Annotated in this window: 41 protein-coding genes and 1 tRNA gene (2 of these 42 running past the window's edge); 16 read left to right on the forward strand and 26 right to left on the reverse strand. The window is 74.9% G+C overall.

Translation table 11 applies throughout. The annotated features are described in order from the left end of the window. Both ACYVQV_RS13855 and ACYVQV_RS13860 read left to right on the forward strand, forming a co-directional pair. Window positions 1-1,087, forward strand: partial view of a DUF4012 domain-containing protein gene (locus tag ACYVQV_RS13855; protein ID WP_461023890.1) — the 3' portion only. It extends 689 nt beyond the left edge of the window; the window shows 1,087 of its 1,776 coding nt (coding positions 690-1,776); the start codon falls outside the window, past its left edge; the stop codon is at window positions 1,085-1,087. Window positions 1,088-1,155: 68 nt separating this feature from the next. Beyond that, entirely contained in the window at window positions 1,156-1,764 is a 609-nt protein-coding gene (locus ACYVQV_RS13860; RefSeq protein WP_461023891.1) for a methyltransferase domain-containing protein, read from the forward strand. Between the two features lie 33 nt (window positions 1,765-1,797). Here ACYVQV_RS13860 and ACYVQV_RS13865 read toward each other — a convergent pair whose 3' ends face one another. After that, window positions 1,798-3,276: a right-handed parallel beta-helix repeat-containing protein gene (locus tag ACYVQV_RS13865; RefSeq protein ID WP_461023892.1), complete on the reverse strand. Its 1,479-nt coding sequence runs from the start codon at window positions 3,274-3,276 to the stop codon at window positions 1,798-1,800. 228 nt (window positions 3,277-3,504) lie between these two features. Further along, a complete protein-coding gene (locus ACYVQV_RS13870; protein ID WP_461023893.1) occupies window positions 3,505-6,195 on the reverse strand; it encodes a right-handed parallel beta-helix repeat-containing protein in 2,691 nt (896 codons plus the stop codon). A 335-nt stretch (window positions 6,196-6,530) separates the two neighbouring features. On the opposite strand from ACYVQV_RS13870, the gene ACYVQV_RS13875 reads away from it, so the two are divergent. From ACYVQV_RS13875 to ACYVQV_RS13900, 6 genes are all read left to right on the forward strand, one after another. Next, the gene (locus ACYVQV_RS13875; protein ID WP_461023894.1) at window positions 6,531-6,935 is read left to right on the forward strand and encodes an adenylyltransferase/cytidyltransferase family protein; all 405 of its coding nucleotides are present in this window, start codon (window positions 6,531-6,533) and stop codon (window positions 6,933-6,935) included. Window positions 6,936-6,948: 13 nt separating this feature from the next. Beyond that, window positions 6,949-7,428 carry an adenylyltransferase/cytidyltransferase family protein gene (locus tag ACYVQV_RS13880; RefSeq protein ID WP_461023895.1) on the forward strand — a complete coding sequence of 160 codons (480 nt, stop codon included), beginning with the start codon at window positions 6,949-6,951 and terminating at the stop codon, window positions 7,426-7,428. Window positions 7,429-7,576: 148 nt separating this feature from the next. Next, the gene (locus ACYVQV_RS13885) at window positions 7,577-8,746 is read left to right on the forward strand and encodes a glycosyltransferase family 4 protein (RefSeq protein WP_461023896.1); all 1,170 of its coding nucleotides are present in this window, start codon (window positions 7,577-7,579) and stop codon (window positions 8,744-8,746) included. Continuing rightward, entirely contained in the window at window positions 8,739-10,280 is a 1,542-nt protein-coding gene (locus ACYVQV_RS13890) for an oligosaccharide flippase family protein (RefSeq protein WP_461023897.1), read from the forward strand. Before ACYVQV_RS13885 ends, ACYVQV_RS13890 begins: the two co-directional genes overlap by 8 nt. Then, the gene (locus tag ACYVQV_RS13895; RefSeq protein ID WP_461023898.1) at window positions 10,277-11,434 is read left to right on the forward strand and encodes a glycosyltransferase; all 1,158 of its coding nucleotides are present in this window, start codon (window positions 10,277-10,279) and stop codon (window positions 11,432-11,434) included. Before ACYVQV_RS13890 ends, ACYVQV_RS13895 begins: the two co-directional genes overlap by 4 nt. Then, window positions 11,431-12,429 (forward strand): glycosyltransferase family 2 protein, encoded by a 999-nt coding sequence (locus ACYVQV_RS13900; RefSeq protein WP_461023899.1) that lies wholly within the window; start codon window positions 11,431-11,433, stop codon window positions 12,427-12,429. The genes ACYVQV_RS13895 and ACYVQV_RS13900 overlap by 4 nt, the downstream gene beginning before the upstream one ends. Before the next feature lie 1,471 nt (window positions 12,430-13,900). Here the strand turns inward: ACYVQV_RS13900 and ACYVQV_RS13905 are convergent. From ACYVQV_RS13905 to lhgO, 12 genes are all read right to left on the reverse strand, one after another. Beyond that, complete coding sequence (locus tag ACYVQV_RS13905) at window positions 13,901-16,291, reverse strand: polysaccharide biosynthesis tyrosine autokinase (protein WP_461023900.1); 2,391 nt, start codon at window positions 16,289-16,291, stop codon at window positions 13,901-13,903. 305 nt (window positions 16,292-16,596) lie between these two features. Next, entirely contained in the window at window positions 16,597-20,139 is a 3,543-nt protein-coding gene (locus tag ACYVQV_RS13910) for a PKD domain-containing protein (protein ID WP_461023901.1), read from the reverse strand. Window positions 20,140-20,284: 145 nt separating this feature from the next. Then, on the reverse strand, window positions 20,285-20,944 hold the full coding sequence (locus tag ACYVQV_RS13915) for a hypothetical protein (protein WP_461023902.1): 660 nt from the start codon (window positions 20,942-20,944) through the stop codon (window positions 20,285-20,287). Continuing rightward, the gene (locus ACYVQV_RS13920) at window positions 20,941-21,726 is read right to left on the reverse strand and encodes a CDP-alcohol phosphatidyltransferase family protein (protein ID WP_461023903.1); all 786 of its coding nucleotides are present in this window, start codon (window positions 21,724-21,726) and stop codon (window positions 20,941-20,943) included. The genes ACYVQV_RS13915 and ACYVQV_RS13920 overlap by 4 nt, the downstream gene beginning before the upstream one ends. Next, entirely contained in the window at window positions 21,723-22,991 is a 1,269-nt protein-coding gene (locus tag ACYVQV_RS13925) for a DUF1972 domain-containing protein (RefSeq protein WP_461023904.1), read from the reverse strand. Before ACYVQV_RS13925 ends, ACYVQV_RS13920 begins: the two co-directional genes overlap by 4 nt. A gap of 40 nt (window positions 22,992-23,031) precedes the next feature. Beyond that, window positions 23,032-24,705 (reverse strand): sugar transferase, encoded by a 1,674-nt coding sequence (locus ACYVQV_RS13930; RefSeq protein ID WP_461023905.1) that lies wholly within the window; start codon window positions 24,703-24,705, stop codon window positions 23,032-23,034. Between the two features lie 195 nt (window positions 24,706-24,900). Next, window positions 24,901-25,500: an aminoacyl-tRNA hydrolase gene (pth, locus tag ACYVQV_RS13935; RefSeq protein WP_461023906.1), complete on the reverse strand. Its 600-nt coding sequence runs from the start codon at window positions 25,498-25,500 to the stop codon at window positions 24,901-24,903. 207 nt (window positions 25,501-25,707) lie between these two features. Next, complete coding sequence (locus ACYVQV_RS13940; protein ID WP_461023907.1) at window positions 25,708-26,379, reverse strand: 50S ribosomal protein L25/general stress protein Ctc; 672 nt, start codon at window positions 26,377-26,379, stop codon at window positions 25,708-25,710. A 264-nt stretch (window positions 26,380-26,643) separates the two neighbouring features. Continuing rightward, window positions 26,644-27,621 (reverse strand): ribose-phosphate diphosphokinase, encoded by a 978-nt coding sequence (locus ACYVQV_RS13945; RefSeq protein WP_461023908.1) that lies wholly within the window; start codon window positions 27,619-27,621, stop codon window positions 26,644-26,646. Next, window positions 27,618-29,162: a bifunctional UDP-N-acetylglucosamine diphosphorylase/glucosamine-1-phosphate N-acetyltransferase GlmU gene (gene glmU / locus ACYVQV_RS13950; RefSeq protein WP_461023909.1), complete on the reverse strand. Its 1,545-nt coding sequence runs from the start codon at window positions 29,160-29,162 to the stop codon at window positions 27,618-27,620. The genes ACYVQV_RS13945 and glmU overlap by 4 nt, the downstream gene beginning before the upstream one ends. Before the next feature lie 127 nt (window positions 29,163-29,289). Beyond that, window positions 29,290-29,362 (reverse strand) — tRNA-Gln (locus ACYVQV_RS13955). Between the two features lie 116 nt (window positions 29,363-29,478). Then, entirely contained in the window at window positions 29,479-30,693 is a 1,215-nt protein-coding gene (gene lhgO / locus ACYVQV_RS13960; RefSeq protein ID WP_461023910.1) for an L-2-hydroxyglutarate oxidase, read from the reverse strand. A gap of 128 nt (window positions 30,694-30,821) precedes the next feature. On the opposite strand from lhgO, the gene ACYVQV_RS13965 reads away from it, so the two are divergent. The 3 genes from ACYVQV_RS13965 to ACYVQV_RS13975 all read left to right on the forward strand — a co-directional run bounded on the left by ACYVQV_RS13965 (window position 30,822) and on the right by ACYVQV_RS13975 (window position 33,290). Then, a complete protein-coding gene (locus ACYVQV_RS13965) occupies window positions 30,822-31,787 on the forward strand; it encodes an acyl-ACP desaturase (protein ID WP_461023911.1) in 966 nt (321 codons plus the stop codon). Window positions 31,788-31,922: 135 nt separating this feature from the next. Further along, window positions 31,923-32,522, forward strand: coding sequence for a TetR/AcrR family transcriptional regulator (locus ACYVQV_RS13970; RefSeq protein ID WP_461023940.1), 600 nt, complete (start codon window positions 31,923-31,925; stop codon window positions 32,520-32,522). A 66-nt stretch (window positions 32,523-32,588) separates the two neighbouring features. Next, entirely contained in the window at window positions 32,589-33,290 is a 702-nt protein-coding gene (locus ACYVQV_RS13975; RefSeq protein ID WP_461023912.1) for a TetR/AcrR family transcriptional regulator, read from the forward strand. 10 nt (window positions 33,291-33,300) lie between these two features. Here the strand turns inward: ACYVQV_RS13975 and ACYVQV_RS13980 are convergent, their stop codons facing one another. Then, window positions 33,301-34,602, reverse strand: coding sequence for an acetyl-CoA C-acetyltransferase (locus tag ACYVQV_RS13980; RefSeq protein ID WP_461023913.1), 1,302 nt, complete (start codon window positions 34,600-34,602; stop codon window positions 33,301-33,303). Between the two features lie 35 nt (window positions 34,603-34,637). Between ACYVQV_RS13980 and ACYVQV_RS13985 the strand changes: the two genes are divergently transcribed. The 3 genes from ACYVQV_RS13985 (at window position 34,638) to ACYVQV_RS13995 (ending at window position 37,521) form a co-directional block, all read left to right on the forward strand. Continuing rightward, a complete protein-coding gene (locus tag ACYVQV_RS13985) occupies window positions 34,638-35,984 on the forward strand; it encodes a 3-oxoacyl-ACP reductase (RefSeq protein ID WP_461023914.1) in 1,347 nt (448 codons plus the stop codon). A 55-nt stretch (window positions 35,985-36,039) separates the two neighbouring features. Next, a complete protein-coding gene (locus ACYVQV_RS13990; RefSeq protein WP_461023915.1) occupies window positions 36,040-36,933 on the forward strand; it encodes a MaoC family dehydratase in 894 nt (297 codons plus the stop codon). 102 nt (window positions 36,934-37,035) lie between these two features. Next, window positions 37,036-37,521 carry a MarR family winged helix-turn-helix transcriptional regulator gene (locus tag ACYVQV_RS13995; RefSeq protein WP_461023941.1) on the forward strand — a complete coding sequence of 162 codons (486 nt, stop codon included), beginning with the start codon at window positions 37,036-37,038 and terminating at the stop codon, window positions 37,519-37,521. Here ACYVQV_RS13995 and ACYVQV_RS14000 read toward each other — a convergent pair. The 7 genes from ACYVQV_RS14000 to metG form a co-directional block, all read right to left on the reverse strand. Beyond that, window positions 37,489-38,766 (reverse strand): GGDEF domain-containing protein, encoded by a 1,278-nt coding sequence (locus ACYVQV_RS14000; RefSeq protein WP_461023916.1) that lies wholly within the window; start codon window positions 38,764-38,766, stop codon window positions 37,489-37,491. The genes ACYVQV_RS13995 and ACYVQV_RS14000 overlap by 33 nt on opposite strands. A 348-nt stretch (window positions 38,767-39,114) precedes the next feature. Then, window positions 39,115-40,971: an ABC-F family ATP-binding cassette domain-containing protein gene (locus ACYVQV_RS14005; RefSeq protein ID WP_461023917.1), complete on the reverse strand. Its 1,857-nt coding sequence runs from the start codon at window positions 40,969-40,971 to the stop codon at window positions 39,115-39,117. Window positions 40,972-40,994: 23 nt separating this feature from the next. Then, window positions 40,995-41,936 carry a 4-(cytidine 5'-diphospho)-2-C-methyl-D-erythritol kinase gene (locus ACYVQV_RS14010; RefSeq protein WP_461023918.1) on the reverse strand — a complete coding sequence of 314 codons (942 nt, stop codon included), beginning with the start codon at window positions 41,934-41,936 and terminating at the stop codon, window positions 40,995-40,997. Window positions 41,937-41,946: 10 nt separating this feature from the next. After that, complete coding sequence (gene rsmA, locus ACYVQV_RS14015) at window positions 41,947-42,831, reverse strand: 16S rRNA (adenine(1518)-N(6)/adenine(1519)-N(6))-dimethyltransferase RsmA (RefSeq protein WP_461023942.1); 885 nt, start codon at window positions 42,829-42,831, stop codon at window positions 41,947-41,949. A gap of 18 nt (window positions 42,832-42,849) precedes the next feature. Beyond that, on the reverse strand, window positions 42,850-43,995 hold the full coding sequence (locus ACYVQV_RS14020; protein WP_461023919.1) for a ubiquitin-like domain-containing protein: 1,146 nt from the start codon (window positions 43,993-43,995) through the stop codon (window positions 42,850-42,852). A 345-nt stretch (window positions 43,996-44,340) separates the two neighbouring features. After that, a complete protein-coding gene (locus ACYVQV_RS14025; RefSeq protein ID WP_461023920.1) occupies window positions 44,341-45,195 on the reverse strand; it encodes a TatD family hydrolase in 855 nt (284 codons plus the stop codon). Further along, the gene (metG, locus tag ACYVQV_RS14030; RefSeq protein ID WP_461023921.1) at window positions 45,188-47,008 is read right to left on the reverse strand and encodes a methionine--tRNA ligase; all 1,821 of its coding nucleotides are present in this window, start codon (window positions 47,006-47,008) and stop codon (window positions 45,188-45,190) included. Before metG ends, ACYVQV_RS14025 begins: the two co-directional genes overlap by 8 nt. 171 nt (window positions 47,009-47,179) lie before the next feature. Between metG and ACYVQV_RS14035 the strand changes: the two genes are divergently transcribed. Beyond that, window positions 47,180-48,274, forward strand: coding sequence for a NosD domain-containing protein (locus ACYVQV_RS14035; protein ID WP_461023922.1), 1,095 nt, complete (start codon window positions 47,180-47,182; stop codon window positions 48,272-48,274). 9 nt (window positions 48,275-48,283) lie between these two features. Here the strand turns inward: ACYVQV_RS14035 and ACYVQV_RS14040 are convergent, their stop codons facing one another. Together ACYVQV_RS14040 and rsmI are read right to left on the reverse strand one after the other, a co-directional pair. After that, on the reverse strand, window positions 48,284-49,480 hold the full coding sequence (locus ACYVQV_RS14040) for an aminotransferase class I/II-fold pyridoxal phosphate-dependent enzyme (RefSeq protein ID WP_461023923.1): 1,197 nt from the start codon (window positions 49,478-49,480) through the stop codon (window positions 48,284-48,286). Window positions 49,481-49,489: 9 nt separating this feature from the next. Then, window positions 49,490-50,353 (reverse strand): 16S rRNA (cytidine(1402)-2'-O)-methyltransferase, encoded by an 864-nt coding sequence (gene rsmI, locus ACYVQV_RS14045; RefSeq protein ID WP_461023924.1) that lies wholly within the window; start codon window positions 50,351-50,353, stop codon window positions 49,490-49,492. A gap of 187 nt (window positions 50,354-50,540) precedes the next feature. Here rsmI and ACYVQV_RS14050 point away from each other — a divergent pair, with 187 nt between their 5' ends. After that, window positions 50,541-52,175 (forward strand): dolichyl-phosphate-mannose--protein mannosyltransferase, encoded by a 1,635-nt coding sequence (locus ACYVQV_RS14050; RefSeq protein ID WP_461023925.1) that lies wholly within the window; start codon window positions 50,541-50,543, stop codon window positions 52,173-52,175. 172 nt (window positions 52,176-52,347) lie between these two features. Here ACYVQV_RS14050 and ACYVQV_RS14055 read toward each other — a convergent pair whose 3' ends face one another. Together ACYVQV_RS14055 and ACYVQV_RS14060 are read right to left on the reverse strand one after the other, a co-directional pair. Further along, a complete protein-coding gene (locus tag ACYVQV_RS14055; protein ID WP_461023926.1) occupies window positions 52,348-56,106 on the reverse strand; it encodes a carbohydrate binding domain-containing protein in 3,759 nt (1,252 codons plus the stop codon). A gap of 3 nt (window positions 56,107-56,109) precedes the next feature. Beyond that, window positions 56,110-57,671, reverse strand: partial view of a hypothetical protein gene (locus tag ACYVQV_RS14060; RefSeq protein WP_461023927.1) — the end only. The gene runs 1,936 nt beyond the window's last position; the window shows 1,562 of its 3,498 coding nt (coding positions 1,937-3,498); its start codon lies beyond the right edge, outside the window; the stop codon is at window positions 56,110-56,112.

A 57,671-nucleotide genomic window follows, 5' to 3' on the forward strand; every position in this document is an offset into this window, starting at 1 on the left:
CATCTTCGGCGCGTGGGCGCACCTGCGGGCCGAGGACGGGCGTCTCACGCTCGTCGGGACGGGGGCGGACGACGACCTCGAGGCGCTCGCCGCCGCCCCGGCGGCGGTGGTCCCCGAGGCCGCGGCGCTGTACGGTCCCGACCTCGCGCTGCTGCCGAACGTGAACCTGACGCCCGACTTCCCGCAGGCGGCGCTGCTGCTGTCCAGCGCGTGGGAGCAGCAGGGGCACCCTGCGCCCGACGGTGTGCTGGCGGTCGACCCGGTGCTGCTGGAGACGCTGCTCGACGCCACCGGAGCCGTCACGGTCGCCGACGGCACCACCGTGGACGCCGTCGGCGCGGTCGACCACCTCCTGCACGACGTGTACGTCGACATCGGCGGGGACAGCGACGAGCGGCGGGACTACCTCGGCGAGGTGACCGCCGCCGTCTTCACCGCCCTGACCACCGACGGGCCGGCGCTGGCGGAGGTGGCGTCGTCCTTGCGCGAGCCGGACGTGCGCGAGCACCTGCTGGTGTGGTCGAGGCACGGACCGGAGCAGTCGCTGCTGGAGCGCACCGGGGTCGCCGGCGCGCTGCCCGAGCCGGACGAGGACACGATCGGGGTCTTCGTGACGAACGCGGACGGCTCCAAGCTCGACTACTGGCTCAGCGGCAGCGTCGTCACCGGACGCTGCGGCGACGTCGGCCTGCACGCGGTCGTCAACCTCACCAACGGTGCGCCGGAGCGCGTGCCGACGTACATGGGCAACCAGCTGGGGGTGACGGGTGCGGCGCTGCAGGACCTCGCGCCCGGCTCCGTCACGGACCGGACCACCCACCGGCTCGTCGTCAGCCTCCTGCTGCCGCCGGCGCGAGGGGTCCAGGGTCTGCGGGCCGACGGGGTGGCGACCGGCTTCGCTGCCGGCACCGAGCGAGGCTGGACGGTGCTGCGCGCCTCGGTCGACGTCCCGGCCGGACGGACCGTCCAGCTCGACTGGTCCCTCAGCGGACGCACGGACCCACCCGACCGGGTGCTGACGCAGCCGATGCTGAACCCGCTCGACGTCGAGCTGTACGCGGAGGTCGACGCCTGCGGTCCGACGTGACGGGGCGACCCGGTGTCGATCCGGCCGGTCGGTCACCCGCAGTGGCCGCGGTGCGGCATCCTGTGCCGGTGCGAACCACTCTCCAGCGGGTCATGCGACGTGCGGTGCTGCGATTCAGCATCCGGAGCCGGCAGCGCAAGGCGCGGCTCATCTCCGACTTCGTGCGCGAGAACGCCGTCGAGACGTCCATCTTCGTCGGCTGCAGCCCGGGTACCAACGAGAACGAGGGCATCGTCGAACGCGCCGTGGCCGAGCGCACCCAGGTGCTCGCGTCGTGCGACGTCCTCCGCGCCACGCCCCCCTGGCCGTTCGTCCTGGCCGACGGACGGCGGCTGCCCTTCGCCGACGACGCCGCCGACCTGCTGCTGGCCAACGCCGTGATCGAGCACGTGGGCGACGAGGCGGACCAGCGCAGGTTCGTGGCCGAGCACGTCCGGGTCGGCCGGTCCTGGGTGATCACCACCCCCAACCGGTGGTTCCCGGTGGAGTCGCACACCTCCGCCGTCCTGGCCCACTGGTCGCCGCGGTGGCGCGCGGGACGCGGGGAGTTCACCCGGCTTCTGTCCCTGCGCGAGTTCAAGCAGCTGCTGCCCGAGGGCACCCGGGTGGTCGGCCGGCCGTGGTCGGCGACCTTCACGGCCCTGTGGACCGACGCGGGCGCCCCCGGGGGCCGTTGACCGGTCCCCGGGGGCGTTCGCGGCTCGCGGCCCTCACATGGTCTTGACGACCACCGCCGCGCCGTCGGTGTAGCGGTTGTTGCTCAGCGTCGGGTGCACCCGGTCGGTCGTGATGATGCCGCAGTCGTTGTACTGGGTGTCACGCCCGAAGCGGTTGTCCCGCACCGTCACCCCGCGCATGTCCGACAGCTTCTTGTGGTTGAGGTTCACGGTGCAGCCACCGCCGTCGAGCCAGTTGCCCTCCAGGCGCAGGGACGTGGCCGCGAAGTCCTGGGTGACCTGGACCGCGGCGTTGAGGTCGCTCGGGACGTCGATCGTGTTGCCGACCGCGCGGATGTTGCTGCCGCCCAGCACCTGCAGCCCGTCGTTGTGCGTGGGACCGCCGCCCTGCAGCGGGTCGGAGGCGAAGTAGTGCGGGTCGTGCAGGTACGAGCTCTCGATCAGGACGTCGTCGCCGTGCACCTTGATGTTGTCCACGCCGCCGTGCACGTGCACCCGCCGCGCGGTGAAGTTGGCGCCCTTGATGCCGTCGAGCATCACCGACGGCTTGGACGGGTAGACCTCGCTGTCCTCGATCACGAAGTTCGTCGCCGACGGCGTCACGGTCACCACGCCGTCGACGCGCACCGCCGGCCCACCGCGGATGATGGAGCGGCGCACCGTGACGTTCGGCGCCTCGACCCGGACGAAGCCGCGCACGTCCAGGCCGTCGACGACCTGACCGGGCGTCCTCAGCACGAGGTCGCCCTGGTGCACCCGCAGCGACGTGCCCGCCGGGACGCCGGTGTTGTCCGGACCCGGCTTGACGGTCCCGGGCGCCGGCGCCGGCGCGGGTGCCGGGGCGGGCGCAGGGGCCGGGGCGGGGGCGGGGGCGGGGCCGCCGGCCGCGGGCTCGGGGCCCGTCGCCACGACCTCGAGCGCCGAGACGGTCAGGCTCATCCGGTCCGCGGCCGAACCGGACAGGTAGGCGGTCGCGCCGGACAGGCCCGGCTCGGTGATGAGGTCGCCCTGGGCGTGCCGGTAGGTCACCATCCACCCCGGCTTGTGCGACCCCTCGGTCCAGGCGCGGGCGGCCAGGGAGACGGGGCCGGTGCCGGCGACGTGGCCCTCGACGCGCAGGGTCTGCCCGGCAGCCACCCCGCCGGGCAGCGGCACGTGCGCGAGGGTGCGCTCGGTCCCGTCGACGACCTGCCGCAGGTCCAGCCGCGCGTCGCCACCCGGCTCCACGCGGACGAGGGCGTGGTAGCGCTCGCTGGCGTCCTGGACGCGCAGGGGGACCCCGACGTAGAGGGGTCCGCCGGAGGGCAGCTCCGGGACGGAGAAGGAGGCGGCGGAGCGCAGGTTCAGCGCGTCGGCCGGCACGGAGACGGTGTGGTCGGAACCCGGGGCCAGGGTCACCGCCGGACCCGCGGCCTGGGCCGGGCCGGTCGCCACGAGGGCGCCGGCGCCCACTCCGGCGGCGACGACGCCGGCGGTCACCAGCCGGCGCGTCCGCGCCGTCAGAAGGGTCATCTTCACGGTTGCTCGCTCAATCCACTCGACGTATCCCCCCTGGACACAGTCGACGATGATGACGCAGGGTGACGGACTACTCCAAATCGGTGACGGTTCCGGGAGGCGGTCCCGGCGGGCGCGTAGCACTATGCCCCATCCCCCCGCCGCCACGGGAGGTACGGCGCACGACACGCGCGCCCGTCCCCGGCCGAGCCGGGGACGGGCGCGCGTCGCGTGCGAGCGGGATCAGCTGGGGGCCATGTACTTCGGCGTCACCGCGGTGCCGTCGTCGTAGCGGTTCCCCGACAGCGTCGGGTAGGCCTTGGTGGTCAGGATGATCCCGCAGTTGGAGTAGCGGGTGCTGGTGCGGGCGAACACGTTGTCGCGCATCGTGACGCCGTACAGGTCGGCCAGCTTCTTGTGGTTGACGTTGACGCTGCACCCGCCACCGGAGATCCAGTTGCGGTCGAGCTGCATCCGGGTCACCGGCGCGAAGTCCTGGGTCACCTGGACGGCGGCGTTGAGCTCCTTGCGGCTGATGATGGTGTTGCCCACCGCGCGGATGTTGTCGCCACCCAGCACCTGCAGGGCGTCGTTGTGCGTCGGGCCGCCGTTCTGCAGCGGGTCCGAGGCGTAGTAGTGCTGGTCGTGCAGGTAGGAGCTCTCGATCAGCACGTTGCTGCCGTGGACCTTGATGTTGTCCACGCCGCCGTGCACGTGCACCCGCCGCGCGGTGAAGTTCGCGCCCTTGATGCCGTCGAGCTTCACCGACGGCTGCGAGGGGTAGACCTCACTGTCCTCGATCACGAAGTTCGTGGCGGTGGGGTTCACGGTCACGACGCCCTCGACCCGCACCGCCGGACCGCCGCGGATGATGGAGCGGCGCACCGTGACGTTCGGGGCGGACACCCGCACGAAGCCGCGCACGTCCAGGCCGTCGACGACCTGACCGGGCGTGTTGAGGACCAGGTCGCCCTGGTGCACCCGCAGCGACGTGCCCGCCGGGACGCCGGTGTTGTCGGGGCCCGGCTTGACGGTCCCGGGCGCCGGAGCCGGCGCGGGGGTGGGCGTCGGAGTGGGCGTCGGGGTGGGTGCAGGAGCCGCGACCGGCGTGCCGACCAGGCCGCTGTAGGAGGCGGCGACCGGGGCGGACGAGCTCGACAGGTAGGCCCACAGGCCCGAGTCACCGGCGGTGGAGACCACGCCGCTGCCGGTGTGGGTCTGGCGCAGCTGCCAGTCGGGGCGGCTCGTCCCGGCCGTCCACGCCCGGGACCGCAGGGACACGGTGCTCGTGCCGTTCAGCTCGGCCTCGAAGTGCAGCGTCTGACCGGGCTTGACCTTCGCGGGCAGCACGACCTCGGTGCCCACGACCTGCTCGACGCCGCTCGCGACGCGGCGCACGTCCAGGCGCAGCGAGCCGTCCGGGAGGACCTTCAGCCGGGGTCGGTAACCGTCCCGGGTCCCGGTCATCCGCAGGTGACCGCCGAGGTACAGGGCGCCGGCGGTGGGCAGCGAGTCCAGGTGGAAGGCCATCGCGACCCGGCCGTCGGTGAAGGTGGTGCCGGTCGCCACGGCGACGCCCTTGCCGGGCTGCGGGTTCAGCGGCGTCCGGGTGGACGTGGTGCTGTCGGTGGTCTCGGGGGCCTCGGGGGCGGGCAGCACCTCCGCGGCGTCGTACCAGCCCAGGACGTCGACGACGACGTCGCTGGACCCGGACCCGAGCTCGAAGGCGGCGCGGCCGGCGTCGTCGAGCGGGATCGTGACGAGGTTGGCGGCGGCGCCCTCGGGACGGCCGTTGACGGCCGACGTCGGTGGCTTGGCGGCACCGTCGGGCCACACGGTCAGGTGCGTGCTGCGGTCGGTGCCGGCGAGGGTCACGGTGGCCAGCACGGCGCCCGCGCCTGCCGGGACGCCGGCGCGACCGGTCAGCTGCACGGACTGGGGGCGCGCACCCTGCAGGCGGGACGCGCCCGTGCCGCGCCGGCTGTCGACCACGCGGCTGGGGGTCAGCGGGTGGTAGGCCGCCCCCTCCTCGCCGTGGTAGCCGACGACGTCGACGATGCTGCGCACCGGGGTGGAGGCGAAGAGGCTGACGGACCCGTCCGCGAGCCGGGTGACGGCGGAGTTGGCGACCGTCCGCCCTGGCACGCTGTTGGCCGTGGAGGTGCCGGGCGTCGTGCCCCCCGCCACGCGACCGGGGACGACGCTGACGTAGACCGGGTCCGCCGGCTGGTCGACGGTGACGTTGAGGACGGCCGAGCCGGTCCCCTCGGGGGACGCGACGGAGACGGGCGACCAGCCCGCGCTGCGCCGGTCACTCGCCCGGAAGGCCTCGGTCAACCGCAGGCGCTGGCCGCTGCCGTCCGCGGGGTAGTAGCCCAGGACGTCGACGAGCAGGTCGGCGGAGCCGCCGCCGGTCACGAGGGTGACGGTGCCGTCAGGGCCGACCGGGACGGTGACCATCGCGGCCCGCGTCTCGCCGGGGACCGTCGTGAGGCTGGAGGTCTGCTCGTGCGGGGCGCCGCCCGGCACCGCCGCGACCCAGCTGTGGGCGCTGGTGCCCACGGCGGTGAGGTTGAGCTGGACGGCGGCGACGCCGGACGCCGGCACCCCGCCGCGACCGAGGACGTCGACGTCGAGGCGCGAGCCGGGGGCCACGAGGCAGGCGCCGCCGGTCCCCAGGCCGTTGCGCGTGTCGAGCAGGCGCTCACCCTCGACCGGCACCTGGCCGAGCCCGGTCGCGGGGGGCTGCGGGGCCTGCGCCCGCACGGGGGCGTCGGGGCAGGCCGCACGGGCCGCCGAGGCGGGGACGGCTGCCACCGCGGTGAGGCCGACGGCCGTGAGGGCCGCGGCCGCCAGGAACGCGGTCGGCCGGACCATCCGCCGCGACGCGGAGGGCGTCTCGGCGCAGGTCTGACCGGGGACGTGACGACGCATGGTGAACCGATCTCTCGTGGGGGGGACCGCTCCCAGGGCATCGACGCGGTCACCGCGGGCCCTGAGGACTGGTCCTTCTCTTGGAGTAATCGAGCGATCACTCACAGTTAACTTCGGTGACGCGATACGCCTTCTGGAGAGTGATCCACGTCACACTTCACGCACGAGCACGCGCGCTGGAAGATCACGCAGCGTCGTCATGGGGCTCGTCTCCCCGGGATGCCCTCAGGCCACGAGCGGGTCCGACATACTCACCGGGCAGGGGACGACCGGGCCGCTCGGGTCCGCGGTGCCCGAGGAGACGCGGGCGAGGGAGGTCGGCGGTGGGCAGGGTCGTGGGTTACACCACCGGCGTGTACGACATGTTCCACGTCGGGCACCTGAACATCCTGCGCAGGGCGCGCGAGGGCTGCGACTACCTCATCGTCGGCGTCACCACGGACGAGCTCGTCGAGTCCCGCAAGGGCCGCCGGCCGATCGTCCCCCTGCTCGAGCGCATGGAGATCGTGCAGAACGTGCGCTACGTCGACGACGTCGTCCCGCAGGCGACCATGGACAAGCTCGAGGCGTGGAACAACCTGAAGTTCGACGTCGTGTTCGTCGGCGACGACTGGAAGGGCACGCCCGCCTGGACGGCCATCGAGGCCGACTTCCGCTCGGTCGACGTCGACGTCGTCTACTTCCCGTACACGCAGCACACCTCGAGCACCACCCTGCGCCGGCAGGTGTTCGACGAGTGAGGGGCAGGGCACCGTGAGGGTCGGGTTCACGTCCGGGGTCTTCGACCTCTTCCACGTCGGCCACCTGAACGTCATCCGGCGGTCCCGGCTCGACTGCGACCAGCTCGTCGTCGCGGTCGCCTCCGACGACGTCGCGCTCGAGCTGACCGGCCGGCGGCCCGCCGTGCCGTTCGAGGAGCGGCTGGCGATCGTGCGCTCGATGCGCGTCGTCGACGTCGCCATCGGCCGGATGACCACGGACTTCCGGGCCCTGTGGGACCAGGTGCGGTTCGACGTCGTGTACAAGGGCGGCGACTGGCCGGGCAGCCCCCGCGGTGAGGAGCTCGAGCGGACGTTCGCGCCGCTGCCCGTCGACGTCGTGTACTTCCCCTACACGCGCCACACCTCCAGCGCGAGGCTGCGCGAGGCGCTGGGCGAGCCGGCCGCCGACGCCCCTGTCACCGCTCGCGCCGCTGCCGCGCACGTCGAGCCGGACCCGCGCCGCGACGCGTGACGAGAGCCACGCACCGCTCGCGTCGGGATCCTCGGAGCCGGCCCCCCGGGGCCACCGGGACGACTACCCTCGACCCGGGGGTGGGGACAGGCCTCGCCGTCGCCCTGGAGGGACCGGCGACCACGTCCCGGAGGAGGCACGCGAACGCATGGCGAGCACCGTCCTCGTCGCCCACCCGGGCAGCGAGCTCTACGGGTCCGACCGCGTGCTCGTCGAGACCGTCCGCGGGCTGCGCCACGCCGGCGACGACGTGGTCGTCACCATCCCCGAGCACGGGCCGCTGGTCGCGCTCCTGACCGACGCCGGCGCGCGGGTCGTGACGACGCCGACACCGGTGCTGCGCAAGAGCTACCTGTCCCCCACCGGCCTGGTGCGTCTCGCCGTGGCAGCCGCCCGGGCCGTCGTCCCGGCCGTCCGGCTCGTGCGGTCGGTGGCCCCGGACGCCGTGCTGGTCAACACCGTCACGGTGCCCCTCTGGCTCCCGGTCGCCCGGCTGCTGGGGGCCCCGGTCGTCTGCCACGTGCACGAGGCCGAGGGCGCCGCCCGACCGCTCGTGCGTCGCCTCCTGGCCGCTCCGCTGCTGCTGGCCCGCACCGTGGTGTGCAACAGCAGCTACAGCCGCGGCGTGCTGACCGGCGCGCTACCGCGCCTCGCCGCCCGGACCCTCGTCGTCCACAACGGCGTCCCCGGGCCGTCCGACCCGCCACCGGCCCGCGAGTCGCTCGACGGCGAGGTGCGGCTGCTCTACCTGGGCCGCCTCTCCGAGCGCAAGGGCGTGGACGTCGCGGTCCGCGCGGTCCACGAGCTCCGCCGGTCCGGCGTCCCCGCGCGGCTGGACGTCGTCGGCGCCGTCTTCGAGGGCTACGAGTGGTACGAGGAGTCGCTGCGGTCGCTGGTGGCCGACCTCGGGCTGGGGGACGCGGTGCGGCTGCACGGTTTCCACCCCGACGTGTGGGGCCACCTCGCCGACTGCGACGTCCTCCTCGTCCCGTCCCGCGTCGACGAGCCGTTCGGCAACACCGCCGTCGAGGGCGTGCTGGCCCGCCGACCCGTCGTCGCCAGCGCGACGTCCGGGCTGCTCGAGGCCACCGACGGGATGACCTCCGCCCGCACGGTCCCCCCGGGCGACCCCGCGCGTCTCGCCGACGCGGTCCGCGCGGTCGTCGCGGACTGGCCGGCCGTGCGGGAGGCCGCGACCCGCGACCGGGACCGCGCCCGCGAGCTGTACTCCCCGCAGACGTACCGCGAGCGCGTCGCCGACGTCGTGGCGCGGGTGCGGCGCGGCTCCCCCCGGCCGGCGGGTCCGGGCCGTGCCTGACGCGACCGGGGACGGCGTCGACCCCGCGGTCGCACGCGCACCCAGCGTCCTGGGTGGTGGCCGCGGGGCCTCGGCGGTCGCCTGGAGCGGCGTCTCGGTCGCCGGCCGCCAGGTGTTCCAGCTGCTCTTCGCCGTGGTGCTGGCCCGGGTCCTGGGCCCGGAGAGCTTCGGCGTCGTCAGCATGGCCACGATCTACGTCACGTTCACCGCGCTGCTGCTCGACCAGGGCCTGTCGGCAGCCCTCGTCCAGCGACCGGTGCTGACGGCGCGTGCGGCCGGCGCCACGGCCACCGTGAACCTGGCCACGGCGGTGCTGCTCGCCCTCCTCACCGTCGTCGCCGCGGGCCCCGTCGCCGGGTTCTTCTCGGCACCCGACCTGGCGGGCGTGCTCCTCCTGCTCGCCCCCGCCCTGCTGCTCAAGGCGGCGGCCATCGCCCCCCGGGCCCTGCTGTCCAGGGACCTGCGCTTCCGGCCCGTGGGAGCGGCCGACGTCGCCGGCGCGGCGGCCGGGTGCGTGACCGGCCTCGTCGCCGCCGTGCAGGGGGCCGGCGTCACCTCCCTGGTGGTGCAGACCGTCACCACCGACCTCGTCGTCGCCGCCGTGCTCCTGGCCGCGGCCCGCGGCCCCCTGCCCAGCCCGAGGCTGCGGGAGCTGGCGCCCTCGCTGGGGTTCAGCGCCCAGGTCTTCGCCACCAACGGCATCGCCTACCTCTCCCGCAACCTCGACAACGTGCTGGTCGGCCGGTTCCTCGGGGCCGGCCCGCTGGCGTTCTACGGCATGGCCTACCGGGTCCTCGTCCTGCCGGTGCAGCTCGTCGGGCAGACGGTCAACCGGGTCATGTTCCCGGCCTTCGCGCGGATGGCGGGCGACCGCGACCAGCTGCGGTCGACGCTGTTGACCACCACCCGGCTGCTGTCGCTGGCGGCCGTGCCGCCGATGGCCCTCGCCGCCGCGGCCGCCTGGGACCTCGTCACCGTCGTCCTCGGTCCGCAGTGGCTGCCCGCGGCGCCGCTCGTCGCCGTGCTGGCGCTCGCCGGGGCCCGGGAGACGGTCATGTACGTGACCCCGTCGCTGATGAAGGGCCTGGGGCGCGGCGGCACGGCCCTGCGGTTCGAGGTGCTGTCCACGGGGGTCCAGACGACCGGGGTGGTCGTCGGGCTGGCCTTCGGGGTGCTCGGTGTCGCGGTGGGGTACGCCGTCGCCGGGCTCGCCGTGACCCCCGTGATGCTGGGGATCCAGCGACGGCTGACGGGGGTGAGGGTCAGGGACCAGCTGGCGGCCGTCCTGCCGGCCCTGCACGCCAGCGCGTGGGCGGCCGGCGGCTACCTCCTCGTCTCCCTCGCCGGCTGGTCGCCACCGCTGACCCTGCTCGCCGGCGTCCCGGCCTTCTGCCTGGTCCTCGCGCTGGTGCTGGGGACCGTCCACCGCCGCAGCACGGTGGCCGCGCTCGCGGGGCTGCGCGCCGCCCGGCGGGCGCGGCGTCCCGCACCGGCCGGACCGCCTCGCCCCGCCACCCCGGCGGTGCCGTCGTGACCGCCCGGCCGGCCGGCGCGTCGGGCGGGAGCCCCACGCCGCGGCTGCTGCTGCTCACCCCCAACCTGGACAACAACTCGCTGGGGCGGACGTACTGCCTGTGGCTGCTGGCACGGCACCTCGGCTACGACGTGCGCGTCGCCTCCGTCACGGGCGAGCGGGTCTGGGCTCCCCTCGCCGGGACCGCCTTCGCGCAGGACTGCCGCCGCGTGCCTGCCCCCGTCGACGGCCGGCCGGGCACCGAGGTCGGCGAGCTCGCCCGCTGGTCGGACCTGCTCGTGGCGGTCAAGCCGGTCGAGAACAGCTTCGGGCTCGGGCTGGCCCTGCGCGAGGAGCTCGGCCGCCCTCTCCTGCTGGACGTCGACGACCCCGACATCGAGGTCCGCACCACGTGGCTGCCGTGGTACGAGCGTCTGGCCCGACGCGTGCTGCGGCCCCGGTACCGCCGGCTGCTCCGCCTCAAGGAGGAGGCGCTGCGGACTCCGACGCTGGTCAGCAACCCCGGCCTGCAGGCCGTCTACGGCGGCAGCGTGGTCCCGCACGTCCGGCCGGCCGCGCCGTACCGCGAGCGCGCGACGACCGGCACCCCGGTGGTCCGGTTCGTCGGCTCCCCGCGGGGACACAAGGGACTCGACGTCCTGCGCGTCGCCGTGGGCCGGCTCGCCGACCGGGGCTTCCGGCTCGAGGTGACGGCGGACGCCCCCGCGGACGCCGCCCCCTGGGAGACCTGGCTCGGCACCACCACCCTCGAACGCGGCCGCGAGCTCGTGGCGTCCGCGGACGTCGTGGCCGTCCCCAGCCTGAGCGGCGGGTGGGCGCCGTTGCAGCTGCCGGCCAAGCTCGTCGACGCCATGATGGCCGGCGCCGCCGTGGTCGCCTCGGACGTCGGCCCCATCGCCTGGGCCCTCGACGGCACCGGCCTGCTCGTGCGTCCGGGCGACGTCGACGGGCTGACCGCGGCGCTGGCCTCCCTCACCGACCCGGCGCGCCGCGAGGAGCTCGGACGACGGGCGCACGAACGTGCCCTCGCGACGTTCTCGGTGGAGAGCGTCGCACCGGTCCTCGGCGCGGTCGTCGACGACCTGCTCCGCACGGGTGGTGCCGTGCCGGGGCCCCTGCCGGACCACGTCTTCCCGAGGAAGGTGACCCCGTGACCGCACCCGCCACCGCCTCCGTCACCACCAGCCGCGGTGGTGAGCGCTCGGTGGTCGTCGCCGTGCTCACCTACCTGCGGGTGGACGAGCTGCTCGGCCTGCTGCCCGAGCTCGTCCGGCAGACCGGGGCGACGACGCCGCCGTCCCGCGTCCTGGTCGTGGACAACGACCCCGGTGCCAGCGCGCGGGAGGCCGTCGAGCACGCCGCGCTGCCTCGTGTCACGTACGTCCACGAGGCCACGCCCGGCATCGCCGCCGCCCGCAACCGCGCCCTGGACGAGGCGGCCGACGACGACGTCCTGCTCTTCATCGACGACGACGAGCGCCCCACGCCCGACTGGCTGACCGCCATGCTCACCACGTTCGACGCGCACCCCGGCAGCGCCGGCGTCGTGGGTCCCGTCGTGTCCGAGTTCGTCACCGAGCCGAGCGCGTGGGTGCAGGCCGGGCGCTTCTTCGACCGCAGGCGCCTGCGGACCGGCGCCCCCGTGGACGTCGCCGCCACGAACAACCTGCTGCTGGACCTGCACGCGGTGCGACGGCTCGGCGTCCGCTTCGACGTCGAGTTCGGCATCAGCGGCGGCTCGGACACGCTGTTCAGCCGGCAGCTCACCGGACGTGGTGGGCGGCTCGTGTGGTGCGCGGACGCGATGGTGGTCGACCAGGTCCCGCCGCAGCGGGCGACCGCCTCGTGGGTGCTGCGACGCGCCCTGCGCGGCGGCAACTCCTGGAGCCGGGTCTCGCTGGCGCTCGCACGCACCCCGCTGCAGCGGACCCGCACCCGAGCGGCCCTGGCGGCCGAGGGCGGGGGGCGGCTGCTCGCGGGCGCCGGGCGGGCCACCTGGGGCGTCCTGCGCCGGTCCAGCGTGCACCAGGCCCGTGGCCTGCGCCTCGTCGCCCGCGGCGGCGGGATGCTCACGGGCGCCTTCGGCTACGTCTACCACGAGTACCGGCGGCCCGAGGGCCGACGGCTGCTGCGGCGGCCCCGTCGGTGAGCGCCGACGCCCCCGCCCGCCGGCACCCGACCGCGGCCCGTCACGAGCCGGCGGGTGCGGGCTCGGACGCGTCGCAGCACACGCCGACCGGGTGGCCGGGTGGGGAGGAGGTCGGCGTCCGCGGGGGTGCCGCCCGGTGGCCCGTGGTGGCGGCGGTGGTGGTGTCCGCGGCTTTCGTGGGCTGCGCCTACGCCGCTCCCGCGGCGGCGCTCCTGCTCGTCGCCGGGGTCGTCGGGACGGCGCTCGCAGCGGTCGCCCTCGCACGCACCCCGCGCACGCGCGGGGTCGTCGTGGCGACGGCGACGGCGACGGTGTTCCTGGCGGTACCGGTCACGCGCGTCGGGGACGGCCGGCTGCTCATGCTGGTGCTGGCCGGCACCGCCGTCCTCGGGGCCCTCGGCACCCTCACGACGGCGAGTCGCGACCTCCCCCGCGGGACGGTGCTGTCGGTGCTCCTGCTCGGTTCCCTGGCCGCCGCGACGCTCCTGGGCGAGGGGTCCAGCGGCCTGGTGGCCCTCGCGCTGGTCTCCGTGGCCGGTCTGCCGGCGCTGCTCGTGGCCGGTTCGCTCGACGACCAGGGACGGCGCCAGGTCGCCGCGGTCGTGGTCGCGCTCGCGGTCGTGCAGTCGGTGCTCGCGCTGGTCGAGCCGTGGCTCCTCCCGGAGCACCTGTGGGCGCCCGCCCAACGAGGCTCCGGCGGCCAGGTCGTGCCGCTGACCAACGAGCTGCTCGGGGGCGTCGACCGCTCCCAGGGCACGCTCGGGCACCCGCTGCCGCTCGGCATGCTCCTCGTCGTCGGCGTCGCGCTCGCCACCCGGACGCTGGCGGCGTCCCGGCCGCTGCACCGGTGGGCCGTGCAGGGGACGTTGCTGGCCGGGCTGGTCGCCGCCGGCGCCCGGACCTCGCTGCTGATGGCCCTGGTCGTGCTGCTGCTGATGTCCGGGCGGCGGATGACCCCGGCCCGCGCCATCACCGCGACGAGCGCGCTGACCGTGGCGACCGTGCTGCTGCTCGCGTCGGCGGTGGACGTCGCGGGCCGCGTCGACGAGATCGCCGCGAGCGGCTCGTGGCTGCACCGCGTCGGCGCGCTCCAGGCGGTGGGCCGGCTGCTGCTGTGGCAGGACATGGACACCGTGCTGCTCGGCAACGGCTACGGCTCCACGACCCGGGTGATGGCCGAGGGACTGCTGCAGAACGACGGCTTCGCCGCCGTGGACAACCAGTTCGTCCTGATGCTCTCCCAGGGCGGGCTGCTCGGCCTCGGGGTGCTGGTCGCCCTGCTGGTCACCGGCCTGGTCAAGGGGTCCGCGGGGGCGCGGCCCGCGCTGGCGTGCGTCGTCGGCACGATGATGGTGTTCGACGTGCTGCTGTGGCCGTCGGCGACCGTCCTGCTCTTCACGGTCCTCGGCCTGGCCCTCGCACGACCGACCACGGCGGGCGACGACGGGCCGCCCGACCGCCCCGTGACGGGTCAGTCCTCGCGGGACCGGACGGCGAACTCGGACCAGACGAGCTCCGGCGCGGGCACGAGGCCGTCGACGGGCGGGGTCGCCGCCGGCGGCGCGTCGTCGCGTGGGGCCGCGTCGTCACGCGACGGTGCGTCGCGCAGGTCGTCGTCCGGTGGCGCGGCCTCGGGGGCGCGGCGGTCGGAGGGTCCGCCTGGCGCGGCATCCTCCGGCCGGCGAACCGGAGCACCCTGAGCCGAGGGGCTGTCGGCAGCGGAGCGGACGGTGCCGGACGGACGGCCGGCCGTCGGCGGGGGCGTCACGCCCCGCCCTCCCCCGGCCGCACGGTCATCGGCCGCACCGTCACCGGCTGCGCCGTCGGCGGCGCTGTCCCCGGAGGCGTTGCCCGCGGAGGCGCTGTCCCCGGAGGCGCTGACACCGGAGGCGCTGACACCGGAGGCGCTGACACCGGAGGCGCTGTCACCGGGGGCGCTGTCCCCGGCGGCTCCCCCGGCGGTGGCGTCCCCGCCGGGTCCGCCGCCCTCGGGCTCCGCGGCCGACGTGCCGTGCTCCGGCCTCGCGTCCTCGTCCGCCTCGGCCTCCGACGCACCGTGCCGGTCCGCGACGGCCTGCTCGTCCTCACGTCGACGGCGCGGCGACCCCAGGAACGAGCTCACTCGCCGCTCGACGCGTGACGGCCGGGCGCGCCGTGGCCGGGCACCACCCGGGGGGAGGGGCTCGGACCGCTGGGCGACGTCGGCGAGCAGCTCGTGGAGCCCGCCCCCGGGTGCGGGCTCGGTGGAGTGCGGCACGCCGTCGGGCGACCCGTCACGGGCCCCGGTCGGGTCCGCCGGGAGGTCCCGCCGCGGGCTCTCCTGCACCGGGCCCTCCTGCCCCGGGCCCTCCTGCCCCGGGCCGCCGTGCGCCGCGCGCTCGCGAGCCGGACCGTCGAGCGCCGGGAGGATGGTGGGAGCGGCCGGCCGGAGCCCGGTCCGTGGCTCCGCGGCCGGCGCGTCGCCTCCGCCGCGCCGTCCGCGCGACGGCCCCTTGCCCGCGGCACCCGTCGACGGGTGGGTGGGTTCGTAGCGGTACGTGCGGTAGGCGCGTCCGCGACGGCGCGGCACGAAGGTCATCACGGTGCCGATCAGCCCGGCGCCCACCGTGCGCAGCGAGCCGACGGCCGTCGCCACCTGCTCGCGGCTCGTCGAGCCGTGCCGCACCACGAGCACCGCGCCGTCCGTCGCCTCGGCCAGGATGACCGCGTCACTCACCGGCAGCAGCGGCGGGCTGTCCACGACCAGGACGTCGAACTGGTCCGACAGCTCTCCGAGCAGGTCGGACATGTGCTGCGAGCCCAGCAGCTCACTCGGGTTGGGAGGGCAGGTGCCGGCGGGCAGGACCGTCAGCAGGCCGCCGTGCCACGGGACGAGCACGTCCTCGACGTCGTGCTGACCGGCCAGGACGTTGCTCAGCCCGACCGCCCCCTCGACGCCGAGGAGGTCGGCCACCCGCGGACGGCGGAGGTCGGCGTCCACCACGCAGACCCGGCGCCCGCCCTGGGCGAGCGTGACCGCGAGGTTGCACGTGGTCGTCGACTTGCCCTCTCCCTGCACCGCGGACGTGACGACGAAGCGGCGCGGGGGGTTGTCGACGTCCACGAACTGCAGGTTCGTGCGGATCGTCCGGTACGCCTCCGCCCGGCTGTTGTCCGGCTCGAGGACGACGAGAGGGCGCTTCGAGGCCTGCGGGTCGACGTCGACCATCCCCAGCGGCCCGGCGGACGTCAGCCGGGTGATCTCCTCGGCGGTGCGCACGGAGGTGTCGAGCTGCTCGCGCAGCAGCGCCAGGCCGGATCCGAGGCCGACGCCGAGAGCCAGCGCGAGGACGAGGTTCAGCGACGGGCGGGGCGAGACGGGGGCGGAGGGCTCTCCGGCCGGGATGGTGACGGTGACCTTCACCGGTGAGGCGCCGCCCTCACGCGGTGTCTCCAGCCGCTCGATGACGGCGGCGAAGCGCACCGTCACGGCGTTGGCGAGCGCGGCCGCCTCCGCCGGGTCGTCGCTCGTGGCGCTGATGTCGATGAGCACCGTGTCCGCGGGGTTGATGGCCTGCACGCGACCGCGGAGCTCACCGACCGAGGCGTCGAGGCCGAGCTCGCGGATGACGGGCTCGAGGACGTCGGGGCTGTGCACCACGTCCGTGTACGACTTCACCCGCTGCAGCGCGAACTGCGAGCCCTGCAGCAGGGTCCCCGACTCGTCGGACGAGCCCATCGTGACGAAGGTGGTGGCCTGCGCGCGGTACACCGGTTCACTGGTCAGCGTCACACCGAGAGCGCCGAGCAGGCACACGAGGAGGGTCGCGACGACCACGACCCACCGGCGACGCAGCACGGCCACGTAGTCGCGCAGGCTCATCGGCCCCCACCCTCCTCGACCTCGCGAGCACCTGGCTCCACCCGCAGTCCCCCGTCCCGGTCACTGCCACGTCGAGTGCGCAGCGCCCTCGACCGCTCCAGCGTAGGCGCTCGGGCCCCGGGCGGCCGGGTCCTCACGAACCGAACCACCGGCCGAGTGACGAATCGTCACCGAACGTGCTCGTCGCGGACGGGCGACGGCGCCGCCCGGGGTCGTCCCCCGGGCGGCGCCGTCGCGTCGTCGTCCCCGTGGCAGCCGTGCCGTGGTGGCCGTGCCGTGGTGGCCGTGCCGTCGGAGCGGTCGCGCTACTGCGGGCCGCCGAGCGTGCCGACCCACAGGTCGTCGTACGACACCGTGATCGGCGCGTTCGTCGCCGACCCCGAGACGTAGGCCTGCATCCCGATGGACCCGGGCTGCTGCAGCGCCGCCGTCGCGTCGGTGGCCGTCACCGTCCAGTCCTGCGGCTCTGCCGTGGCCGCGTCCCACACCTTGGCGTTCATCAGCGTCGGCTCGGTGCCGCTGACCTGCAGCCGGACCGAGACCGGCTGACCGGGGGTGGCGTTCAGACCCGGCACCACGGCGGAGGCGAGCGTGTTCTCCCCACCGCGCACGGCGACCAGCGAGGCGATCACCGAACCACCGGGCAGGTACCGCAGCTTGAGCCGGTAGTCCCCGGTGCCGACGACCCGTCGCCCGATGACCGAGACGTACGTCCCGCCACCGGTCTGCTCCTTGTCGAGGGTCACCGTCAGCCGCGTCTCGGTCGAGGCCTGCTGGAACGTGTCCAGGTACACCGACCGCGTCTGACCCGCCAGCGGGACGATCGTGTGACCGCGCCCGTCGGCGACCTGGTAGTGGCTGGCGGACCCCCCGGACAGCGCCCAGGCCCCGCCGGTGTCGGTCAGGCCCCAGCCGTTGACGAACGTCCGCTCGAATCCGTCCTGCGCGTACGCCTGCCCCGCGGGCGGGTCGGTCACCTGGACCTGCTGGGTGAGCTGCGCCGTGGCGCCGTCGTCGTCCGTGACCGTCAGGGTGACGTCGTACGTGCCGGCGGCCGTGTAGGTGTGCGTGGTCGTCGCACCCGAGGCGCTGTTGCCGTCGCCGAGGTCCCAGGACCAGGACTGCACGGTCCCGTCGGCGTCGGTCGACCCCTGGCCGTCGAGCACGACCGTCAGGTCGGTGGGCTGGGCCGTGAACGCCGCGGCCGGCGGCTGGTTCGGCGGCGGCTCGGTCACCGTGACCGTCTGGGTGGACGACGAGCTCGCGCCGTCGTCGTCGGTCACGGTGAGGGTCACGTCGTAGCTGCCCGCCGCCGCATAGTCGTGCTTCGGCGTGGGACCGGTCGCGGTGCCGCCGTCCCCGAACGTCCACGCGTAGCCCTGCACGGCGCCGTCCACGTCGGTCGACCCGGTGGCGTCGAAGGAGACCGAGAGGTGCTCCGCCTGGGCGGTGAACGCCGCCGTCGGGGCGGTGTTCGCGGGCGTCTGACCGCGGCCCAGCGCGTGGTGCGCCGCCACCTGCTGCGGCGTCAGGACACCGTCGTAGACCGCCACCTCGTCGATCGAGCCGTTGAGGTAGGAGCTGCTCGGCCGGTTGGCGAAGCCGTTGAGGTTGTCCCCACCGATCCGCCAGTGCCCCGTCACCGGCAGCGCGGTGGTGCTGCTCGCGTCCTGGGCGACGAGCTGGCCGTCGACGTAGAGCCGCTGGCCGTCGGGGCCGAGGGTGGCCACGACGTGGTGCCACTGGTTGTCCCGGTACACCTGCCCGCTGCGGATGGTGCGCCGGATGCCGGGGAACACCCCGAAGCTCACGCGACCCCCGCTGTCGACGAACACGCTGCGGTCGGCGTAGTCGCTGCTGCCGGTGCGGTCGTTGCCGAAGCCGATGATCCCGCCGCCGGCGGTGCTCGAGGTGCGGAACCACGCCTCGACGGAGAACACCTGCGGGGACATCACGGCACCCGCGGACGACGACGCGCTGCTGGACGAGCCGCCGAAGCGGGCTGCCCGGTCGGCGTCCCCGACGATCGCACCGTCCACGGAGCGGGTCACGCCCGAGCCGACGGCCGCGTCATCGCCGGCGCTGCCCCAGTCGCGGGCCGTGCCGCTCGACTCGCCGAACCGCCAGTGGTGTCGGGCGCCGTCAGCGGCGACCCGCTGCGCGTAGGCGCCGCGCTCGGCGCCCGCGCCCACGGTGTGGGTCACGGTGCTGCCGCGGTTCTCGTTGCCGAGCGCGTCGGTCACGTAGATCCGGTACGCGTACGTCGTACCCGGCGTCAGGCCGGTGTCGGTGAACGACAGCCACGGACGGTCGTACAGCGTGGAGTCGACGGTGACCGTGTGGATCGGGCTGCCGACCTGGCCGTTGCGCACGACCCGGTAGGTCAGCGAGCGGTTGTCGTAGTCCCAGGACGTCTGCCAGGCGACCCGGGCGGTCCCCGGCGTCAGCGTCTCCACGGTCGGCGTCAGCGTCGACCCGGACTGCGGGCCGATCGCGTTGGGCGCCAGGCCGGTGCGGGCGAACCGCACCAGACCCTGCTGGGCGTACTGGTTCGTCCGCGTGAACTCGCCGCCGTAGGCGACGTAGTCCGCGTTGCCGGTGACCGACCACGGGCCCTGGTTCTGGCCGGTGTAGGTGCCGGCGTCCATGTAGGGGTACCAGTGCAGGGTCGTGGGCCGCGGCAGGCCGCCGAAGTCGTAGTAGCGGCTGCGGTCCATCGCGTTCGACATCACCGTGCCGGTCGCGTCCTTGCTGAACGCCAGCGCGCGGTCGAACCGCCACGGCTGGGTCTGGCTGAACGAGTCGACGTTGCCGCAGTAGTGCGCGTGACCGGCCGCGTAGACGACCTCGCCGATCGCCATGCTGCTGTAGTGGTCGCCGTGGCAGTCGACGATCCAGTCGAGCTCGCCGTCGGACAGCCTCGCGGCGAAGACGCCCTCGAAGTTGCCCACCGCGAGGGACCCGAAGGTGAAGCCGGTGCCGTACAGGTTGTCGCCGTCGACGGTCAGGCTCGTGATGCCGCCCGCCTCGCCGCCGTTGCGGACGACGTTCGCCACGGGCAGCGGCTTGGTCGCGCCGGTGACCGGGTCCACCGCCCCGAGACCCTTGACGTTGTTGCCGTTGAGGCCGCTGAACTTGCCGCCGACGTAGAGCGTCGACGCGTCCGGGCTGAGCACCATCGACTGCACGGGCTGGTTCTGCGCGGTCGGGGCCCAGTTGAGCAGGGCGCCGTCCGAGGCGCGGAAGGCGGCGAGCCGCGTGCGGGAGACGCCGTTCGCGGACAGGAAGCTGCCCCCGACGTACACGGTGTCGTTCGTGGCGGCGATCGCGCTGACGCGCGCGTCGAGGTGGGCGTCGAAACTGTGGACGACGCGCCCGGTGGCCGTGTCGAAGGCGACGATCCGCTCGTGCCGCACCCCGCTCGCGGAGGTGAAGTCGCCCCCGACGTAGACGCGGGAGCCGTCGGGGCTCGCGGCGACGACCTGGCCGGTGGCGTTCAGCCACTCGGTGAAGGAGGTGTCGCGCTGGCCGGTGCGGATGTCGTAGACGATGACGTTGCGGCGGTCGACCTCGTTCTGGCCGGGCGCGGAGCCGGCGGGCCGGGCCGTCGTGAAGCCGCCGGTCGCCCAGACCGCGTTGCCGACCACGACCTGGGACCAGACGACGCCGTTCACCTGCACGGTCGGCAGCGCGTCGGCGGCCACCGTCGGCGCCTGCGCCGGGTCGAGCGGCGCGCTGTCCGCCACCGCCGCGGGCGCGGCCACCGCCGCCAGGCCGGTGGCGAGCACCGCCGTCGTCACCGCCAGGCCGACGGCCCTGCGGGCCCGACCCCACCCCACTGCGTGCATGCTCTGAACCCCGGTCACTCGTCACCACGGCTCCCGCCTACCCGGCGGGACCCCTCCGTCGGCGACGGTAACCGAGGATGACCGTCGACGTGACCAGAACCGGCGATCCGGCGGCTCGCGGTGGACGCAGCGTCACCCGCGGGCGTCAGCCGGTCGCGCTGCCGGTGAAGACGACTACGGGGCGTGACCCCGCGAGGCCGACGCGGACCAGCACGGACGAGCGCTGCTCCTCGGGGACGAGGAAGACGTAGGTGCCCGTGACCGAGCCCCCCGCGGGCACCGGGCCCACGGCCGGCGCCGCCGGCTCGGCCGACGACGGGGTCGCCTCCGTGTCCCCGTAGGCGAGCGTCACGGTGACGCCGGGGACGTCGAGCGGGACGGAGGAGGCGTTGTCCACCTGCACGGTGACGGCGACCGCGGGACCGCTGAGCTCCCCCGGCCCCTGGCCGCGCACCTGGACCGACGACACCTGCGCGACCCGCACCGTGAGCCCGTCGCCGAGGTCGGCCGCCTGGTCGATGGGCCGGGGCTCGAGCGTCGGCTGGCCCTGCTCGGGCACGACTCCGAGGTCACCCTCGCCCGACGGCGGGGGGACCGGCACCAGGGCGGCCGTCGGCGTGGGCTGCGATGAGGTGGGCGCGCTCACCTCCTGCCCGCCGTCCTCGCGTGCGGCCGCGTCCGCGGCCTCGTCGCGGTCCCCGCTGCAGGCGCCGGCCATGACGACCGTCGCCAGTGCCAGCGCGACGACCCTCCGGGCACGCGGGGGCCGCGGGCCCGGACGGCGACGCGGACGCGCGCGGGTCACCGGGACCCTCGCTGCTCGGCCAGGTGGGCGTCCACGGCGCGCATGCTGCGGAACCACGCGACCCACGCCAGCAGCAGGTACCCCGTCGCCGCCGTGAGCATCAGGCCGTACGCGGCGAGGAAGAGCGGAGGAGCACCCAGCAGCACGAAGACGAGGCACAGCACGCCGTAGTCGAGCGGCACCTTGGCCAGGGACCGCAGCATCGACGCGGGCACGACGTCCGGACCGACCGGCTTCTCGACGCCCGCGTTGCGGCGCAGCTGCTCGTTGAGGATCTGCCCGAAGAACGACGCCGCGCCCACGACGGCGTAGCCCAGCGGGACGAGGAGCCAGGGTGTCGACAGGTCCGTGAACCGGTAGAGGGCGACCGCGACCGCGAGGTGCAGGCTGGAGATCTTGACGCAGTCGATCATGTGGTCGAGCCACTCACCCGACACCGACCCGCCACCGCGCAGCCGGGCCAGCTGGCCGTCCGCCGCGTCGAGGGCGTAGCCCAGCACCAGGCCGGTCGCGACCAGCAGCCCGGACCACCACGACACCGGGACCAGCACCAGCACCGCGATCGCGGCGAACGAGAACGCGGCGCTGACGACCGTGACCTGGTTGGGACGCAGCCCCGCCAGGTAGGCCGCCGCCGCGAAACGGCGGCCCATCCAGCGGTTGACGTACCGCGAGTAGGCCGGGGCTCCCTTGCCGGACTTCTGCGCCGCGGACAGCCTGCGCACCACGTCGCCGTAGCGAGGGCGGTCCTGCCACTCCTCCGGCACCACCGTCGAGCTCATCGGGTCCCCTCCTGCACCTGGTGCGGTGCCTCGTCCACGCCGTCGCTACCGCCCGAGCCGTCGGTACCGCCCGTGCCGCGCGTCCCGCTGGCGTCCCGGCCGGTGCCGTCCGCCTCCACCGCCGGCGCGCTGCCGGACGCCCTGCGGCGTCCCGACGGACGCCGGCGGGGCAGCCGTCTCGCTGCGAGGTCCTCGCAGAGCTGCTCGTAGCGTGCCGCCACGTCGTCCCAGTCGTAGCGGGACGCCTGGGCCAGTGCCAGGTCGCGACGGCGCTCGAGGTCGCCGGACTCGGCCTCGGCCCGCTCCAGCAGGTGGGCCAGGTCCTGCGAGGTCGTGAACCACCGGCCCGCCGGGCCGGCCACCTCGCGGTTGAACGGCACGTCGAAGGCCAGCGTGGGCGCGCCCGCGCCGAGGGCGCGCAGCAGCGAGGGGTTGGTGCCACCGACGGAGTGCCCGTGCACGTACGTGAGCGCGTGCGCGTAGAGCTGGTCGAGCAGGTCGGCGTCCCACACCCCGCCGAGGAAGCGCACCCGGTCGTCGGCGAGCGCGTGCACGCGGCGGGTGTACTCGTCGGCGTACGGGGCGGAGCCGACGACGACGAGCGGCAGCCGGGCGCGGCTGGCGACGTGGCCGGCGACCGCCAGGTGCACGTGGTTCTCGGGTTCGAACCGCGCCACCACGAGGTGGTAGCGACCGGGCTCGAGGCCGAGCTCGCGCAGGCGGTCGGGACGCCGGTCCGCGACCGGCGGAGCGCCGTAGCTGATCAGACGGGTCGGGGCGGCGAACTCGTCGCGGTAGTAGTCCGCGATCCCCTGCGCGTCGGCGACGAGGGCGTCGGACCAGCGCACCGCCAGCGCCTCCGCGGTGCGGTAGTAGCGCCGCCCTGCCGGACCCCACTTGGCGCGCCGCCACTCCAGGCCGTCCACGTGCGTCGCGACGGGGACGCGCCGCGCCCGCAGGACGGGCAGGAACGGCGCGTTGGCGGCGTTGAAGACGACCGCCGCGTCGGTGCCGGCGGGGAGCAGGTGGCCCACCGACAACGCGGTGTGGCTCAACGTCTCCAGGGACCGCTTGGGCAGGGCCGGCAGGTGGACCAGCCGCATCCCGCGGTGGGTCGCCGCGCGCGGCTCACCCGCCACCGGACGGCAGTAGACGGTGACGTCGTGCCCGCCGGCGGCCAGCCGGGAGCCCACCTCCTCCACGCAGGTCTCGAAGCCTCCGTAGCGGGCGGGCACCCCGCGCGTGCCCACCAGTGCGATCCGCATGTCGTCCTCTCGTCAGTGCCTCGGTCGGGTCGGCAGCGCGTCAGTACGCGCCGCCGCCGCGGACCACGACCCGAGCGGTCTTCCAGAGGATCAGCAGGTCCATCGCCAGCGACCAGTTGTCGACGTAGCGCAGGTCGAGCCGGACGGACTCGTCCCACGGCAGGTCCGCGCGACCGCTCACCTGCCACAGGCCGGTCAGGCCGGGTCGCACCCGCAGCCGCCGGTGCACGGCGTCCCGGTACTGCTCGTACTCGGCGAGCAGGGGCGGGCGGGGCCCGACGAGCGACATGTCGCCGCGCACGACGTTCCACAGCTGCGGCAGCTCGTCGAGGGAGTACCGGCGCAGGACCCGGCCCACCCGGGTGACCCTGGGGTCCTCGCGCATCTTGAACATCAGGCCGTCGCGCTCGTCGAGGTGCTCGATCTCGGCCCGCCGCGCCTCGGCGTCGACGGTCATGCTCCGCAGCTTCCACATGGTGAACCGCCGACCGTCGATCCCCACCCTCGTCTGGGCGAAGAACGCCGGACCGGGGCTCGTGAGCCGGACGAGCACGGCGGCCACGGCGATGACCGGGAGGGCGCACCCCAGGGCGACCACGCCGAGCGTCCGGTCGAGGACCGCCTTGCCGAGCAGCCGTCCCGTGTGGGCGGCCGGCCGCTCGACGTGCAGCAGGGACAGGCCGGCCGTCGGGCGCAGGGTCACGCTGGGACCGGTCATCTCCACCAGCCCGGGCGCCACCAGCAGGTCGGCGCCGGTGTCCTCGAGCGCCCACGACAGCCGGCGCAGCGGCGTGCCGCTCAGCGCGGGGCCGACGACGATGACGCTGTCCACGTCGTGGTCGACGACGACCTGGGGGACCTCGGCGACGGCTCCGAGCAGCGGCGCCTTCGTCACCTCGGCGACCGCCATCGACGGCACGGGGACGCACGCGCCGACGATCTCGAGCCCGTGGTGCCAGTCGCGACGCAGGTTCGCGGAGAGGTCGTTGACCGCCGTCGGGTCGCCGACGATGAGGGTCCGCAGGGTGGCGTCGCCCTGCTGGCGGCGACGACGCAGCCAGTGGCGCCAGCTGTAGCGGACGACGCAGGAGAGGAAGGCCACCACGGGGACGGCGAGGAGCACGTCGCGGCGCGGCACCGAGACCTGCAGCGCGTAGGAGAGCACGGCGAAGGAGCCGACCAGGATCACGGCGCTGCGCAGCACCGACTGGAACTCCTCGGGCCCGTCGCCGAGGCGTCGCGAGTCGTACCCGCGGTTGACGTGGACGGTCGCGACCCACAGCGCTGCGGCGAGGAGGGCACCCGGGACCGTCCACGGCCGCGTCTGCGGCAGGGAGACCATCGTCAGCGCGACCGTCCCCGTCGCCACCAGCGCGTCGCTGGCCAGCACCCTGCCGACCAGGGGACGGCTCCACCGGGCGCGCCGGGCGGCAGCCGCCTCGACGGGTGTGCCGACCGCACCGCGACGCCGGGCCCGCTGCCACTCGAACGGCTGCGGTTCGCCCCAGGACGCCCGGTGCGCCACGGGATGGCGTCTGCGCTCGCGCACCCGGGCCTGCACGCCGGTCTCCGGGTGGGCACGGTCCGCCTCCGTCGGGTGCGGCTGCCCCGGCACCCCCACGGTGCGCGTCCCGGCGTCCAGGTCGATGACGACGTCGGCACCGGCGGCTGCCAGCCCGACGTCGTCGACACGCCCGCTCGTGCTCGCGTCCACTCGTCTGCCCCCACACTCGTCGACCGACCCCCGTCGGTGCCCCTCCAGGGCTCACGCAGCGTATCCACCCGGAGAACGCAGGGCGGCCGGTTTCCGACATCCGGTGACCGGTGGGCACCCGATCACGGGAGGGCGACCACGAACTGCCCCCGTCCGGTCACCTTCCGTGCCGACTGCCGCCTCGCCTCGAGCCGGTCAGGCCGGGGCGTGGACCGTCTGCTGCGCCGCCTCCAGGCCGGCGGCGACGACGAGCTCGACGGCGTCCGCGGCGTCGCCGAGCAGGAACGGCAGCTCCTTGCGCTCGACGGTGGAGAAGTCGCGCAGCACGTAGTCGGCAGGGTCCATCCGGCCGGGCGGGCGGCCGATGCCGACGCGCGCCCGCACGTAGTCCTTCGTACCGAGCGCCTTGGTGACGTCACGCAGCCCGTTGTGCCCGCCCTCACCACCGCCGCGCTTGAGCCGCAGCGTGCCGAAGGGGAGGTCGAGCTCGTCGTGCACGAGCGCCACCCGCGTCGGGTCGACGGAGAAGAAGCGGACCAGCCCGGCCACCGGGCCGCCGCTGACGTTCATGAACGTCGCGGGCTTGGCGAGCACCACCCTCGGCCCCGGCCTGCCGCCCGGCAGCACCCCGAGCCGCCCCTCGGCGACGGCGGCCTGCACCTTGTGGGCCCGGAAGGACGCGCCGACCCGGTCGGCCAGCTCGTCGAGCACCATCTGCCCGACGTTGTGCCGCGTCCCGGCGTAGCGGGGACCGGGGTTGCCCAGGCCCACCACCAGCCACGTGCCGTCGTCCACCGGGTCCTCCTCGGCCACGCGTCAGTCGTCAGGGTCGTGTGCTAGGTGCGTGGTCTCGTCGCGCACCACGTCGCGCACCAGTCGCCGCCCAGTCTGCCCGACCAGCCACCGCCCGCGACGGCCGACGGGGCGTCCCGTGCTGGGACGCCCCGTCGGCGGTACGGGTCCGCGGGGACCCGGGTCCGGCGCCGGACGGCGCCGGCTCGCTCACTCCTGGGCGGCGGTCTCACCCGACTCGCCCGGCGCGCCCGACTCGGCGGCCTCGGCGGACTCCGGCGCCTCGTGCTCGATCCCGGCCTCGGCCTCGGCCTCGGTCAGCTCGGACTCCAGGGCCTCCGCGGTCACCTGGGCGGAGACGTTGACGACCAGGGCCTCGGGGTCGGTGACGAGCGTGACGCCGTCGGGCAGGACCACGTCGGAGGCGTGGACGAGCGTGCCTGCCTCCGCGCCCTCGACGGAGACCTCGACCTGCTCCGGCAGGTGGGTGGCCTCCGCCTCGACGAGCAGCGTCTGGTGGTCCACCGTGACGACCGTCTCGGGGGCCGCGTCGCCGGTCACGTGCACCGGGACCTCCACCTCGACCTTCTCGCCGCGGCGGACGACGACGAGGTCGACGTGCTCGATGAAGCGCTTCACCGGGTCGCGCTGGACGTCCTTGGCGAGCGCGAGGACCTCGCCCTCCCCCTCGATGGCGACCGCGAGCAGGGCGTTGCTGTGCTTGAGCGCGAGCATCGTGTCGTGCCCGGGCAGGGTGATGTGGCGCGGCGCCTCGCCGTGGCCGTACACGACGGCGGGGATCTTGTCGGCGCGACGGATCCGGCGGGCGGCGCCCTTGCCGAACTCGGTGCGGTTCTCGGCGGTCAGCTTGGTCTCGGACACGCGAAGGCTCCTGTGCAGTCAGTCTGGGGAAGGACGTCGGGCGGATCTCCTGCCTCGACGTGGGACGCGGCACGGCGCGGTCGCAGGACCACCGCGTCGATCACGGACGGCACGGGCCCGGGGTGCGGCTCCGTGCGGCGTCCCTCGCCGAGGCAACCGCACGAGTGTATCCGCACGCGTGCCACCGGCCGAATCGGCCGGTGGCACGGTCGCGAGGCGCCCGGGGTGGTCCGGGAGGTCGCGGCGGCCGCGTCGAGGGAGCGCTCAGGCGTTGCCGTCGAACAGGCTGGTGACGGACCCGTCGTCGAAGACCTCGCGGATGGCGCGCGCGATCAGCGGCGCGATCGACAGGACCGTCAGCGTCTCGAACCGGCGCTCCTCGGCGATCGGCAGGGTGTTCGTCACGATCACCTCGGAGATCGGACCGTCCTTGAGGCGCTCGACCGCCGGTCCGGACAGGACGGCGTGCGTGGAGGCGACGATGACGTCCGCGGCCCCGTTGTCCTTGAGCGCCTGGGCGGCCTTCACGATGGTGCCGCCGGTGTCGATCATGTCGTCGACGAGAACGCAGGTCTTGCCCTCGACCTCGCCGACGAGCTCGTGGACCTTGACCTGGTTCGGGACGTTCGGGTCGCGGCGCTTGTGGATGATCGCCAGCGGCGCGGCCAGCCGGTCGGACCACAGGTCCGCGACGCGGACCCGACCGGCGTCCGGGGAGACGACGACGAGCTTCGACCGGTCGACCCGGGTGCGCACGTAGTCGGCCAGCAGCGGCAGCGCCCACAGGTGGTCCACCGGGCCGTCGAAGAAGCCCTGGATCTGCGCGGTGTGCAGGTCGACGCTCATCAGGCGGTCGGCGCCGGCGGTGCTGAACATGTCGGCCACCAGCCGGGCGGAGATGGGCTCGCGACCGCGGTGCTTCTTGTCCTGCCGCGCGTAGCCGTAGAACGGGGCCACGACCGTGACGCGCTTGGCGCTGGCGCGCTTGAGCGCGTCGACCATCAGCAGCTGCTCCATCAGCCAGTGGTTGATGGGCGCGCAGTGGCTCTGCAGCACGAACGCGTCGCAGCCGCGCACGCTCTCGCCGAACCGGACGTAGATCTCGCCGTTGGCGAAGTCGTACGCGGACGTCGGCACCAGCTCGACGCCGAGCTCCTTGCTGACCTCCTCCGCCAGCTCGGGGTGCGCCCGGCCGCTGATGAGCACCAGCCTCTTCTCGCCGGTGGTCGTGATGCCGGTCATGCGCTCGGTGCTCCCTCGTCGTGCCCGCGGACGGGCGGTTGGTGGTCGTCCCCCGTGGTCCGGCCGGTGGTCCCCTCGGTGCTGGGGCCGGCGTCCTGCGCGGAGCCCCCGCCGCGGGACAGCGCGCGCCGGGCCGCCTCGGCAGCGGGCGTGCCGGCGCGGCGGCGCTCCACCCACCCCTCGACGTTGCGCTGGCGGCCCCGAGCCACGGCCATGGCGCCCGGCGGCACGTCGGCGGTCACCACCGAGCCCGCCGCCGTGTACGCGCCGTCCCCGATCGTCACGGGGGCGACGAGCATGGTGTCGCTGCCGACCCGCACGTGGTCGCCCACGACGGTGCGGTGCTTGTCCACGCCGTCGTAGTTGACGAAGACGGTGGCCGCGCCGATGTTGGCGCCGGCGCCGATCTCGGCGTCACCGACGTAGGACAGGTGCGGCACCTTGGACCCGGCGCCGATCCGGGCGGACTTGGTCTCGACGAACGCGCCGATCCGGCCGCCCTCGCCCAGGTCGGTGCCCGGCCGCAGGTAGCTGAAGGGGCCGACCGTGGCGCCCGCCGCGACCCGCGCGCCGGTGCCGTGGGTGCGCACCACGGCCGCACCCGGGCCGACCTCGACGTCGGTGAGCGTCGTGTCGGGACCGACGGTCGCCCCCTCGCCGACGGAGGTGGTGCCGTGCAGCTGCGTGCCGGGCAGCAGGGTGACGTCCCGGCCCAGGCGCACCTCGACGCCGACCCACGTGGTCGCCGGGTCCACGACCGTCACTCCCGCGCGCATGTGGCCCTCGAGCAGCCGCCGGTTCAGCTCGGCGCCCATCCGGGCCAGCTGCACGCGGTCGTTCACGCCCTCGGTCTGCCACACGTCGTCCACCCGGTGCGCCGTCACCCGGCCGCCGTCCGCGCGGGCGATGGCCAGGACGTCGGTCAGGTACATCTCGCCCTGGGCGTTGTCCGTGCCGACCCGGCCCAGCGCCTCGGCGAGCACACGGGCGTCGAAGGCGTAGATGCCGGAGTTGATCTCGGTGACGAGGAGCTGCTCGGCGTCGGCGTCCTTCTGCTCGACGATCCCGGTGACCTCGCCGCCGGAGCCGCGCAGCACTCGGCCGTACCCGGTCGGGTCCTCGACCTCGGCGGTGACGACGGTGACGGCGTTGCCGGCGCGCTCGTGGTGCCCGACGAGCTCGGTCAGGGTCGCGGGCTCCAGCAGGGGCACGTCGCCGTAGGTGACGACGACGGTCCCCTCCAGGTCGGCGGGCAGCGCGGCGAGGCCGCACTGCACCGCACGCCCCGTCCCCGGCAGGTCGTCCTGGTCGGCGACGACGGCCGCGGGGTCGACGTCGGCGACGTGCGCGGCGACCTGGTCGCGCTCGTGCCGGACGACCACCACGAGGTGCTCGGGGCCGCAGCCGCGGGCGGCGGCCAGCGCGTGGCCGAGCAGCGACCGCCCGGCGAGCTGGTGCAGGACCTTCGGGGTCGACGACCTCATCCGGGTGCCCTCACCCGCGGCGAGGACGACGACGGCGACCGGGTGGGCGGAAGTCACGCGGTGGCGCTCCTCGGCGTCGAGGGGTCTGCCGACCCGGGACCGACGGACGTCGGCCGCCGGCCGGCGGTGCGGCGTCATGCTACCGGCGGGTTCCCTGCCCCTCGTCACGCGACCACCCGGCGGGCTCCCCCGCGAGGACTCGAACCTCGACCTGACAGCTCCAAAGGCTGCCGTGCTGCCATTTACACCACAGGGGACCGTCGCGCCAGGAAGGCTACAAGCACGGTGGAGCCGGTGCCCTCGTGCCGGTGCCCTCGTGCCGGTGCCCTCGTGCCGGTGCCCGGGTGCCGGGGCCCTGGTGCCGGGGTGCCGCCTACCGGCCGGACGCTCCTCGGGCCGCCGGGCCGAGGAGCCGGTCCACGACCTCCTCGGCGATCGGCAGGGCCGACGTCGCCGCGGGCGACGGCGCGTTGCACACGTGCAGCTGCCGGTCGGTGCGCTCGAGCAGGAAGTCGTGCACGAGCGTGCCGTCGCGCAGCACCGCCTGCGCCCGCACCCCCGCCGGGTGCGGCCGCAGGTCGGCGAGGGTGAGGTCGGGGACGTAGCGGCGGCACCGCTCCAGGTAGCCGCGTCGCCAGAGCGAGTCCCGCAGCTCGGCGGCACCGGTCCGCAGGTGGCGCCGGGCGAGGTGCCAGGTCCCCGGGTAGGTCGCCCAGTCGAGGACGTCCCGCCGGTCCAGCGAGCCCTTCCGGTACCCCTCGCGGGCGCCGCCGAGCACCGCGTTCGGGCCGACGGTCACGGTCCCGTCCACGCCCGGCGTCAGGTGCACGCCGAGGAACGGCAGCGCCGGGTCGGGGACGGGGTACACGAGGTGCCGGACCAGCCCCGCGCGGCCGTCGGGCAGGCGGTGGTACTCACCCCGGAACGGCACGACCCTGAAGTCGGCAGCCAGGCCGCCCAGGCGGGCGAGCCGGTCGGCCTGCAGCCCGGCGCAGACGACCAGGAGACGCGTGCGCCAGACCCGCTCCCCCGCGCTGACGACGACCTGCGCGCCCTCCTCGCGGATGCCGTCGACGGCCACCCCGGCCTCGAGGGCGCCACCCGCGGCGCGGACGTCCGCCACGAGCGCGCGAGTGACCCGCCGGTAGTCGACGACGCCCGTGCTCGGGACCAGGAGCGCCGCCACCCCGCGGACGTCCGGTTCGAGCTCGCGCAGGCGCCCGGCGTCCACCCGCTCGACGCGCAGCCCGTTGAGCCTCGCCCGGTCCGCCAGGTCCCGCAGCCGGCCGAGCTCGCCGTGGTGGGTGGCGACGACGAGCTTGCCGGGGACGCGGTAGGGGACGTCGTGCTCGTCGCAGAGCTCCTTGGTGGCACGCTCCCCGGCCCGGCACAGCCGGGCCTTGAGCGAGCCGGGCGCGTAGTACACGCCGGCGTGCACGACCCCGCTGTTGCGGCCGCTCTGGTGCCGGGCGACGTCGTCCTCCTTCTCCAGCAGGACGACGTCGGAGCCGGGACGGCGGCGCAACAGCGCCCGCGCGGTCGCGGCCCCCACGATCCCGCCTCCGACGACGACCACGTCGTGCACCACGGGGCCACGCTAGGGCCCGACCGGCGGCAGGCGAGGCGGTGGTCCGGGCCGCGGGCGCCGAACTGACCGGTACGGAACCGTAGGTTACGGTGGCGTAGGACTCACTCGTTCCCCCCTGGGAGGTCCCGATGACCGCCGTCGACGAGAACGCCGCAGCCCTGCAGAGCAGGCTGCTCATCGAGCTGGAACCGGTCGTCGAGCAGAACCTCGAGCGGCACCTCAAGGTCACCAAGGACTGGATGCCGCACGACTACGTGCCGTGGGACGAGGGCCGCAACTTCGCCTACCTCGGCGGCTCGGACTGGGAGCCGGGCGACAGCCGCCTCGACCCCGTCGCGAAGACCGCGATGGTGGTCAACCTGCTGACCGAGGACAACCTGCCCTCCTACCACCGCGAGATCGCCGAGCGCTTCGGCCGCGACGGCGCGTGGGGCACGTGGGTGGGCCGCTGGACCGCCGAGGAGGGCCGGCACGGCACCGCGCTGCGCGACTACCTCGTCGTCACGCGCGGCGTGGACCCGGTCCGGCTCGAGGAGCTGCGGATGGTCCACATGACCGCGGGCTACGACTCGGGCGAGAAGTCGATGCTGCGCACCGTCGCGTACGTGACCTTCCAGGAGCTCGCGACGAGGATCAGCCACCGCAACACCGGCCGCGCCACCGGCTGCCCCGTCGCGGAGCAGCTGCTGGCCCGGATCGCGCAGGACGAGAACCTGCACATGGTCTTCTACCGCAACCTCGTCAGGGCCTCGTTCGACATCGCCCCCGACGACACGATGGAGGCGATCCGCGACGAGGTCGTGCACTTCCAGATGCCCGGAGCCGGCATGCCCGACTTCGCCCGCAACTCGATGACCATCGCCAAGGCCGGCATCTACGACCTCAAGCTGCACCACGACGAGGTCGTCCAGCCGGTGCTGCGGTTCTGGGGCGTGTGGGAGCGCACCGACCTCGGTCCGCGCGGTGAGCAGGCGCGCGAGGAGATGGCGGCGTTCCTGCGGGCGCTCGACGAGCGGGCGACGGCGTTCGTCGCCAAGCGCGAGGAGGCGGCCGCGCGCAAGGCCGAGCGGCTGGCCGCCGCCGAGGGGCGCTGAGCCGGACGGGCCGAACGGACCTGCCGGGCCGGACGAAGCGGCCGGCGCCGTCGGGTCGTCGCCGGGGACGGGCATGATGGCGACGTGAGCACCACGACCTCCAGCCGCAACGGCAAGACCGCGACCCGGGCCCGGATGACCGGCAAGCAGCGACGCGAGCAGCTGCTCGACGTCGGGCGCAAGCTGTTCGCGGACAAGGGGTTCGAGGGCACCACGGTCGAGGAGATCGCCTCCCGCGCCGAGGTGTCGAAGCCGGTCGTGTACGAGCACTTCGGTGGCAAGGAGGGGCTGTACGCGGTCGTCGTCGACCGGGAGATCCAGACCCTGCTGGACGGCGTCACCGCCGCCCTGCTCAGCGAGGGGACGTCGCGCGAGCTGCTCGAGCGCGCCGCGCTGGCGCTGCTGGACTACATCGAGTCGTCGACCGACGGCTTCCGGATCCTGGTCCGCGACTCGCCGGTGGCGCAGTCCACCGGGACCTTCGCGAGCCTGATCAGCGACGTCGCCAGCCAGGTCGAGCACATCCTCGGCGACGCGTTCAAGCGCAACCACCTGGAGCCGAAGACCGCGCCGATGTACGCCCAGATGCTCGTCGGGATGGTGGCGCTGACCGGCCAGTGGTGGCTCGACACGCGCAAGCCGAAGAAGGTCGACGTGGCCGCGCACCTGGTCAACCTGGCGTGGAACGGCCTGTCCGGGCTGGAGGCCAAGCCCCGCCTCACCGAGCCGCGCTGAGCTCCTCCCCAGCACGGCGTCACGGTCGGTGACACACCGTGTAGCAGACCGCCGTATGCTGCGCGGGTGGCCGCCTCCGAGTCCCTGACCGTCCGACGGGGCACGCCGCGTGGCAGCGTGGCAGCGCGCCGACGGGCGCGCGAGCGCGAGATCCTCGACGCGACACGGGCGCTGTTCGACGAGCGCGGCGTGCGCGACGCGCAGATCGAGGACATCGCCCGGGCGGTCGGCGTGAACCGCACGATCGTGTACCGCCACTTCGCCAGCAAGGACGAGATCTTCGGCCGGGTGCTCGTCGAGTACCTCGCCGAGCTGGACGACGAGCTGGCCGCGGCCGTGGGGGCGGCGTCGCAGGACGGCGCGCTGGCGCCGTTGACGGCCCTGGCGGAGGCGTTCGTCGACTACTGCCTGCGGCACCCGGCGTTCACCGACTGCGCCCTGGCGATGCTGCGCCGACCCGGCCCCGAGCTGCTCGACGAGCTGAGTGAGCCGACCGTGCAGGGTCTCGGCAGGCACCTGGCCACCGCGATCGGCCGCATCGCCGGGGCGGTGCGGACGGCCGCACGAGCAGGCGAGGCGGACGCGCCGGACGCGGACCTGATCGCGAACGTGCTGTACGCCCAGGTCCTGGGAGCCGTGCACCTGGCCCGCGCCCAGTGGGTCGTGTCGAGCCGCCCGGCTCCCGCGGACGTGTTCGTCCCGGTGGACGTCGAGCAGGTGCGCGCCGCCGCCGTCCGCGGGGTCCTGGCGACCGCGCGGGGACGCTGACCCGGCCCGGTCAGCGCTCCAGGACCGCGGTCACACCCTGGCCGCCGGCGGCGCAGATCGAGATCAGGCCCCGACCGGAGCCCTTCTGGGCCAGCAGCTTCGCCAGCGTCCCGACGATCCGGCCGCCGGTGGCGGCGAACGGGTGCCCGGCCGCGAGAGAGCTGCCGTTGACGTTGAGACGGCTGCGGTCGACCGAGCCCAGCGGGCCGTCCAGGCCGAGGCGCTCGCGGCAGAACAGCGGGTCCTCCCACGCCTTGAGGGTGGCCAGGACCTGCGAGGCGAAGGCCTCGTGGATCTCGTAGTAGTCGAAGTCGCCGAGCGCGAGCCCGGCCCGGTCGAGCATCCGCGGCACCGCGTAGGCCGGCGCCATCAGGAGGCCCTCGGCACCGTGCACGTAGTCCACGGCCGCCGTCTGCGACCAGGTCAGCCGGGCCAGGACCGGCAGCCCCCGCCGCTCGGCCCACTCGGGCGTGGCGAGCAGGACGACCGAGGCGCCGTCGGTCAGCGGGGTGGAGTTGCCCGCCGTCATCGTCGCCGTCTCGCCGCGGCCGAACACGGTCGGCAGCGACGCCAGCCTCTCGACGGAGGTGTCGGGTCGCAGGTTGTCGTCCCGCTCCAGCCCCAGGTAGGGCGTCAGCAGGTCGTCGAGGAAGCCGGCCTCGTACGCCGCCGCCAACCGGTGGTGGCTGGCTGCGGCCAGCTCGTCCTGCTCGCGGCGCCCGACCCCCCACTCCACCGCCGTGAGCGCGGCGTGCTCCCCCATGGACAGGCCCGTGCGCGGCTCGACGTTGCGCGGCGGGGCGGGCACGAGGTGGCCGGGACGCACCCGGCTGAGGGCGCCGAGCCGCTGCTGCCAGCCGCGTGCCCGGTTGGCGGCGAGCAGCGTGCGCCGCAGCGGCTCGCTGACGGCGATCGGGGCGTCCGAGGCGCTGTCGACCCCGCCGGCGATCCCGACCTCGGCCTGGCCGAGGGCGATCTTGTTGGCGACGAGGACCACCGCCTCCAGACCTGTCCCGCAGGCCTGCTGGACGTCGTACGCCGGGGTCGTGGGGTCCAGCCGCGACCCGAGCACCGTCTCCCTCGCCAGGTTGAAGTCGCGGCTGTGCTTGAGGACCGCGCCGGCGGCGAGCTCGTCGACGCGTTCGCCGACCAGTCCGGTGCGCTCGAGCAGGCCGTCGAGAGCGGCGGTGAGCATGTCCTGGTTCGAGGCGTGGGCGTAGGCGCGGTGGGCACGTGCGAACGGGACCCGGTTGGCGGCGACCACGGCGACGGACCGCACGCCGGGCGCGGCGGAGCTGCTCGTCGGACTCATGGACAGAGAGTTGCACACCGAGTTACGGTGCGTCCATGACCGACCGGTACGGCTCGTTCGTCCGATCCGGCCCCGGCCGCCGCCTCGTCCGCACGCTCGGCCTGCCGGAACCGGCGCCGCTGCGGCGGCACCAGACGGGCGCCCCACCGCTCGACGGCCCCGCGCTGGTCGCCGCGACGCACGAGGGCCACCTCCTCGACGTCGTCCGGTCCGCCGGGGCGGCCGCGGGCGTCGACGTCCGCGACGACCTGGCCGCGGACGGGCGGCCCGCCGCGCTGGTGCTGGACGCCACCGGCGTGGACCACCCGGAGCGCCTCGGCGCCCTGCACGAGTTCTTCGCCCCGAGGTTGCGGGGCCTGCGCCCCAGCGGCCGCGTCGTCGTGCTCGCCCGCCCTCCCGCGGACGCCGGCTCGGAGGAGGCCGTGGTCGCGCAGCGCGCGCTCGAGGGCTTCACCCGGAGCCTGGGCAAGGAGGTCGGGCGCGGCAGCACGGTCAACCTCGTCCGCGTCGCCGTGGGAGCCGAGGCAGCGGCCACCTCGACCGTGCAGTTCCTGCTGTCGGCGCGGTCGGCGTACGTCAGCGGGCAGGTCCTGCACGTCGAGGTGCCCGTGGACGGCGGGCCCGACGGCGAGCCGCCCGTGGACACGCCGTCGACCGGCCGGGTCGCGGTCGTCACCGGCGCCTCCCGCGGGATCGGCGCCGCGATCGCGACGGTCCTCGCCCGTCAGGGTGCGGTCGTCGTCGCGGTCGACGTCCCCGCGGCGGCCTCGGAGCTGAGCGCGCTGGCGCGTCGCACCGGCGGCACCGCCCTCCCCCTGGACGTCACGGCCGTGGACGCCGGCCCGCGGATCGCCCGGCACGCGCACGAGCAGCACGGCGGTCTGGACGTCGTCGTCCACAACGCCGGCATCACGCGGGACAAGCGCCTGGTGAACATGCGCCCGGAGCAGTGGTCGCAGGTGCTCGGGGTGAACCTGCTCGCCCCTGCGCGGATCACCGACCACCTGCTGACGACGGGCGCCCTCGGCCGCGGCGGCCGGGTCGTGGGGGTCTCGTCGATCTCCGCGCTCGCCGGTAACGCCGGCCAGACGAACTACGCCACGTCCAAGGCCGGGGTGATCGGTCTCGTCGACGCGCTGCGGCCGCGCGCGGCGGAGGCGGGGGTCACGGTGAACGCGGTCGCGCCCGGCTTCATCGACACCCAGATGACGGCGGTGGTGCCGCTGGTGGTGCGCGAGGCGGGCCGGCGGATGAACTCCCTGAGCCAGGGCGGGCGACCGGTCGACGTGGCCGAGACCGTCGCCTGGCTCGCGGACCCGCGCAGCGGCGGGGTCAGCGGACGGGTCGTGCGGGTGTGCGGCCAGAGCCTGCTCGGCGCCTGACCGTGGTCGGCGCACGCCGGGCCCCGTCCCGGTCGGCAGCCGAGGGAGGCGCCCCGTGAGGGCAGCCGGGGCGGCCCCGGCGCCCGCCGACTACGTCCGCGCCCTGCTGCCGGTCCGCCGCGGCGAGGGGACGCTGCCGTCCCCGACGGGCGCGACGAGGGTGCTGCCCGAGGCCGAGCACGTCGCGACCTACGCCCGCCTGTGCGGGTTCGACGTCACCAGCCGGCTGCCCGCCACGTACCCGCGCGTGCTCGCCTTCGGCGCGCAGCTGCGGCTGATGGCCGACCGCCGCTTCCCGTTCCCGCCGATGGGGCTGGTGCACGTCGCGGACGAGGTGACGGTCCACCGCCCGCTGCCGCTCGGTGCCCGGGTCGACGTGCGCGTGCACGCCGAGGCGGTGCGTCCCCACCCTCGCGGCCGGGTCGTCGACCTGGTGTCCCGGGTGCGGCTGAGCCGCACCCCCGATGACGCCGACCCGGGTGACGCCGACTGTGACGAGGCCGACTGGGTGGAGCGCAGCACCTACCTGCACCGCGGTCCGGGGCCGGACGCCACGGCCCCGCGACCCGGTCCCGCACCGGTCGACGTCCCCGCGGGCCCGGTCACGTGGCGGCTGCCGGCCTCCCTCGGTCGCCGGTACGCGTCCGTGTCCGGGGACCTCAACCCGATCCACCTGCACGCGCTGACGGCCAGGCCCTTCGGCTTCCACCGTCCGGTCGCGCACGGGATGTGGACGGCGGCCCGGGCGCTGGCCGCGCTCGGGGGGCACTTGCCCGGTTCCCTGCGGTACGAGGTGGCGTTCGGCGCCCCGGTCCTGTTGCCGGCGACCGTGGGGCTCGGGGTGCTGGCCGGCGACGCCCCGGGCCGGACCCTGCTGCAGGTGCGGGCCACGGGACGGTCCGGCGGACCGGACCGCGTGCACCTCACCGGCGTGCTGGACGCTCTCTAGAAAGCCGCGGACCGGACGTGCCACCGGCACCGGCGACCGGGGTGTGTCTCGACGTCAAGCATCTTGACGGCGGGAGACGCGTACTAGGCTGGTGGCGTGGCCGTGGACGAGGTGGACCGGATCGTCGCCGCCTGGCGCCGCGAACGCCCCGACCTCGACGTCTCCCCGTTGGAGGTCCTGTCGCGCGTGAGCCGGCTCGCCCGCCACCTCGACCGCGCGCGACGCGACGCGTTCGCCGAGCACGGCCTCGAGCCCTGGGAGTTCGACGTGCTCTCCGCCCTGCGGCGGGCCGGGAGCCCCTACCAGCTCACCCCGGGGCAGCTCGTCACCCAGACGCTCGTCACCAGCGGGACCATGACGAACCGGATCGACCGGCTGACGGTGCGCCGCTGGGTCGAGCGCCACCCCGACCCCAGCGACCGCCGCGGCGTCCTGGTCCGCCTCACCGCGGCCGGACGCGACCGGGTGGACGCCGCGCTCGCGGACCTGCTGGCGCGCGAGCGCGACCTCCTGGCCGGCCTCGACGGCGCGGACGCCGGACGCCTCGCGTCGCTGCTACGGACGCTCGTGGAACCCTTCGACACCTGACCGGTCCAGGGCGCTGGGGTACCCGGCCGCGGCGTCCGCCTCACCCGCCGTCGCCGGCCCGTGCAGCAGCGGCGACCCCGGCGGCGCCTCGGGCGGGCTGTCCGGCGCGACGTCCCTCGCCGTCTGCGCCGGCACGACGGCGCACGTGACGGCACCGGCGTCCCCGCCACCCGCCGCGGCCCCGAAGTCGACCCGGTTGCGACCCGCGGCCTTCGCCGCGTACATCCGCTCGTCCGCCGCCTCGAGCAGGCTGGCGACGCTCATCCCCGGCACGTACTGGACCACGCCGAAGCTGGCGGTGACGACGTGCCCCTCGACGTGCAGGTGGTCGGCGAGGACGCGACGCAGGCGCTGGGCCAGCTCGACCGCCTGGCGCCCCGACGTCCCGGGGCACACGACGACGAACTCCTCCCCGCCCCAGCGGCCGAGGGTGTCCTCGGACCGCAGCTCCTTCTGCAGCAGCATCCCCGCCGCCTGCAGGACCAGGTCGCCGGCGTGGTGCCCGAAGCCGTCGTTGACCTGCTTGAACTCGTCCAGGTCGAACGCCACCAGGGACAGCGGCGTCCGCCGGGCGTGGTCGACCTCCCGCTCGAGCAGCTCGCTGAGAGCCCGCCGGTTCGGCAGCCCGGTCAGCGGATCCCGGTACGCCATCGACCGCATCCGGTCGGCCTCCACCTCGGCCCCGACGGCGTCGTCCTTCGTCAGCGACAGCAGGTGGACGAAGGCGACGGCGATCCCGAGGTAGCTGCAGTACCGCAGCAGGGCCAGCGACAGCGTGGTGTCGCCGGTGGCGGCGTCCTGCGGGACGACGCGGGCCGCGAGCGTCGCGACGAACACCCCGCTGAGCAGGACGGCGAACACGACGGCTCGCCGCGACGGGAGCACGACGTAGGCGAACAGGGCGATGGCGACGACGCCCATGAACCCCCACGGGGTGACGGCGACCCACGCCTCGGCGGCCGTCGGGGCGACGAGCACCTCGTGGACCACCCTCGCCAGCCACAGGCAGGTGGCGACGCCGAGGGTCACCCGCTCGACCGCCGGCAGCCACCGCGGCCGCAACAGCATGACCACCGCGGCGGCGAGGAGCACCATGCCGACCGCGGGGTAGACCCAGCGGCGCACGGGGTCGTCCCAGTTGACGACGCCGCTGGTGACGACGGCCGGCAGGCCGAGCACGAGCCCGACGAGGTACGCGGTGCGACGACGGCCGGTGCTCAGGTCCGGTGCGGTCGCTCGGTGCACGTCACCCTCCCCGATGTCCCGGTCCGCGACTCCCGACGGCCCTGTGCTGGTGCCCCACCGGCCCCTGCGCCGGCCCCTGCGCCGGCCCCTGCGCTGGCCCCTGCTCGGTGCAGGCCCCATCCCCTCGACCCCCCGGTCCACGCGACTTCCCCTGGCCCGCGTGAGGCGACGAGCGTATCCACGGCACCACCACGCCCCTGCGATCTTTCGTCGCCCGAAGAAAGTCGGCGAGCCGAACGCCGCCCGTCCTGCGTGGTGACGTTGAGTATTCACCCAATCGGCGCAGCGTGACGGTCGGGATGTGTGGTCGACGCCGCAGGAGCCGCCCGCGACCTCAGCTCCCGGTCGTCAGCCGACGAGCTCGGCGGCCTCCAGCCAGGCGGTCTCGACCGCCTCCTTCTCCGTCAGGACGGCGCGCAGCTCCTCGTCGAGCTCCCGCACCGCCTCGTGGTCCGTCGCCACCGCGCTCATCCGCTCGTGCAGGCGGGCCTCACGCTCGGCCAGCCGGGCCAGGGCCTTCTCCAACCGCGCCATCTCCTTGCGCGCCGCCCGCAGCCGCCCCTGGTCGACCACCCCCGTGCCACCGGCTCCCGCCGGCGCGGGACCGGACCCCCGAGCGGAGTCCCCGCGCGCACCGGGCACCCCGGGTCCGGCAGCCGCCGAGGCACCTGCGCGCAGGGCGAGGTACTCCTCGACGCCGCCGGGCAGGTCGCGCACCGCACCGTCACCGAGCAGGGCGACCTGCCGGTCGCACACCCGCTCGAGCAGGTACCGGTCGTGCGAGACGACCACCAGCGTCCCGGCGTACCCGTCCAGCAGGTCCTCCACGGCGGCCAGCGTGTCCGTGTCGAGGTCGTTCGTCGGCTCGTCGAGCAGCAGCAGGTTCGGCTCGTGCACCAGCAGGCGCAGCAGCTGCAGCCGGCGACGCTCACCACCGGACAGGTCACCGACGGGCGTCCACGCCCGCTCCCGCGTGAACCCCAGCCGCTCGACGAGCTGGCCGGCCGTGACCTCCCTGCCCCCGACCTGCACGGCCCGGCGCTCCTGCTCGACCGCCTCGACGACCCGCAGGCCCGCCACCTCGTCGAGCTCGCGCAGGTGCTGGGAGAGCACGGCCGTGCGCACGGTGCTGCCGCGCCGGACCCGGCCCGCGTCGGGCTCCAGCTCCCCGGCGACCAGCCGCAGCAGCGTCGTCTTGCCGGAGCCGTTCACCCCGACCACGCCGACCCGGTCACCTGGACCGAGCCGCCAGGTGACGTCCTGCAGCAGCACCCGGGACGGCTCACCGGCCGTCGCGGGCACGGCGTACCCGACGTCCTCGAGGTCGACGACGTCCTTGCCGAGCCGTGAGGACGCCATCCGCTGCAGCTCGACGGTGTCCCGGGGTGGTGGCTCGTCGGCGACGAGCGCCGCCGCCGCGTCCAGCCGGAAGCGCGGCTTCGACGTCCGCGCCGGGGCCCCCCGCCGCAGCCACGCGAGCTCCTTGCGCAGCAGGTTGGCCCGCCGCTCCTGGGTCACCTGGGCGACGCGCGCGCGCTCGGCCCGGGCGAGGACGTACGCGGCGTACCCGCCCTCGTAGGCGTCCACGACCCCGTCGTGCACCTCCCACGTGCGCTCGCAGACGGCGTCCAGGAACCACCGGTCGTGGGTGACGACGACCAGGGCCCCCCGCCCGGCCGGCCACCGGCCGCGCAGGTGCCCCGCCAACCAGGCCACCCCCTCGACGTCCAGGTGGTTCGTCGGCTCGTCGAGCACCACGACGTCGTGGTCGCCGACGAGGACGGCGGCCAGCGCCACCCGCCGCCGCTGCCCGCCGGACAGGTCGCTGACCTGCGCGGCGAAGCCGCCCGGGACCGCCGCCTCGACGTCGGCCAGCAGCCCGGTGACGACGTCGCGCACGCGCGCGTCGGAGGCCCACACGTGGTCGGGGACGTCACCGACGACGGCCTGGCGCACGGTGCAGCCGGGTCGCGGGTCGTCGGCCTGGGCGAGCACCCCCACCCGCACGTCCCGGCTGTGGGTGACCCGACCGGAGTCGGGCTCGTGCAGACCGGCCAGCACGCGCAGCAGGGTGGACTTGCCGTCGCCGTTGCGGCCGACGACCCCGACGCGCGCGCCGTCGTCCAGCCCGAGGGAGACGCCGTCCAGGATCGTGCGGGCGGCGAGCGTGACGGTGACGTCCTCGACGTTCAGCAGGTGGGCCATGGCCGGACCATCCTCCCGCAGGCTCAGCGGCAGGTCGCGACCGGCTCCACCAGCCGTGCGCCGTGCACCGGGCCGGTGACCCGGACGGTGGTGCGCGCCGCCCCCGACGCGGTGAGGGCGACGGACAGGTCGAGCGCCGCCTCGGCGTCCCGGACGAGGAAGGCCACGGTCGGCCCCGAGCCGGACACCAGTGACCCGAGCGCCCCGTACTCCTCGCCGAGCCCCAGGACCTGGTCCAGCCCGGGCAGGAGGGACACCGCTGCCGGCTGCAGGTCGTTCACCAGGGTGGCGCCGAGCGCCTCGGCGTCCCCGGAGCGCAGGGCCTGCATGAGGCCGTCCGGGACGGACGGCTCCGGCACGCGGCGGCCGGCGCGCAGCCGGTCGCACTCGGCGTAGACGGCGGGGGTGGACAGGGCGTGGTCGGACACCGCCAGCACCCAGTGGTAGCCGCCGCGCGCGAGCGCCGGGGTCAGCTGCTCACCGCGCCCCGTGCCCACGGCCGTCCCGCCGAGCAGGGCGAACGGGACGTCGGAGCCGAGCTCGGCGGCCAGCTCGCGCAGCTCGTCCCGCGACAGGCCGGTGCGCCACAGCGCGTCGCAGGCGACGAGCGCTGCGGCGGCGTCCGCGGACCCACCGGCCATCCCGCCGGCCACGGGGACGCGTTTGACCACGCGCAGCCTCACCCCGGCGTCGACGTCGCAGCGGTCGGCGAGCAGCAGGGCGGCGCGGACCGCCAGGTTGGAGGCGTCGACCGGCACCTCGTCGACGACCACGCCCTGGCTGGGCGTGCAGACCTCGACAGTCACGTCGTCCGCCGGGGCCGCCTCCACGTCCTCGTACAGCGACACGGCCTGGTACACGGTCGCGAGCTCGTGGTAGCCGTCCTCGCGCGGCGGCCCGACCGACAGCGCGAGGTTGATCTTGGCGGGCGCCCGCACGGTGACCGATGCGGGGTCCCGGTGCATGGCGCCGACCCTAGGGGACGTCGACAGCCCCGAGCACCTCGAGCCGGGCCTGCGCGATCGCGGCGAAGTCCTCGACGGCGAGCCGCTCCCCGCGCAGCGTCGGGTCGACGCCCGCGGCCCGCAGCACGGCCTCGGCCCGGGCCGCGGACCCAGCCCAGCCGGCCAGCGCGGCCCGCAGCGTCTTGCGCCGCTGCGCGAACGCGGCGTCGACGACCGCGAAGACCTCCTCGCGGGTCGCGCGGGTGACCGGTGGCGGACGTCGCGACCACGCCACCAGCGCCGAGTCGACGTTCGGGACGGGCCAGAACACGGAGCGGCCGACGGTGACGTCGCGGCGCACGTCGGCGTACCAGGCGGCCTTCACCGACGGGACGCCGTACGTGCGGCTGCCGGGCCCGGCCGCCAGCCGGTCCGCGACCTCGGCCTGCACCATGACCAGGCCGTGGTCGATCGTGCCGAAGCGCTCGAGGAACGTCAGCAGCACGGGGACGGCCACGTTGTACGGCAGGTTCGCGACCATCACGCTGGGCTCGGCGGGCAGCGCGGTGACCGCCATCGCGTCCTCGACGACCACGTCGAGCCGGTCGGCGAGGTCGGGGCGGCGGGCGGTGACCGTGCGGGCCAGCTCACCGGCCAGGACCGGGTCGATCTCGACGGCGACGACGCGCTGCGCGGCGTCCAGCAGCGCGAGCGTCAGCGACCCGAGACCGGGCCCGACCTCGACGACCACGTCGTCCGGCCGCACCGCCGCGCGACGCACGATGCGGCGCACCGTGTTGGCGTCGTGGACGAAGTTCTGGCCGAGCGTCTTGGTGGGGCGCACGCCGAGACGGCCCGCCAGGGCCCGCACGTCGGCGGGCCCCAGCAGGCCGTCAGGGGTGGTGTTCTCGTCCAGCGAGGTCCTCGGCCGGGCTCAGCGCAGGCCGAGCTTGGCGCTGCAGGAGGGCCAGGCGCCCCAGCCCTGCCGGGCCTGGAGCCGCTCGCCCATCTGGATCTGCACCTCGCGGCTGTGCTCGTGCGGCAGGCCTGTGCCCCCCACGGCGCGCCACGAGGACGCCGAGAACTGCAGGCCGCCGTAGTAGCCGTTACCGGTGTTGATCTGCCAGTTGCCGCCGGACTCGCACTGGGCGAGGCGGTCCCAGACGCTGCCGTCCGGCACGGTCGGCGCGCTCGGGGCCGCGGGCTTCTCCTTGGTACCGACCCGCACCACCTCGGTGACAGGCTCCGCGGTGACCGCCTCGGAGACGACCTCGCGGCTCTCCTCGGCCCCGTCGACGCGGACGATCGTGGAGGTCACGGTCTTGCGGCCGTTCACGCCCTCGGTCTCGACCTTCGTCTCGCCCTCGTAGAGCTCGCCGTCCGGCACCTCCTGCGTCTGGTGCGGGATGGCGGTCTCCTCGGTCACCTGCTCGTGGGCGACGCGGAAGACCCGGACGACCATCCCGGGGAGCACCGGCTGGTCGGCCGCCGGCGTCAGGCGGTCCAGCTCGCCGACGGTCACGCCGGCCTCGGCCAGCACCTCGCGGGTGTCCGCGGCCGTGGTCGTCAGCTCGCGGGTCTGCCCGTCGGCGACGAGGGTGACCGGCTTCGGGGTGACGAGCTGGAGCGTCAGTCCGCTGCGGCCGAGGGGGGTGGACCGGGACGCCGACAGGCGCGCGCCGTCGGCGCGGACGTCCAGGTCCTGGAGGGCCTCGTCCACGGTCAGCGCGTAGGTCCAGTGCTCCTCGGTGACGCCGTCGATCGTCAGCGTGAGCAGGCGGGCGTGCCGGACGACGACCTCGGAGCCGTCGGAGACCCGCTCACCGAGCGACGGCGCGACGAGGTCGCGGTCGCCGAGCTCGACGTCGGCGGTCTCGAGGACGTCGTCCACGGTGGTACCGAAGACGCGGACCTCCTCGGTCTGGCCGTCGACGGTGAGCTGGACGGTGGTGTCGTTCGCCGCGTAGGCGGCGGTGCCGCCGACGAGGGCCACCAGGACGGCGGCCTGCCCGACCAGGCGGGCGGTACGGCTACGGGGGAGCTTGAGCACGGTGTTCCTGACGTCGTTCTCCCCGGGCATCGGGCGACGGGCCTCGGCGCCGCGGCTGCTCCCGCGTCGTCGCGGGACCGTGGCGTGCTGGGGCGCGTGACCGTCTCCGGCCTCGCTCCGCACGACGGTGCGCGACCCCTCCGGACGGTTCCGTGGACCGCCGGCGTGTCGCGCACCGACACCGCTGCCCGAGGCTTCCCCGACCCCGGCCAACTCCATCACCGTAACCGTTTCGAGACCTTGTGTCACACCCGGAGCACCGGTCGGCCGAGTTGCACCGTTGTCGTCCGGTGTCCAGGACATGACGGACGCGTGACGGCGCCCGGCGCGGTGACGGCGTCCTCCGACGAGGGTCACGAGGCGCTCACGGCTGTCTCACCACGGCCCGTAGACCTCCTCGCTGGTCGCCGACAGCCGCTCGCAGACCCGGTCCAGCGGCTCGTCGCGCAACGTGGCCATCGCGCGGACCGTCAGGGGCACGAGGTACCCGGCGTTGGGTCGCCCCCGGTACGGCACCGGGGTCAGGTACGGCGCGTCCGTCTCGACCATCACCAGCTCCGGGGGCGTGGCCAGGAACGCCTCCCGCAGGTCGCCGGCGTTGCGGAAGGTCAGCGTCCCGGCGAAGGACAGGTACCAGCCGCGGTCGGCGCAGTGGCGGGCCATCGCGGCGTCACCGGAGAAGCAGTGGAAGACGGTGCGGTCCGGGGCCCCCTCCTCGTCGAGGACCCGTAGGACGTCCGCGTGGGCGTCCCGGTCGTGGATCTGCAGGGCCAGGCCGAGCCGCTTCGCCATCTCGACGTGGGCGCGGAACGACGCGAGCTGCGCGTCGCGCGCGGCGGCGTCGCCGGAGTCGGTGCGGAACCAGTCCAGCCCCGTCTCCCCCACGACCCGGACCCGCGGGTGCCGCGCGAGCGCCTCGATCTCGGTCAGCGCCGCCTCCAGCGTCCCCGACGCCGCCAGGCGCGGGGCCTCGTTGGGGTGGATGGCGACCCCGCCGAGGAGCGACGGGTGCTCGTCGACGGCCCGGACCGTCCACCGCGCGGACTCCAGCTCGCAGCCGATCTGCACGGACCGGTCCACCCCCGCGTCGGCCGCCGCGGCGAGCAGCCGCGGGACGTCGTCCGCCGACTCGTGGTCGAGGTGGGTATGGTCGTCGACGACGGGGACGGGCAGCGGCTCGGGCGCCGGGGGGCGCACGTGGCCGTCGGCCCGCTGCTGCCGCTCAGCCACCGGTGGGCCCGCCCGCGGGCGCCTCGCCGCGCATCCGCGCGAGCTCGTCGTCCACGACGGACGGGTCGAGCTTGGTGAACACGGGCACCGGGGCCGGCACGGGCGTGCCCGGCTCGACGGGCACCGACCGCCACGGGTGCGGGTCGGAGTAGTCGCCGGTCAGCACCGGGTAGGAGGGACCGCCGTCGAGGTCCTCGACCTCACGGACCTCCGGCATCGGCGCGATGGTGCCGGTGCGCCCGAAGGCCTCGTGCACCCGCTGCGCGCTGTGCGGCAGGAACGGCGCGAGCAGCGTGTTGCAGTCGCTGATCGCCTGGGCGGCCACGTGCAGGACGGTCGCCATCCGGTCCGGGTCGGTTGTGCGCAGCGCCCACGGCGCGGTGTCGGACAGGTACCGGTTGACCTCGGCGACCACCCGCATCGCCTCGCCGACGGCCTGCTTCTGCCGGTGCCGCTCGATCAGGCCGCCGACGGTGTCGAACCCCGCCGCGGTGGCCGCGAGCAGCGCACGGTCCTCGTCGGCCAGCTCGCCGGCCTCCGGGACCGCCCCGAGGTTCTTGTGGATGAGGTTCGCGGTCCGGTTGACGAGGTTGCCCCAGCCGGCGACGAGCTCGTCGTTGGTCCGGCGGACGAACTCGGACCAGGTGAAGTCGGTGTCCTGGTTCTCCGGCCCGGCGGCGCTGATGAAGTACCGCAGGGCGTCCGGCTGGTAGCGCTCCAGGACGTCGCGCACGTACAGCACCACGCCGCGCGAGGAGGAGAACTTGCCGCCCTCCATCGTGAGGAACTCGCTGGAGACGACCTCCGTCGGCAGGTTCAGCTCCCCGTACTCGCCGGGCTCCCCGCCGCGGGCCCCCCGGCCGTCGTAGGCCAGCAGCTCCGCGGGCCAGATCTGGGAGTGGAACGTGATGTTGTCCTTGCCCATGAAGTAGTAGGACAGCGCCTGCGGGTCGTTCCACCAGTCGCGCCAGCGCTCCGGGTCACCGAGCCGGCGGGCCCACTCGATGGACGCCGACAGGTAGCCGACGACCGCGTCGAACCACACGTACAGCCGCTTGGTCGGCTGGTCCTGCCAGCCCTCGATCGGCACCGGGATGCCCCAGTCGATGTCGCGGGTCATCGCCCGCGGCCGGACGTCGTCCAGCAGGTTGAGGCTGAACCGGATGACGTTCGGCCGCCACGTCCCCGTCCCGGCGCGCTCGTCCAGCCACTGCGACAGCGCGTCGGCGAGGGCCGGCAGGTCGAGGAAGAAGTGCTGGGTCTCGACGAACTCGGGTGTCTCGCCGTTGATCCGGCTGCGCGGGTTCTTCAGGTCGACCGGGTCGAGCTGGTTGCCGCAGGTGTCGCACTGGTCCCCGCGGGCGCCGTCCGCACCGCAGATCGGGCAGGTGCCCTCGATGAAGCGGTCCGGGAGGGTGCGGCCGGTGGACGGGGAGATCGCGCCCTTCGTCGTCCGCTCGATCATGTACCCGTTGCGGTGCACCCCGCGGAACAGCTCCTGGGCGACCGCGTAGTGGTTGCGCGTCGTGGTGCGGGTGAACAGGTCGTACGACAGCCCGAGCGCCGCCAGGTCCTCGACGATGACCCGGTTGTAGCGGTCGGCGAGCTCGCGGGCGGTGACGCCCTCGGCGTCCGCCTGGACGAGGATCGGCGTCCCGTGCTCGTCGGTGCCGCTGACCATCAGGACGTCGTGACCCGCCATCCGCATGTACCGGCTGAAGACGTCGGAGGGCACCCCGAAACCGGCGACGTGGCCGATGTGGCGGGGGCCGTTGGCGTAGGGCCAGGCGACGGCGGACAGCACGTGGGTCATGCGCGCAGCCTAGTGAGACGCGTCGGGCCCTCGATGTGCGGCCGGGCGCGCGGCCGGACGTGCGGGCGACCCTGCCGGGGACCTTCCGGGAAACCCGGACGAGTCCACCCGGACGGCGCATACTCGGCGGTGGAGCACCAACGGCGTTCGGCGCGCCCGGTGGAGGTGGCCATGTGGACCTCGGCGGCACTGACCAGCACCCTGAGGGCGGTGGCGGCCGGCGTCCTGGCCGTCTCGGTGGTCCCCACCGCCCGGGCGGCCGGCCCCGGCACCCCCGCGTGCGGGGACGTCCTGACGCAGGACACCGTGCTCACGGCGGACCTGGTGTGCCCGGACGGCCAGGGACTCGTGCTCGGCGACGGGGTGACGCTGGACCTGGGCGGTCACCGCCTCGTCGGTCCCGGTCGGGACGTCCCCGCAGTGGCGGTGGCGTACGCCGGGGACGCGACGTGGGTTCCGGGCGTCGCCGTGCGCAACGGCGTCGTCGACGGCTGGCGTACGGGCGCCGCCTTCGAGTCGGGGAGCTCAGCGACCGAGCCCCACGTGGTGGATGCGATCGACTTCCGGGACGTCGCCGAGGCCGTCACGGCGAGCGAAGCCACCCTGCACGTCAGCAGGGTCACGGTGACGGACGCCGACCGTGGCGTCGGCGTCATCTTCACCTCCGCCACGGTCTCCGACTCGACCTTCACCCGTGTGGGCGTGGTCGGCGATGCGCACACCGGGAGCGTCTCGTTCTCCCGCTCGACGATGCGGGACAGCGCCCTGGTCCTCCGCTGCACCGAGGCGGGCTGCTCGGCCGACCAGTGCGAGATCCTGGGCAACACGCGGGTCAACGAGGCCTCGTCCGGCGGCGGGGTGTACACCGGCAACCTGGTCGCCGGCAACGACACCGGCATCGACATGAGCGACTGGGGCTCGTGGTTCGAGGTCGCGGGCAACGTCTTCCGGGGCAACGGGGTCGCGGTGGTGGGGGGCGACGCGTGGTTCGGCGGCCGGGAGGTCAGGGGCAACACCTTCCTCGGCAACGACCTCGGCTACGGGGGCCGCCGCGCCAACGACCGCCTGCTGGACAACACGTTCGTCCGCAACGGCGACGCGGTCCACGTCACCGAGGCCAACGGCCTGGAGCTCGGCGGCAACCGCGCCTACCTCAGCTCCGGTCGAGGGATCCACGCCACAGGTGAGGTGACGGACCTGGGCGGCAACCGGGCTCGGGGGAACGGCACGGAACCGCAGTGCCTGGGCGTGACCTGCACCCCCTGAACCACCGGGTCAGTGCAACCGGGTCAGGCCCTTGCGCAGGTGGCGGGACGCCTGGGCGATCCGCTGCTCGTTCTCGATCAGGGCGAACCGCACGTGCCCGTCCCCCTGCGGGCCGAACCCGACGCCCGGTGACACGGCGACGTCGCACTCGGTGACGAGCAGCTTGGCGAACTCGATCGAGCCCAGCTCCCGGTACGGCTCGGGGATCGGCGCCCAGGCGAACATCGTCCCGCGCGGCCGGGCGATGGGCCAGCCCGCGCGCTCCAGCCCCTCGCACAGCGCGTCCCGGCGAGACTCGTAGATCGCGTTGACCTCGGCCGGGTAGTCGACGGCCTCGTTGAGGGTCACGGTGGCGGCGATCTGGATCGGCTGGAAGGTGCCGTAGTCGAGGTAGCTCTTGAGCTTGCCGAGGGCGGCGACGACGTCCGGGTTGCCGACGAGGTAGGCGACCCGCCACCCGGCCATGGAGAACGACTTCGTCATCGAGTACAGCTCGACGGCGCACTCCGTCGCCCCCTCGCACTGCAGGATCGACGGCGGCACCCACCCGTCGAACGCCGTCTCCGCGTAGGCGAAGTCGTGCACGAGGACGACGTCGCGCTCCCGCGCCCAGTCCACGAGCCGCTGCAGGTCGGGCAGCTCGATGGTCGCCGTCGTCGGGTTGTGCGGGAAGGACAGGACGACGACGCGCGGCTTGGGCCAGCCGTACTCCCACGCCTCCATGACGTTGTCGACGTAGTCGGCGCCGTCGCCGCGGTCGCCGCGGTCGCCGAGGGACACCTGCCGGGCGTCGGCCCCGGCGAAGTACGGGCCCCAGATGTGGATGGGGTACGACGGGGACGGCACCAGGGCGGCGTCCCCGGGCTGCAGCAGCACCCACATGAGGTGGCTGAAGCCCTCCTTGGCGCCGATCGTCGCCAGCACCTGGGTCTCCGGGTCGAGCTCGACGCCGAACCGGCGCCGGTACAGCCCGGTGACCGCCTCCCGGAGCTTCGGGATGCCGCGCGACGCCGAGTAGCGGTGGTTGCGGGAGTTGCGGGCGGCCTCGGCGAGTTTGTCGACGGCCACCTGCGGGGAGGGGATATCCGGGTTGCCGAACCCGAGGTCGACCACGTCGCGGCCGGCCCGCCGCGCCTGCTGCTTGAGGCCGTCGATGATGGTGAAGACGTACGGCGGCAGGCCCTCGATGCGGCGGAACTCCCTCATGCGCGCAGGCTAGCCGCGCGACCCCGGCGACGGCTCGCCGTCCCGCCGCGCGGACACGGCCAGGGCGTACAGGTCGCGGGCGTGCACGCCGGCTCCCGCCGCGACGTCCCGGGTGACGTCCTTGAGCCGCTCCCCCGCGGCGACCCGCTCCAGCACCTGCGGCAGCAGCGACGCCGGGTCGGCGGCCACGGCCGTCGCCCCCGCGACGACGACCGTGATCTCGCCGCGCACCTCGCCGTCCCGCGCCCAGGCGTGCAGCTCGTGCAGCGGGCCGCGCCGCACCTCCTCGTAGGTCTTGGTCAGCTCCCGGCAGACGGCGGCGGGCCGGTCGGCGCCGAACGCCCCGGCCATCGCCTCGAGGGTGGCCGCCAGGCGGTGCGGCGCCTCGAAGAAGACGAGCGTGCGGCGCTCGTCGGCCAGTCCCGCGAGCAGGGCCGCCCGCTCCCCGGCCTTGCGCGGGGGGAACCCCTCGAACGCGAACCGGTCGGTGGGCAGCCCGGACAGCGCCAGCGCGGTGAGCACCGCCGAGGGCCCGGGGACGGCGGTGACCGGCAGCCCCGCGGTGACGGCGGCGTCGACGAACCGGTACCCCGGGTCCGACACCGCGGGCATCCCCGCGTCGGTGACGAGCAGCACGGTCCCGCCGCCGCGGACGACGTCCAGTAGCTCCGCGGCCCGCGCGCTCTCGTTGTGCTCGTGGCAGCTGACGACGCGGCCGCGCGGCGACACGCCGAGCGCGGTGGCGAGGCGGCGCAGCCTGCGCGTGTCCTCGGCGGCGACGACGTCCGCCTCGGCGATCAGCGCGGCGAGCCTCGGCGGGGCGTCCGCGACGTCCCCGATGGGCGTGCCCGCGAGCACCAGCCTGCCGCTCACGTCGTCCTCCCTGGGTGGCTCGCTCGTCCCGTCGGCGCCGCCGCCGGCGGGACCGGTGCCGCGAGTCTCGCAGGTGGGGCCGCGGCCACGGCAGGGCCGGCGGCGCGGGCGGCGGTGGGCGGGACGCCCGGTGACACGGCCGGCCCGGTCGGCCCGACCGGGGGCCGGCGGCTCCTACGATGCCGGGATGACCGCCGCAGCCACCTCCTCCTCGGAGGCGACCGCAGCGGACGCGGCGACCCCGGGGGACGGACCGGCGGCCGGCGTCACACCGCCCGGCTCGCGCGAGCAGGCGCTGCGCCGGCACCTCGTCGGCCGGGTGCCCACCGACGCCCTGTGGGGGTGGGTCGGCCCGCTGCTCGTGACCGTCCTCGCCGGCGTCCTGCGGTTCTGGGACCTCGCCCGCGTCGACCAGCTCGTGTTCGACGAGACCTACTACGTCAAGCAGGCGTACACGCTCCTGCACGCGGGGTACGAGCTGCGGTGGCCGGACCCGTCCGACGAGTTCTTCACCAACGGCACCCCGGACGTCTACCTCGACCAGGCCGACTTCCCCGTGCACCCGCCGGTCGGCAAGTGGATGATCGCCGGCGGCGAGTGGCTGCTCGGGGTCGACAGCGGCTGGGGCTGGCGCTTCTCCGCGGCCCTGTGCGGCACGCTGATGGTGCTGATGACGGCGCGGATCGCCCGGCGCCTGCTGCGGTCGACGCTCCTCGGCACGGTCGCCGGCCTGCTGCTGGCCGTGGAGGGCCACCACCTCGTGCACAGCCGCACGTCGCTCCTCGACGTCTTCCTGGCCTTCTGGGTGCTCGCGGCGTTCGGGGCGCTGCTCCTGGACAGGGACCGCACCCGCGCCGTCCTCGCCCGCCGCCTCGCCCGTCCGACGTCCAGCGCGGGGCGGACGGTGGCGACCGGTCCGTGGCTGCTGTGGCGACCGTGGCGGCTCGCGGCGGCCGTCTGCCTGGGGCTCGCCGTGGGCACCAAGTGGTCGGGCCTGTACTTCGTCGCCGCGTTCGGGCTGATGACGGTCCTGTGGGACCTCGGTGCCCGCCGGGCCGCGGGGGTCCCCCGGTGGGCGGTCGGTGGTCTGCTCAAGGACGGCGCCCAGGCGGCGCTCACGGTGCTGCCGACGGTCCTCGTCGTCTACGTCCTGTCCTGGAGCGGGTGGCTGCTGTCGAAGGACGCGTACCTGCGGTCGTGGGGCGCCGACAACCCGTCCGGCTCTCCCGTGCCCGACGCGCTGCGGTCGCTGTGGAAGTACCACCAGGACATGTGGACCTTCCACGTCGGGCTGAGCTCGGAGCACCCGTACGAGGCCAACCCGTGGTCGTGGTTCGTCCAGGGCCGCCCGACGTCCTTCTTCTACGAGGGCCCGGCGATGGGCGAGCTCGGCTGCCAGGTGGAGAGCTGCTCGCGGGCCATCACCTCGGTCGGCAACGTCGTCGTCTGGTGGGGCGGCCTGGTGGCCGTCGCCGTCCTGCTGGTGCGCTGGGCGCTGGCCCGCGACTGGCGCGCCGGGGCGGTCCTGGCCGGGGTCGGCGCGGGCTACCTGCCCTGGTTCCTGTACCAGGAGCGCACCATCTACGCGTTCTACTCCGTGGTGTTCGTGCCCTTCGTCGTGCTGGCGCTGACGTACGTGCTGGGGATGCTCGTCGGGCCGCGGCGCGTCACCGCCCACCGCCGCGTCGTCGGCGCCGCGGCCGCGGGTGCCGTGGTGGTGGCGGCGGTGCTGTTCACGGCCTGGTTCTGGCCCCTGTACGTGGCCGACGTCATCCCCTACGTGCAGTGGCGTGCCCGGATGTGGCTCCCCAGCTGGATCTGAAAGCCGCTGATCCGCCCTCCCCGCACCAGCACCCCTCCCCCAAGCACCCGCTCCACCAAGATCGTCAGACGTTCGTGGTCGTGATGGCGACCAGGAACGTCTGACGATCTGGCTGTCAGGGGGCGAGGGTGCGGGAGGTGGGCGCCGGAAGGCACCCCGGTGACGTCGGCTCCTACACCCCGCGCTCGTAGGAGCCGGTGTCGCACGCCCCGTCGGCGCGGGGGCGTCCTCGCTGGTCGACCGGCGGGCACCGGGCGGGGTCGCCCGCGTCGACAGCGGGGCTGCCGGGCGGCAGCGCGTGGGTGGGCGTGGGGCCGCCGTGGTCGGCGAGCGGCCCCACCCCGGCCGACGTCCCGGTCAGGTCGCCGTCGACGGGGGCGCACGAGGCGTCCCCCACGACGTTGGAACCGGTGGAGGTGAGCGTCGCCGCACCGCCCTCGACGGCGCAGGCGACCGCGCCGCCCACGCCCTCGACGATGCTGCTGGACAGGGTCAGGTCCGCGGGCGCGCCGAAGGACGCCACCACGAGCCCCGACGCCGTCCCCGCCGGCGCGACGTTGCCCACCACCGTCGAGCTCGAGACCGTCAGGGCACCGTCGGTGTGGAAGATCCCGCCACCGTGCCACGCGGTGGCGGTGTTGCCGCTGACCGTGCTGTTGACCACCGACGTGGTGCCGAGCGAGCGCAGACCGCCGCCGACGTCGGCCGCGGTGTTGCCGCTCAGCGTGCTCCGCTCGACGACCGTCGTGCTGCCGAGGAACGCGTAGACCCCGCCACCCGCCCAGCCGCTGGTGTTGCCCGAGACGGTGCTGTCGACCAGCCGCAGGGAGGCGCCCTCGCCGTTGTAGACGGCGCCGCCGCCCTGCCAGAAGTCCCCGGCCTGCGTGCTCACCCGGTTGCCCGTCAGGCGCACGTGGTCGAGAACCAGCGAGCCGTGGTTGAGGACCGCCCCCGCCCGCTCGACACCGTGGCCGTCGGTCATCCGCAGGTGCGACACCGACACCTGCGCCCCGGCGGCGACCTCCAGGACCCGCGTCCGGTCCTGGCCGCTCAGCGTCAGACCCGGTGCCGCCGAGGCGTCGACGACGACGTCGTCCGCGACCGCGAGGGGCCGCGTGAGCTCTACCGTCCCACCGGCCAGCCCGGGGTCGAACGTCACGACCCCACCGGGGGCTACGGTCTCGAGCGCGTCGCGCAGCGACCCCCGGCCGGCGTCGGCGAGCGTCCCCACCACCACGGACTCCGGCGCGGGGGCCGGCACCAGCCGCACCTGGTCCACGAGCACCGTGCCGGTGGCGGAGCCGCCGGCCAGCTCGAAGCCGTAGCCGCGGACGCCGGTCAGGCCGAGGCCGTCGTCCGGAGCGCCGGGAGGTTGGGACGAGCTGCGGCGCAGGTCCGCGAACGGCACCGTCACGTCCTTCCACCCCACGGTGTCGTCGACGAACGTCGTCTCGAACCGCTCCGCGGTGTCCGGCCCCTGGTAGACGCGGACGTAGTCCACGGACAGGGACGCCGGCAGCTCGATCGCGGGGTCGATGGCGCCGCCGAAGTTGCCGCCGATGGCGAGGTTGAGCAGCAGGAAGTGCGGCTTGTCGAAGACCCACGGGTTCGGCGCGACGTCCTCGGGCGTGGCCGAGTGGTACTCCGTGCCGTCGACGAACCAGGTGATCCGCTCTGGCTCCCACTCGACCGCGAACGTGTGGTACTCCTCCGCGACCGGGCCGCCCAGGTCGAGCGACCGGCCGAAGCTCGCGCCGCCGGAGTACCCGGGCCCGTGGATCGTCCCGTACACCTCGTCGGGAAGCCGGCCGACGTGCTCCATGACGTCGATCTCCCCGGACCCCGGCCACGGGGTGCGGTCGATGTCGGTGCCCAGGCTCCAGAACGCCGGCCACAGGCCGCCGCCCGAGGGCACCTTCAACCGCGTCTCCATCCGGCCGTACGCGAACTCCTGGCGGTCGCGCGAGACCAGCCGGGCGGAGGTGTACTCGCAGGTCCCGTAGTAGCACTCGCGCGAGCCGTCGGCCTCGCGCAGCGTCAGGACGAGGTTGCCCTCGCCGTCGGTGGCGGCGTTCTCGGGGTCGTCCGTGTAGTACTGCCGCTCCTCGTTGCCCCAGCCGTCCTTGCCGTCGGGGGTGACGTCACCGAGCTCGAAGCCCCAGCTGGCCTCGTCCGGCGGGGTGCCCGCCGGGTCGTCGAACTCGTCGGCCCACACCAGCTCCCAGCCCTGCGGGCCGGGGTCGGGAGCGCGGTCGTCCGCCACCCGCACGGTCACCTCGTCACCGGAGCCGGTGCCGTACCAGCGGAACCGCAGCGCCTCGGCCCGGGACCAGTCCTGGCCGATGGCGAAGTCGCGGCCGAAGCCGACGGGGTCGTCCGCGGAGGTCAGCGCGCGTCCGTCGACGGTCGTCCCGGTGACCAGGACGGGGTCGTCGCAGCCCAGGCCCGTGTCGGCCCACCGCACGTGGACGACGAGGTCGGCGCGCCCGTCCCGGTCGACGTCGGTCAGGTGCCGGCGCGGCTGGCCGGTGCGCGGGTCGACGTGCACCTCCCGGGCCCGCCCCACCCGCAGCGAGGCGAGGTCGACGTCCTCGACGTCGAGCACGTCGCTGCCGAGCAGGCGCACGGGGACGACGGCCCGGTCGGCCGCGTCGCCGCGGCCCCGGCACGGCCTCGACGGGCCGGTGGCGTCCACGCGCAGCGGGGTGGTCGCCTCCAGCACGCCCTCGCGCGCGCCCTGGCCGGGGACCGCCCGCGGGTCGTCCGCGGTCAGCTCGAGCCGGCTCAGGTCGACGCCCGGCGTGGCGTCCCACAGCCACGGCTCGACCTCGACGTCGTCGACGAGCAGCGGGTCGAAGGGGTCGGTGTCCACGACCATCACGGAGGCCTGGCGGATCGCCCCGAACCCCGCACCGCGCGGGTCGGTGAGCCGCAGGCCCACCCGCCGGTCCCCGGTGCGCTTGGGGTCCTCGAACGTCTGCACCGCGAACCGCTGCTCACGCGGGCCGCCGCGGACGAACGTCAGCGTCCCCGAGACGGGGGTGTAGTCGCGGCCGGCGACCGCGCCGACCTCCTCGGTGCTGTACGCGACGGTGACCTGCTCGGGGTCGGTCTCCACCAGGGCGCGGTTGAGCGACACCCCGACCTCGCCGGTCGTCCCCTCGTCGACGTCGACCACGCCGCTGGTGAAGCCGACGGTGAGCGGCAGCGAACCGGCGTCGCCGTAGACGCTCAGGCCGTCGACGTACCAGGTGCGCGTCTGGCCGCCGGTGGTCAGTGCGCCGACGGCCCAGCCGTGCACCTGCTGCCGGACGAACCCGTCGTTCGGCGCCCCGTTGCCGACGTCCTTGCGGGTGAAGGCGTCGAAGGGCAGCTCGACCCGCCGCCAGCCGGCGACGTCGTCCGTCAGCGCGACGCTCCAGCGCTCGGCGTCGTCCGTGACCGAGCCGGGGGCCCGGTTCTCCAGCAGGTCGACGAACAGCGGCGTGCCGGTGCCCTCGCCGTGCAACCAGAACGCGAAGCCCTCGAAGGCCGACCAGTCCTGCGGCACCCAGGCGCCGTAGGAGTCGTCGGCGAAGAGGTGGACCACGCCCGCGAACGACGCCACCCGTGCGGTCAGCGCCAGCGCCTGGTTGCCCGCCGCGGCGCCGGGCAGCGGCGGGACGGGTGGGGTGGTCTCGACGGTGGCGGTGACCGCGCTGCCGGTGTCGGAGAACGGGAGGTAGCCGACGCCGACGCCGGACGGGTCGGTCCCGGTGGGCAGCTCCCCGGGTGCGAGGTCGTCGAAGTCGTCGACCACGAGCGGGACCGGGTCCGCGGCGGCGACCGCCTGGCCCGTCGCCTGCGTCCCGGCCGCGAGCAGGGTGCTCGCCAGGGCCACCGACACCACGGCCCCCACCCGGGACCGCGTCCTGCGTGCTCTGCCTGCCATGGGTCACGACCTCCCGGTCGAGGGGGCGGGTTCAGGTTCGGGTTCGGGTTCGTGTGCCGGACCGGCTGCCGGTGCGGCGGTGGCGACGGTGACGTCGACGTGGTCGACGAGGCCCTCGCGGCGGAAGAGCGAGCGGCTGACCCACCGCGGCAGCACACCGTCCGGGCAGTCGACGTCCGCGCCGTCACGCAGCCGCACGCGCACCCGGTCGGTGTCGGCGAACGCCACCCGCACGGGGGTCTGGCAGTACGTGAAGGCCATCGAGCCCGCGGGGACCGGCAGGTCGCGGCGTCGTCCGCGCACGTCGAGGTACTGCAGCGTGCGCGGTTCGGTGAGCGCCTCCGCGTCGTCCGGGAGCACCGGGCGCAGCACCACCCGGCCGTCCCGCACCCGCAGCCCCATCTCCAGGGAACGGGCCAGGACCTCCTCCTTGACCTGCCCCGTCATCCCCGGCTGGCGGGCACCGTGCGCGGCGGGCGTGTGCGAGTACGGGTCGGTGGGGAAGGCGCCGTAGCCCGCCGGGTCGCGGCGGTAGCCCAGGCCGGCGCGCACGTCGCGGTAGACCTCGGCGAGCGCGGCCGCGGTCTCGTCCCGGGGCCGGCCGCCGTCGCGGTCGCCCGAGGGGCCGGAGCGGTCGATGTGGTCGACGAGCAGCTCGAGGACGGCGAGCTGCAGCTTGCTCACCATGTGCCAGTACACGCTGCCCAGGCCCTCGTAGGCGAAGAAGGACCCCGCCCGACCGGTGAACTCGTCGTGGCGGAAGACCTGCTCGAAGACGGTCAGCACGTCCTGCGCCCCCTGCTTGACGCGGGGCCCGAGGTCGGGGTGCTCCCGCAGCAGGTCCAGGGCCGCGGTGAGGTCGGCGGCGTTGCGTAGCCCGCCGGCGAAGTGGAACGCGCCCCGGCCGTCGCGCACGACGACGCTGCGGTCCCCGCTGGCGGCCAGCTCTCCTACCAGGGGCGCCGCCGCCACCTGCTCGTCGGTGAGCGTGTTGCGGGCCAGGAAGCCGGGCAGGTCGCGGTCGGGGTAGAGCAGGTAGCTGTGCTGGTCGGGTCGGTACAGCCGGCTACCCCTCAGCGCCCGCAGCAGCGCGAGCGCCTCGTCGGGGCCGAGCAGCCCGCTGCCGAGCACGGAGACCTGGCCCTCGAGCATCTCCGGCAGCCGGCGGACGTGCGCTCCGGCCTCGTCGCGGTGCAGCAGGTTGTAGGAGTGGAAGAGCCCGTCGGGACGGCGGTTGGCCCGCAGGGCCGTCTCGACGTACCGGCGCGCGAGGGCGAGCAGGCGCCGCACGGGCGCGGCGCCGAGCACCTCGGTGCCGGTGCGCACCTCGGCGTACACCCGCGCCCGGTAGTCCGACCCGGCCGCGCCGAGGGCGTCCAGGACCCGGTGGCGCCCCGCCGGGTCGAGCCCGGCCTGCACCGCGTCGACGTGCTCGGCGAGGACGTCGACGACCCTGTGCGCCAGCGTCGCGACGTCCTCGCGGACGACGACGTCGCCGACCAGCAGGTCGTCGAGCAGGGCGAGGAAGCGCAGCAGGTGCCCGAGGGTGACGACGGACAGGCCGC

Source organism: Thalassiella azotivora (genome assembly GCF_054781695.1).

Coding starts and splice junctions, on each gene's coding strand:
- ACYVQV_RS14040 (WP_461023923.1), bottom strand. CDS start 49,480: ATGAGGGAGTTCCGCCGCATCGAGGGCCTGCCGCCGTACGTCTTCACC.
- ACYVQV_RS14055 (WP_461023926.1), bottom strand. CDS start 56,106: ATGGCAGGCAGAGCACGCAGGACGCGGTCCCGGGTGGGGGCCGTGGTG.
- ACYVQV_RS14020 (WP_461023919.1), bottom strand. CDS start 43,995: ATGCCCGGGGAGAACGACGTCAGGAACACCGTGCTCAAGCTCCCCCGT.
- ACYVQV_RS13925 (WP_461023904.1), bottom strand. CDS start 22,991: ATGCGGATCGCACTGGTGGGCACGCGCGGGGTGCCCGCCCGCTACGGA.
- ACYVQV_RS13865 (WP_461023892.1), bottom strand. CDS start 3,276: ATGACCCTTCTGACGGCGCGGACGCGCCGGCTGGTGACCGCCGGCGTC.
- ACYVQV_RS14035 (WP_461023922.1), top strand. CDS start 47,180: ATGTGGACCTCGGCGGCACTGACCAGCACCCTGAGGGCGGTGGCGGCC.
- ACYVQV_RS13970 (WP_461023940.1), top strand. CDS start 31,923: ATGACCGGCAAGCAGCGACGCGAGCAGCTGCTCGACGTCGGGCGCAAG.
- ACYVQV_RS13945 (WP_461023908.1), bottom strand. CDS start 27,621: ATGACCGGCATCACGACCACCGGCGAGAAGAGGCTGGTGCTCATCAGC.
- ACYVQV_RS13910 (WP_461023901.1), bottom strand. CDS start 20,139: ATGCACGCAGTGGGGTGGGGTCGGGCCCGCAGGGCCGTCGGCCTGGCG.
- ACYVQV_RS13985 (WP_461023914.1), top strand. CDS start 34,638: ATGACCGACCGGTACGGCTCGTTCGTCCGATCCGGCCCCGGCCGCCGC.
- ACYVQV_RS13905 (WP_461023900.1), bottom strand. CDS start 16,291: ATGAGCCTGCGCGACTACGTGGCCGTGCTGCGTCGCCGGTGGGTCGTG.
- ACYVQV_RS14050 (WP_461023925.1), top strand. CDS start 50,541: ATGACCGCCGCAGCCACCTCCTCCTCGGAGGCGACCGCAGCGGACGCG.
- ACYVQV_RS13920 (WP_461023903.1), bottom strand. CDS start 21,726: ATGAGCTCGACGGTGGTGCCGGAGGAGTGGCAGGACCGCCCTCGCTAC.
- ACYVQV_RS13965 (WP_461023911.1), top strand. CDS start 30,822: ATGACCGCCGTCGACGAGAACGCCGCAGCCCTGCAGAGCAGGCTGCTC.
- ACYVQV_RS13980 (WP_461023913.1), bottom strand. CDS start 34,602: ATGAGTCCGACGAGCAGCTCCGCCGCGCCCGGCGTGCGGTCCGTCGCC.
- ACYVQV_RS13870 (WP_461023893.1), bottom strand. CDS start 6,195: ATGCGTCGTCACGTCCCCGGTCAGACCTGCGCCGAGACGCCCTCCGCG.
- ACYVQV_RS13885 (WP_461023896.1), top strand. CDS start 7,577: ATGGCGAGCACCGTCCTCGTCGCCCACCCGGGCAGCGAGCTCTACGGG.
- ACYVQV_RS14005 (WP_461023917.1), bottom strand. CDS start 40,971: ATGGCCCACCTGCTGAACGTCGAGGACGTCACCGTCACGCTCGCCGCC.
- metG (WP_461023921.1), bottom strand. CDS start 47,008: ATGACCCACGTGCTGTCCGCCGTCGCCTGGCCCTACGCCAACGGCCCC.
- ACYVQV_RS14010 (WP_461023918.1), bottom strand. CDS start 41,936: ATGCACCGGGACCCCGCATCGGTCACCGTGCGGGCGCCCGCCAAGATC.